General features: G+C 61.8%; 52 protein-coding genes and 1 pseudogene. 36 read left to right on the top strand and 17 right to left on the bottom strand.

Annotated features, from left to right (window positions below; all coding sequences use genetic code 11):
* Window positions 1–191: 191 nt before the first annotated feature.
* Window positions 192–386 carry a hypothetical protein gene (locus tag ACTQZK_RS09085; RefSeq protein WP_216528816.1) on the bottom strand — a complete coding sequence of 65 codons (195 nt, stop codon included), beginning with the start codon at window positions 384–386 and terminating at the stop codon, window positions 192–194.
* A 142-nt stretch (window positions 387–528) separates the two neighbouring features.
* A complete protein-coding gene (locus tag ACTQZK_RS09080) occupies window positions 529–1,923 on the bottom strand; it encodes an RNA-binding domain-containing protein (protein WP_441899435.1) in 1,395 nt (464 codons plus the stop codon).
* Between the two features lie 80 nt (window positions 1,924–2,003).
* On the opposite strand from ACTQZK_RS09080, the gene ACTQZK_RS09075 reads away from it, so the two are divergent.
* The gene (locus ACTQZK_RS09075; protein WP_441899433.1) at window positions 2,004–2,540 is read left to right on the top strand and encodes a hypothetical protein; all 537 of its coding nucleotides are present in this window, start codon (window positions 2,004–2,006) and stop codon (window positions 2,538–2,540) included.
* 73 nt (window positions 2,541–2,613) lie between these two features.
* Here the strand turns inward: ACTQZK_RS09075 and ACTQZK_RS09070 are convergent, their stop codons facing one another.
* Window positions 2,614–2,961, bottom strand: a complete 348-nt coding sequence (locus ACTQZK_RS09070; protein ID WP_114567663.1) for a hypothetical protein — start codon at window positions 2,959–2,961, stop codon at window positions 2,614–2,616.
* A gap of 9 nt (window positions 2,962–2,970) precedes the next feature.
* Window positions 2,971–3,750: an SDR family oxidoreductase gene (locus ACTQZK_RS09065; protein ID WP_225749543.1), complete on the bottom strand. Its 780-nt coding sequence runs from the start codon at window positions 3,748–3,750 to the stop codon at window positions 2,971–2,973.
* A gap of 302 nt (window positions 3,751–4,052) precedes the next feature.
* Between ACTQZK_RS09065 and ACTQZK_RS09060 the strand changes: the two genes are divergently transcribed.
* The 6 genes and pseudogenes from ACTQZK_RS09060 (at window position 4,053) to ACTQZK_RS09035 (ending at window position 8,658) form a co-directional block, all read left to right on the top strand.
* Window positions 4,053–4,796: a lantibiotic protection ABC transporter ATP-binding protein gene (locus ACTQZK_RS09060; protein WP_441899431.1), complete on the top strand. Its 744-nt coding sequence runs from the start codon at window positions 4,053–4,055 to the stop codon at window positions 4,794–4,796.
* Window positions 4,793–5,647 carry a hypothetical protein gene (locus tag ACTQZK_RS09055; RefSeq protein ID WP_441899429.1) on the top strand — a complete coding sequence of 285 codons (855 nt, stop codon included), beginning with the start codon at window positions 4,793–4,795 and terminating at the stop codon, window positions 5,645–5,647. The genes ACTQZK_RS09060 and ACTQZK_RS09055 overlap by 4 nt, the downstream gene beginning before the upstream one ends.
* A complete protein-coding gene (locus tag ACTQZK_RS09050) occupies window positions 5,632–6,456 on the top strand; it encodes a lantibiotic ABC transporter permease (protein WP_114567659.1) in 825 nt (274 codons plus the stop codon). Before ACTQZK_RS09055 ends, ACTQZK_RS09050 begins: the two co-directional genes overlap by 16 nt.
* A 73-nt stretch (window positions 6,457–6,529) precedes the next feature.
* Window positions 6,530–6,871 (top strand): annotated as a pseudogene (locus ACTQZK_RS09045) (response regulator); the annotation flags it as partial.
* A gap of 156 nt (window positions 6,872–7,027) precedes the next feature.
* Window positions 7,028–7,213, top strand: a complete 186-nt coding sequence (locus ACTQZK_RS09040) for a winged helix-turn-helix domain-containing protein (protein ID WP_370632890.1) — start codon at window positions 7,028–7,030, stop codon at window positions 7,211–7,213.
* Window positions 7,201–8,658 (top strand): sensor histidine kinase, encoded by a 1,458-nt coding sequence (locus ACTQZK_RS09035; RefSeq protein WP_441899428.1) that lies wholly within the window; start codon window positions 7,201–7,203, stop codon window positions 8,656–8,658. Before ACTQZK_RS09040 ends, ACTQZK_RS09035 begins: the two co-directional genes overlap by 13 nt.
* A gap of 50 nt (window positions 8,659–8,708) precedes the next feature.
* Here the strand turns inward: ACTQZK_RS09035 and ACTQZK_RS09030 are convergent, their stop codons facing one another.
* Both ACTQZK_RS09030 and ACTQZK_RS09025 read right to left on the bottom strand, forming a co-directional pair.
* On the bottom strand, window positions 8,709–9,179 hold the full coding sequence (locus ACTQZK_RS09030; RefSeq protein WP_114567656.1) for a hypothetical protein: 471 nt from the start codon (window positions 9,177–9,179) through the stop codon (window positions 8,709–8,711).
* Window positions 9,180–9,200: 21 nt separating this feature from the next.
* Window positions 9,201–9,638, bottom strand: coding sequence for a LytTR family DNA-binding domain-containing protein (locus tag ACTQZK_RS09025; protein ID WP_441899426.1), 438 nt, complete (start codon window positions 9,636–9,638; stop codon window positions 9,201–9,203).
* Window positions 9,639–9,888: 250 nt separating this feature from the next.
* Between ACTQZK_RS09025 and ucpA the strand changes: the two genes are divergently transcribed.
* Window positions 9,889–10,680, top strand: a complete 792-nt coding sequence (gene ucpA / locus ACTQZK_RS09020; RefSeq protein ID WP_216528824.1) for an SDR family oxidoreductase UcpA — start codon at window positions 9,889–9,891, stop codon at window positions 10,678–10,680.
* A 1-nt stretch (window position 10,681) separates the two neighbouring features.
* Here the strand turns inward: ucpA and ACTQZK_RS09015 are convergent, their stop codons facing one another.
* The 6 genes from ACTQZK_RS09015 to ACTQZK_RS08990 all read right to left on the bottom strand — a co-directional run bounded on the left by ACTQZK_RS09015 (window position 10,682) and on the right by ACTQZK_RS08990 (window position 14,579).
* Complete coding sequence (locus ACTQZK_RS09015; RefSeq protein ID WP_216528825.1) at window positions 10,682–11,386, bottom strand: GyrI-like domain-containing protein; 705 nt, start codon at window positions 11,384–11,386, stop codon at window positions 10,682–10,684.
* Between the two features lie 18 nt (window positions 11,387–11,404).
* A complete protein-coding gene (locus ACTQZK_RS09010; protein ID WP_216528826.1) occupies window positions 11,405–11,791 on the bottom strand; it encodes an MmcQ/YjbR family DNA-binding protein in 387 nt (128 codons plus the stop codon).
* 22 nt (window positions 11,792–11,813) lie between these two features.
* A complete protein-coding gene (locus ACTQZK_RS09005) occupies window positions 11,814–12,437 on the bottom strand; it encodes a DJ-1/PfpI family protein (protein ID WP_418832102.1) in 624 nt (207 codons plus the stop codon).
* A gap of 10 nt (window positions 12,438–12,447) precedes the next feature.
* Window positions 12,448–12,912, bottom strand: a complete 465-nt coding sequence (locus ACTQZK_RS09000) for a GyrI-like domain-containing protein (RefSeq protein ID WP_441899423.1) — start codon at window positions 12,910–12,912, stop codon at window positions 12,448–12,450.
* Between the two features lie 95 nt (window positions 12,913–13,007).
* The gene (locus tag ACTQZK_RS08995; RefSeq protein ID WP_441899421.1) at window positions 13,008–13,934 is read right to left on the bottom strand and encodes a helix-turn-helix transcriptional regulator; all 927 of its coding nucleotides are present in this window, start codon (window positions 13,932–13,934) and stop codon (window positions 13,008–13,010) included.
* A 3-nt stretch (window positions 13,935–13,937) separates the two neighbouring features.
* Window positions 13,938–14,579 (bottom strand): GNAT family N-acetyltransferase, encoded by a 642-nt coding sequence (locus ACTQZK_RS08990; RefSeq protein ID WP_441899419.1) that lies wholly within the window; start codon window positions 14,577–14,579, stop codon window positions 13,938–13,940.
* Window positions 14,580–15,163: 584 nt separating this feature from the next.
* Here ACTQZK_RS08990 and ACTQZK_RS08985 point away from each other — a divergent pair.
* The 8 genes from ACTQZK_RS08985 (at window position 15,164) to ACTQZK_RS08950 (ending at window position 24,816) form a co-directional block, all read left to right on the top strand.
* Window positions 15,164–15,373, top strand: coding sequence for a helix-turn-helix transcriptional regulator (locus tag ACTQZK_RS08985; RefSeq protein WP_114567647.1), 210 nt, complete (start codon window positions 15,164–15,166; stop codon window positions 15,371–15,373).
* 4 nt (window positions 15,374–15,377) lie between these two features.
* Window positions 15,378–15,944 (top strand): hypothetical protein, encoded by a 567-nt coding sequence (locus ACTQZK_RS08980; protein WP_216528830.1) that lies wholly within the window; start codon window positions 15,378–15,380, stop codon window positions 15,942–15,944.
* A 370-nt stretch (window positions 15,945–16,314) separates the two neighbouring features.
* Window positions 16,315–17,289 carry a serine hydrolase gene (locus tag ACTQZK_RS08975; RefSeq protein WP_216528831.1) on the top strand — a complete coding sequence of 325 codons (975 nt, stop codon included), beginning with the start codon at window positions 16,315–16,317 and terminating at the stop codon, window positions 17,287–17,289.
* Entirely contained in the window at window positions 17,286–18,455 is a 1,170-nt protein-coding gene (locus ACTQZK_RS08970; RefSeq protein ID WP_441899417.1) for a coiled-coil domain-containing protein, read from the top strand. The genes ACTQZK_RS08975 and ACTQZK_RS08970 overlap by 4 nt, the downstream gene beginning before the upstream one ends.
* A gap of 592 nt (window positions 18,456–19,047) precedes the next feature.
* Window positions 19,048–20,109 (top strand): phenylalanine--tRNA ligase subunit alpha, encoded by a 1,062-nt coding sequence (gene pheS, locus ACTQZK_RS08965; RefSeq protein WP_114567678.1) that lies wholly within the window; start codon window positions 19,048–19,050, stop codon window positions 20,107–20,109.
* 13 nt (window positions 20,110–20,122) lie between these two features.
* Window positions 20,123–22,594 carry a phenylalanine--tRNA ligase subunit beta gene (gene pheT, locus ACTQZK_RS08960; protein ID WP_441899414.1) on the top strand — a complete coding sequence of 824 codons (2,472 nt, stop codon included), beginning with the start codon at window positions 20,123–20,125 and terminating at the stop codon, window positions 22,592–22,594.
* 110 nt (window positions 22,595–22,704) lie between these two features.
* Window positions 22,705–23,565 carry a DegV family protein gene (locus tag ACTQZK_RS08955; RefSeq protein WP_114567642.1) on the top strand — a complete coding sequence of 287 codons (861 nt, stop codon included), beginning with the start codon at window positions 22,705–22,707 and terminating at the stop codon, window positions 23,563–23,565.
* 366 nt (window positions 23,566–23,931) lie between these two features.
* Complete coding sequence (locus ACTQZK_RS08950) at window positions 23,932–24,816, top strand: methionyl aminopeptidase (RefSeq protein ID WP_114567641.1); 885 nt, start codon at window positions 23,932–23,934, stop codon at window positions 24,814–24,816.
* 66 nt (window positions 24,817–24,882) lie between these two features.
* Here ACTQZK_RS08950 and ACTQZK_RS08945 read toward each other — a convergent pair whose 3' ends face one another.
* Complete coding sequence (locus ACTQZK_RS08945) at window positions 24,883–26,544, bottom strand: FAD-dependent oxidoreductase (protein WP_216528834.1); 1,662 nt, start codon at window positions 26,542–26,544, stop codon at window positions 24,883–24,885.
* 291 nt (window positions 26,545–26,835) lie between these two features.
* On the opposite strand from ACTQZK_RS08945, the gene ACTQZK_RS08940 reads away from it, so the two are divergent.
* From ACTQZK_RS08940 to ACTQZK_RS08920, 5 genes are all read left to right on the top strand, one after another.
* Complete coding sequence (locus ACTQZK_RS08940) at window positions 26,836–28,278, top strand: helix-turn-helix transcriptional regulator (RefSeq protein WP_181792617.1); 1,443 nt, start codon at window positions 26,836–26,838, stop codon at window positions 28,276–28,278.
* A gap of 184 nt (window positions 28,279–28,462) precedes the next feature.
* Window positions 28,463–28,696 (top strand): hypothetical protein, encoded by a 234-nt coding sequence (locus ACTQZK_RS08935; protein ID WP_441899412.1) that lies wholly within the window; start codon window positions 28,463–28,465, stop codon window positions 28,694–28,696.
* Window positions 28,683–29,504, top strand: coding sequence for a hypothetical protein (locus ACTQZK_RS08930; protein ID WP_216528835.1), 822 nt, complete (start codon window positions 28,683–28,685; stop codon window positions 29,502–29,504). Before ACTQZK_RS08935 ends, ACTQZK_RS08930 begins: the two co-directional genes overlap by 14 nt.
* 88 nt (window positions 29,505–29,592) lie before the next feature.
* Window positions 29,593–30,738, top strand: a complete 1,146-nt coding sequence (locus tag ACTQZK_RS08925; protein WP_216528836.1) for a helix-turn-helix domain-containing protein — start codon at window positions 29,593–29,595, stop codon at window positions 30,736–30,738.
* Window positions 30,739–30,864: 126 nt separating this feature from the next.
* Entirely contained in the window at window positions 30,865–31,035 is a 171-nt protein-coding gene (locus ACTQZK_RS08920; protein ID WP_181792612.1) for a hypothetical protein, read from the top strand.
* 272 nt (window positions 31,036–31,307) lie between these two features.
* Here the strand turns inward: ACTQZK_RS08920 and ACTQZK_RS08915 are convergent, their stop codons facing one another.
* Genes ACTQZK_RS08915 through ACTQZK_RS08905 form a run of 3 tightly spaced genes read right to left on the bottom strand, consistent with a single transcriptional unit; the run spans window position 31,308 to window position 33,576 of the window.
* On the bottom strand, window positions 31,308–31,736 hold the full coding sequence (locus ACTQZK_RS08915; protein ID WP_216528837.1) for an FKBP-type peptidyl-prolyl cis-trans isomerase: 429 nt from the start codon (window positions 31,734–31,736) through the stop codon (window positions 31,308–31,310).
* A gap of 32 nt (window positions 31,737–31,768) precedes the next feature.
* Complete coding sequence (locus tag ACTQZK_RS08910) at window positions 31,769–32,278, bottom strand: FKBP-type peptidyl-prolyl cis-trans isomerase (RefSeq protein WP_216528838.1); 510 nt, start codon at window positions 32,276–32,278, stop codon at window positions 31,769–31,771.
* The gene (locus ACTQZK_RS08905) at window positions 32,275–33,576 is read right to left on the bottom strand and encodes a glutamate-cysteine ligase family protein (protein WP_441899408.1); all 1,302 of its coding nucleotides are present in this window, start codon (window positions 33,574–33,576) and stop codon (window positions 32,275–32,277) included. The genes ACTQZK_RS08910 and ACTQZK_RS08905 overlap by 4 nt, the downstream gene beginning before the upstream one ends.
* 264 nt (window positions 33,577–33,840) lie before the next feature.
* On the opposite strand from ACTQZK_RS08905, the gene ACTQZK_RS08900 reads away from it, so the two are divergent.
* From ACTQZK_RS08900 to ACTQZK_RS08855, 10 genes are all read left to right on the top strand, one after another.
* Window positions 33,841–35,550 carry a polysaccharide biosynthesis protein gene (locus ACTQZK_RS08900; protein WP_225749519.1) on the top strand — a complete coding sequence of 570 codons (1,710 nt, stop codon included), beginning with the start codon at window positions 33,841–33,843 and terminating at the stop codon, window positions 35,548–35,550.
* 197 nt (window positions 35,551–35,747) lie between these two features.
* Window positions 35,748–36,812, top strand: a complete 1,065-nt coding sequence (gene argC, locus ACTQZK_RS08895) for an N-acetyl-gamma-glutamyl-phosphate reductase (protein ID WP_114567631.1) — start codon at window positions 35,748–35,750, stop codon at window positions 36,810–36,812.
* A gap of 32 nt (window positions 36,813–36,844) precedes the next feature.
* The gene (argJ, locus tag ACTQZK_RS08890) at window positions 36,845–38,176 is read left to right on the top strand and encodes a bifunctional glutamate N-acetyltransferase/amino-acid acetyltransferase ArgJ (protein ID WP_216528841.1); all 1,332 of its coding nucleotides are present in this window, start codon (window positions 36,845–36,847) and stop codon (window positions 38,174–38,176) included.
* Window positions 38,173–39,150 (top strand): acetylglutamate kinase, encoded by a 978-nt coding sequence (gene argB, locus ACTQZK_RS08885; protein ID WP_114567629.1) that lies wholly within the window; start codon window positions 38,173–38,175, stop codon window positions 39,148–39,150. Before argJ ends, argB begins: the two co-directional genes overlap by 4 nt.
* A gap of 10 nt (window positions 39,151–39,160) precedes the next feature.
* Window positions 39,161–40,438: an aminotransferase class III-fold pyridoxal phosphate-dependent enzyme gene (locus ACTQZK_RS08880; RefSeq protein ID WP_441899405.1), complete on the top strand. Its 1,278-nt coding sequence runs from the start codon at window positions 39,161–39,163 to the stop codon at window positions 40,436–40,438.
* Window positions 40,439–40,693: 255 nt separating this feature from the next.
* A complete protein-coding gene (locus ACTQZK_RS08875) occupies window positions 40,694–41,122 on the top strand; it encodes an arginine repressor (RefSeq protein ID WP_009305040.1) in 429 nt (142 codons plus the stop codon).
* Between the two features lie 260 nt (window positions 41,123–41,382).
* Complete coding sequence (locus ACTQZK_RS08870; RefSeq protein WP_441899403.1) at window positions 41,383–42,711, top strand: argininosuccinate synthase; 1,329 nt, start codon at window positions 41,383–41,385, stop codon at window positions 42,709–42,711.
* An 81-nt stretch (window positions 42,712–42,792) separates the two neighbouring features.
* Window positions 42,793–44,181 (top strand): argininosuccinate lyase, encoded by a 1,389-nt coding sequence (gene argH, locus ACTQZK_RS08865; protein ID WP_441899402.1) that lies wholly within the window; start codon window positions 42,793–42,795, stop codon window positions 44,179–44,181.
* A 178-nt stretch (window positions 44,182–44,359) separates the two neighbouring features.
* A complete protein-coding gene (locus ACTQZK_RS08860) occupies window positions 44,360–46,600 on the top strand; it encodes a transglycosylase domain-containing protein (protein ID WP_216528845.1) in 2,241 nt (746 codons plus the stop codon).
* Between the two features lie 69 nt (window positions 46,601–46,669).
* A complete protein-coding gene (locus ACTQZK_RS08855) occupies window positions 46,670–47,173 on the top strand; it encodes a hypothetical protein (RefSeq protein WP_216528846.1) in 504 nt (167 codons plus the stop codon).
* A gap of 107 nt (window positions 47,174–47,280) precedes the next feature.
* On the opposite strand, the gene ACTQZK_RS08850 is transcribed toward ACTQZK_RS08855, so the two are convergent.
* Entirely contained in the window at window positions 47,281–49,452 is a 2,172-nt protein-coding gene (locus ACTQZK_RS08850) for a transglycosylase domain-containing protein (RefSeq protein WP_216528847.1), read from the bottom strand.
* A gap of 132 nt (window positions 49,453–49,584) precedes the next feature.
* Between ACTQZK_RS08850 and ACTQZK_RS08845 the strand changes: the two genes are divergently transcribed.
* From ACTQZK_RS08845 to ACTQZK_RS08825, 5 genes are all read left to right on the top strand, one after another.
* Entirely contained in the window at window positions 49,585–52,059 is a 2,475-nt protein-coding gene (locus ACTQZK_RS08845) for a DUF3656 domain-containing U32 family peptidase (protein WP_441899399.1), read from the top strand.
* A gap of 75 nt (window positions 52,060–52,134) precedes the next feature.
* Window positions 52,135–53,346: a tyrosine--tRNA ligase gene (gene tyrS / locus ACTQZK_RS08840; RefSeq protein ID WP_441899397.1), complete on the top strand. Its 1,212-nt coding sequence runs from the start codon at window positions 52,135–52,137 to the stop codon at window positions 53,344–53,346.
* Between the two features lie 122 nt (window positions 53,347–53,468).
* Window positions 53,469–53,900: a hypothetical protein gene (locus tag ACTQZK_RS08835; RefSeq protein ID WP_441899395.1), complete on the top strand. Its 432-nt coding sequence runs from the start codon at window positions 53,469–53,471 to the stop codon at window positions 53,898–53,900.
* A 19-nt stretch (window positions 53,901–53,919) separates the two neighbouring features.
* Window positions 53,920–54,411: an RNA polymerase sigma factor gene (locus tag ACTQZK_RS08830; protein WP_441899393.1), complete on the top strand. Its 492-nt coding sequence runs from the start codon at window positions 53,920–53,922 to the stop codon at window positions 54,409–54,411.
* Window positions 54,408–55,292: an anti-sigma-I factor RsgI family protein gene (locus ACTQZK_RS08825; RefSeq protein ID WP_441899392.1), complete on the top strand. Its 885-nt coding sequence runs from the start codon at window positions 54,408–54,410 to the stop codon at window positions 55,290–55,292. Before ACTQZK_RS08830 ends, ACTQZK_RS08825 begins: the two co-directional genes overlap by 4 nt.
* Window positions 55,293–55,710 lie beyond the last annotated feature (418 nt).

Here is a 55,710-nt window from a genome sequence, read left to right as displayed (position 1 = left end):
TCCTTCGTCGACGAGGTCGAGGGTGCGGCGGGTCGAGCGCAGGTCATCGTAGGCGAGTCGCTTCGAGGCCAGCGACAGCGCATGGCCCTCGCGCTTGACGAGCTACGGCAGGATGCGCTCGACGGACTGCTTCGTATGGGTGAACTCGATGACGCCGTAGGGCGTCCGGTACTCGCCGCTGCGGCCGGTGATCATGAGAGCGAGCCGGTCGACGGGATCTGCGAGATCTCGCCGTAGAGCGAAAGGGCGCTCTCGAAGCTCTCGAACGTCTGGTCGAGTGTGCGACCCGATTCGTCCAGCACGATGGCAAGGTCGCGCTTGCGGAACACGTAGCGCCCGCGAGCGTCCCGATCCAGCAGTATATTGAGTGCATCTTGTAGCTTCATGCTGCCTGTGGTCAACGCAAATACGATGAAGGACGGGTATCTGCGTGCGTCGCCAACGCCCCGTTCGCGTCTGCGCTATCGAAGTTCGTTTTTATCCCGCCATTTATCCCGCCATTTATCTTTAGGTCCCTTTCGTCAGGCTTTATGAAGGATTTATTCCGTCATCTGCACCGCTTAAAACCATCCAGCTGCCGGTTTTGTTCGAGCCTTTTCGGGTAATGAGCCCCGCGTCTCGAAGCTCTTTGAGCGAACGCTCGACTGTTCGGATCGACCGGTGTGTTCGTTCGGAAATTTGCGCCACGGTCAAATCGGATTCGGCTTTGACCGTACGGAAGACGTCCAGCGCTGCCCGGGAAAGCGTCCAGTCGGGTTTCGGGGCGGTTGTTGCCTGCGTTTCCCGTTCGGACATCGCCGTGAACGGATCATTGCGGTGGAAGACCACGGTGGTGCCGTTCATGTCCTTCTGGTACTCGAGTTCGATGCCCTCGGCATCGCAGAGTTTTTTAATACGGGGGAGGCCCGTGCCGAAGGACTCGATCTCCTTGGATAGGAACAGCGCCTTGGCGATGAGTTTGTTCCTGCTGGTGGACGACTTGTCCTCGCCCGACAGGTGAGCTTCCGGGGTTTTGCCGTGCGGAAACCAGCCGGGGCTGAAGATCTCGACGCTGTCAGGGTAAACTTCCACTTGGATTGCCAGATCGGAGCGGTACGAGCGGTGTGCGAACGCGTTGAGGATGGCCTCGCGCACGGCGTCCATGGGAAGCTCCGGTATCTCGTCACGCTCGATCTTGCCGGTGAACGCGGCTCTTCTCCTGATGCTGCTGAGCACGTAGAACTCGGCTTTGCGCGCCAGCTCGAACAAGGTGCCTTGCTCCTGCTGGATGTCCAGGATGTCGACTCTCTGGTGGTTGGCGAAGATGGCCATCTTGAGCATGGGGTAGAAGGATTCGCAGAACAGCACCTCGGCTGCGTTGGTGAGCCGTCCTTCCCGTATGAGCCCCAAACGCGTGAGCGTGCTCTCCACGCCTTCGTACGCGAAGCTGATGCGGCCGCACGCGTTGCCGCGCTCGATGTAGGCGCGCAGCTCTTTCTCGCTGACGTCGGCGACGTTGCGCTGCGAAAGCCGCGAATCCCAAGGGTTGATCCGATCTTCGGCCTCGACCGCCATGCGGCGCACCTCCGCCGGTGCCATGAGTACGTCCTCGTCCGCGACGCGGATGCGGTAGGCGCCCTTGCAGGCGTAAGGAGCGTCGCTTCCGGAAAAGTCCACCCGCACGTAGCGGCGCCCCTCGTCGTCGAGTGCTTCGACGACGGGATGCACGCGCGGGTCGATGGCGCAGCCGATCGCTTGGCTCACCTCCCGCAGCGTCGATTCCGCCACGTCTTGTCCGCACACCTCGTCGTCCGGCTTCACTCCGAAGTACAGCGTGCCGTTCCCGTGCTTGTTGAGGATCGCGGCCACAGAGACGGCCGCCTCTTTGAGCTCGGAAGTCGATTTCTTGAACTCGATCCGCTCGGTTTCATGCCCCAGGTTCATGCTGCCGACCCCTCCTTTTCTTGGGGAGAAGTATAGCACATTATAGCGAACATTTGTACTAGTTTTACTGTCGAGCGGCATTGCTTTTCGCAAGCCGCGCCGTACGCGCGCTCGTCACCGGCACGCAGGACGACGGCACGAAGGTCGACGACAAGCACGAGGCCGCGCTCGGTAAAAGCTACGTGCTCGCCTACCCGGCCGGAACGTACGTATTCAAGCTCGATCCTTCGTCTTTGAAAGTGGGCGAGAGCGTCTTCGCATCGGATCCGGTGAAGTGCTCCTTCGACGGCACGAGGGATCAGACGGCCCGCTTGTCCCTGAAGCTCGATTCCGAGAGCATGGCCAAGATCGAGGCGGAGAAGGAGGCCGAGCGCCAGAAGGCCGAGGAGGAGGCTGCTGCGGCGAAGGCGGCCGCCGAGCAGGAAGCAGCCGCCGCTGCGGCCGCAGTCTCGGGCGGAGGCGGGGGTGGCGGAGGCGACGTCACGGTCTACATCACGAAGACGGGCGAGAAGTTCCACCGCGACGGATGCCAGTACCTGAAGAAAAGCCAAATTCCCATCTCGCGCTCAAACGCGATCGCGCAAGGCTACGGCGCTTGCTCAAAATGCAATCCGTAGAACGAGAAGAGGGGGCGTCTGGAAAAGGCCCCCTCTTTTTCTCCTCGCAGCATGCGGAATCGTCGTGCCGCTCCTACGCCGGGCGTATCACCAGCTCCTGGATCAGGCTGTCGTTCAGGTTGCACGCACCGTCGCTGCAGTTCTCGATCTGCGCAAGCGCATGGATGATGGCCCCGTTGTAGTCGGCGTAGAAGTTCACGGTGCGCTCGTTCGTCACGCGCGGGTCGCGCATGGCGAAGCCTCCGAAGACGAACTTGTTATGGAAGAACATCTCGATGGAATTGCGCCCGTACAAAAACGCGTTTTGCCGCTTCACCAGGGAAGGGCAGTAGTCGACCAGACGGCATTCCTCGGTGAAGCAGGCGGCCAGCGCCCGGTGGTCCTTCGCTTGCATCGCTGCGACGAAATCGTTGATGACCATGGCTGCCTCCTAGTAGACTTTCTCGGAATTGAGCAGGGCGTCGGTGCCGCCGTCCACGAACAGGACCACGCCGTTGATGCCGCATGCTTCAGGGGAGGCGATGAACGCCATGGCGTTGGCGATCTCGATGGGCTCCATAAGGGGCTCTTCGCCGAAATGCGTGGGCACGGGAATGGCTTCCATGGCCGCGCGCTGCTCAGGCAGCATGTTGTCGGTCATCGCGGTGCGCACGTTGCCGGGCGCCACCGCGTTCAGGCGCACGCCCCGCGATCCCCACTCGGGGCTCATGCGCCGCACCCAGCGGGCAAGCGCGTACTTCGTGGACGCGTAGTACACGTGGCCGATGGCGGGATCCACGTCTTTGACCAGTTCGAGAATGCGGTCCTCGTCGGCATGGTTGTTCAGCATGCCGGCTACGTCCATGCGCGCTGCTCCTTGCGCGATGGAGTTCGACGACGTGACCGTGCAGCTTCCTCCGCGCTTTTCCAGCAGGTCGAACACGCCGCGAGCCATCTCGGTGGCGCCAAAATAGTTGAGCGACACGATAAGCGATATGGGAGCCTTGCCGCCCGAAACGCCCGCGTTGCAGATCATGGCGTCGATGCCTTCGGGGTAGCGTTCGTGCAGCTCGGCGACCGCGTGCGCGCGTCCGTCTTTGGTAGCCAGGTTCGCGTTGATGTCGCCGCCGTTCAGGTCTATGTTGACCACCTCGTGGCCGCGTCCGCGTAGGATTTCGGCGGTTTTCGCGCCGATGCCGCTTGTGGCTCCGGTGATGACGTAGATGCCCATGCCCGTCCTTCCCCTTGCAAGGTGCTTGCTTCCTTGCTGACGATGGTTGTCGTTTCGCTTCGAATCGTAGCAAGTTCTTGCACGCGAGGCTCGCCGCAGCAGGCCAGCGGTCGGTTGGTCTTCATGCACGGGCTGCGCGATTCGGCGAGCGGCGCACGTGCACGAACGTGCGAGCCGTTGGCTTTTGCCGTGCGCCTTTTTTCGCGAACGCGTTCGCGTCCTCGTTTTCCGCTTCCTTTAGAAATCCTTGAGAAACGGCTCGTATCGTGGATTGCGAAGAAGGCGAAGGAAAGGAAGACAAGATGAGCTACCTGCTTGAAACCAGGAATCTCACCAAGCGATTCGGTCGCGGATCGGGCGCCCAAACGGCGGTCGACCGCGTGTCCTTGCATGTTCCCGAAGGTGCCGTGTACGGCCTTTTGGGTCCGAACGGGGCGGGGAAGTCCACAACGCTCAAGATGGTCGCAGGCATGCTGCGCCCTACCGAGGGCGATATCCTATTCTCAGGTCAACCGTGGTGTCGCAGCGATTTGTACCGCATCGGGTCGCTTATCGAGAACCCGCCGGTGTACGCTAACCTCACGGCTCGCGAAAACCTGCGCGTGCGCACGACGCTGCTGAGAATCCCCGAGGCGCGCATCGACGAGGTGCTGCAAACGGTCGATCTGGCCGCAACCGGCAAGAAGCGCGCGGGGCAGTTCTCGATGGGCATGAAGCAGCGTTTGGGCATTGCGCTTGCGCTGCTCGATCGTCCGCGCTTGCTCATCCTGGACGAGCCGACCAACGGGCTTGACCCTATCGGCATCGAGGAGCTGCGCGGCCTGATACGCTCGCTGCCCGCGCAAGGCGTGACGGTGGTGGTGTCGAGCCATATTCTGACCGAGGTGTCGCATACGGCTGACCATGTGGGCATCATCGCCGAGGGCTGCTTGGCGTACGAAGACGAGCTTGCGCCCGGCACCGATCTCGAGCGGCTGTTCATGGACGTGTGCCGTCGGGTGGCAGTGGAACGCAGGGCTGCTGGCGAGGACGGGGGCATGCGATGAGGGCGCGGCGATCAGACGAGTGCGCGGCGAACGCGGAGCAGTCCCGCGCTTGCGCCGCCCGTACCGGGCGCCCTTTCGCGTTTGCCGCCTATGCGGCAGCTTTCAGGGCCGAAGTGCTCAAGGGCAAGCGTGCCGCACCGCGCAAAATCGCATTGGTTGCTCCGTTGCCGTTCTGCGCGATGGGCATGGCGGCGGCCGGCGTGTTCGGCGGCGGCGCGATCGGGGCGTTTGCCACGTACGGCTGGAACTACTGGTACGCGCTCATGCTCCCCGTTGCCGTCGCGCTCATGACCGCATCGATCGCCAACATCGACGCGCGGCAGAAGCTGCGGCCCGTTCTTGGGTTGCCGCTGCCGCCGTCGAGCGCGTGGTGGGCCAAGACCGCGTACGCGCTGGTGCTTGCGCTGGCGGCGAACCTGGTGGTGCTGACGGCTGGCGTTGCGGTGAACCTTCTGGGCTGCGATGCGCCATCTGCGGCGGCGGGCCTGGTCGCAGCGGTGCTGTTGGTTGTCGGAAACGCCTGGATGGTTCCGGCGGGGCTTGTGCTTACCACGCGTTTCGGCACGCTTGCGGGCATTGCGATTCCCGTCGCGCTGCAGCTGGGAGCGGGCATCGCGTTCTGGACGAGCTCCGCATGGTTCCTCTTTCCTCCGGCAACCGCCCTGCGCGCGGTGTCGCCGTTCATGGGCGTCGCGCCTTCGGGCGTGCCGCTTGAGGCGGGCGATCCGTTGCTGTCGTTCGGGTGGGAGGCGATGCAGGGGCTTGGCATCGCCGTTGCGATCTTCGTCGCGCTGGCCGTGTTCGGTGCGCGATGGTATGGAAGGAGGGAGGCGAAATGGCGGTTCGGATGACGTTCGGGCGTGCGGTTCGCTCGGAGATCGTGCGCGCGCGCCGCTCGCCGCTTGCGGCGATGCACCTGGTGATCGCGCTGGCCCTGGGGGCGGCCGCCGGTGCGTATTTCGCGAGCTCCGCTTGGGACAGCCTGCTGGGCGCCGATGCGTTCTTCCAGCTGCTGGGCGCCGGTGCGCCCCTGATCGTGGGCTTGTCGTGCGGCCTTTCCGTGGATGCGGAACGCGAGGCCGGCGATTGCGCGAACCTGCTGGGCGTGCCGTCGCGCAGGATCGCGTTCGCGGCGAAGGGCGCGGTGCTGCTGGCGCTCGGCTTCGCGGCTGCGCTTGTTGCGGCGGTGCTGTTCTGGGGGATCGTCGTCGCGGCGGGGCGGGACGCTCCTTCGCTGGCGGCGTGCCTTGCGGGTGCGTGCGGCATCGCGGCGGGCAGCGCGGCGCTGTACGCCCTTTCGCTGTGGGTTGCGCTGCGCTTCGGAAGAAACGCAGCCATCGGGTTGGGCGCAATCGGATTCGGCGTGGCGCTCGCCTCGATGGGCGGTTTGGCAAACGGGCTGGTCACCGGTACGCTGAGCGGATCGTTCGGCGCGAACGCTGCCGTTTTCATCCCGTTTGCATGGCCTTCGCGTTTCGCATCGCTGGCCATAGAGCTGGCGATAGCCGGTCCGCTGTCGGCCGGGGCGCAGGTTGTGGCGGTACTCGTCGACGCGCTCGTGCGCATCGGCATCGCGTGCGCCGTTTCGACGATCGCGCTCGTAGCGGCGCTCCTCGTAGGCGCGGATCGTTTCGAAGACAAGAAGCGCGCCGGGGAGTAAGGCGCTCAAGGTACAATGAAGCCGAAAAGACCGATGTCGCGCAAAGGGGCTTGCGAGATAGCGGCCTGCGGCGATGAAGGGCGAAAGGAGCGGCATGGCTCGCTTGCTGGTGATCGATGACGAGAAGGCTATTCTCGATGCGCTTGCGCGCGTGCTCGAGCGGGACGGTCATACGGTGGTTGCGGAGTCCCGTCCGACGCGCGCGCTCGATCTTGACCTTGCTCGGTTCGATCTTGTCATCACCGATGTGATGATGCCCGATATGGACGGCTTCGAACTGGTGCGCCGCATGCGCGACCGGGTAGACTGCCCCATCCTGTTCCTTACCGCCAAAACCGAGGAAGGCGATGCCGTGATCGGCTACGGTTTGGGGGCCGACGATTACATCCGCAAGCCGTGCGGAGCAGCCGAGTTGCGCGCGAAGGTGGCGGCTCACCTGCGACGAGAGCAGCGCGACCACCATGTGGCGCTTGCGTTCGGACCCGTGCGCATCGACCTTGCGGCCAAAGAGGTTGCAGTCGACGGCGTTCCCGTTCGGCTGACGCCTACCGAGTACGCGCTTTGCGAGCTGATGGCGCGCCGCCGCGGTCAGGTGTTCTCCAAAGACGCGCTGCTCGAGGAGGTGTCCGGTTGGGATTCGCTGGCCAGCGCCGAAACCATCACCGCCCACGTCAGCGCCATTCGGGCGAAGTTCAGAGCGATGGGAGTCAATCCTATCGGCACGGTTTGGGGCGTGGGTTACAAATGGGAGCTTTAGGGGGCGCGCAGTCGCGGACTGCACGGGTCAAGGCGGGTGCCACGCATGCGGAGGACGAGCGATCGGGTTTGTCCGCCTCGCGTCGCGGCGTTCCGTTGGCGCTGATTATCGTACGCTATTTCGGCTACGTTCTGGTTGCGGTGGCGTTGCTGCTGGTCGGCTTCTGGACGACGTTCAGCTTGATGGCCAGCAGCGGGCTCGTCTACGTTGCCAATTATGCCGACGAGCGCGCTCCCGACATGGTCGCCGCGCTCGAATCCGGCGCGGTCGAGCCTGCGGACGTCCCTTCGTGCTATCGCTGGTGCGTATTTGATGCGAACGGGCGCGTGCTCGCATCCGATATGGCGGACGGCGACCGGGCAGCTGCGTGGACGGTCGTTCAGGACGGATCGACCGTTGCGGGCTTTGACGGCTTGGGCGGGGTCCGCCAGCAGGCAACGGCCGTGCTGCCGAATGGAAACCGGTGCGCGCTGCAATACGACTTCGTTCCCGATTTCACGTCTCGGGCCCTGCGCGATGCGCTTCCCGATCCTCAGACGCTGCTCATCGGTGCGTTCTTCGTCCTGTTCGTTGCCACGGTCGCGCTGATCGCCGTGCGCGCGGCGCGGGTGATATCCCGCAAGATGCAGCCTTTGGCCGAAGCCGTGGCTCAGATCGAGCGGCAGGACCTCGACTTTGCCGTGGGGTCGACCAACGTGCGCGAGGTGAACGACGTATTGCGCGCCATGGAACGCATGCGCGCGGCGCTGGCCGATTCTCTGCAGGCGCGTTGGGCCGCCGACGATGCGCGCCGCCGGCAGGTGTCGGCGCTTGCGCACGATCTCAAAACGCCGTTGGCCGTTGCGCGCTGGAACGCCGACCTGCTGCACGAGACCGCGCTCGACGAGGAGCAGCGTGCATGCGTCGAGGATATGTCCGATAGCGTGCGACGCATGGAAGGCTACGTACGGCTTTTGGTCGAGGCTTCCCAGGCGGGCGATCCTGCCGTTGCCTCCGATGTGGATGTTGCCGTTCTGGCCGACGAGGTGCGGCGCCAGGCGCGGCAGCTGTGCGATGCGGGCGGGACGGCGCTTTCCTTCGACGCCACGTGCTCGGGTGCTGTTCGCGGTGATGCGACCAGCCTTGTTCGGGCTATTGCGAACTTGGTGTCGAACGCCGTCGAGCACGCTCCTGCCGGCTCGGAGGTGTCGGTGACGTTCGACGTGACCGAAGGCTGCTTGCGCATGACGGTGGAAGACGAAGGCCCCGGGTTTTCCGCAGCTGCGTTGGAGCGCGGAAAGGAGCGCTTCTTCACGGGGTCCGCGGATCGCAACGCCGAGGCCGGCCACTTCGGTCTGGGCCTTTCCATTGTGGACGACATCGCGGCGGCGCACGGCGGATCCTTCGAGATATCCAACCGGAGCAAGGGCGGCGCGCGCTGTGTGGTGAAGCTGCCGCTGGCGTAAAGTCGCGCTCGACGATTTCCTCAGCGGCGGAAAGCTGGTTGCGGCGGGTGCTATCGCTTCCGTTCGGAATCCGCTGTGCGCGTGTCCGCTTGGGTGCTTTGCTGCTTGCGGTAGCGGGCGAGCGCCTGCTCGTAGCTGCCGGCGGTCCTGCGGAAATAGGCGTTGTACCCGATGGTCGACAAGGCGGATATGATGAAGAAGATCACGACGAACTCGACCCACGCAAGGGGAATGTCCGGGGGAAACCAGGCGCCGATCCAGGCGCAGGCGGCTAGCGCGGGCAGCGCGCATGCGTCGAATCCGATCATGCGGGCAAGGTAAGCGGGCTTTTTGAGCACCGCTTCGGTGAACCAGAAGGCTTGCAGCACGCCGATCGACACGGTGGCGATCAGCAGCGAGGCGGTGAGGTTCAGCCCGTAGCTGGGACCTGCGAAGATATAGCCCATGACTAGGCACACGATCATGGACACGGTGAAGAAAACGCAGATGGTAAGGGCGGTTTGAATGGCTATGCGCTTCATGGCGAACTCCTTTGCTGCGGGCTACAGCCCGATCTTCTGCTTGATGGCGGGAGCGTACTGACGCGATACGATGACGGTTTCGCCGTTGTCCAGCAGCAGCTGGAGTCGGGCGTTCAGGTACGGTTTGATGCCTGCAACGTGGTCGAAATTTGCCAGCAACTGCTTGGAGGCGCGCACGAATTCGGTTCCGGCTAGCCGGTCCTCCAGCTCGTACAGGCGAAGCGGCGTTTCCAGTACGGCGTCCTTCAGGTACAGGAACGTGGAGCCGTCTACGGTTTCGGCGTACAGGACGTCCCCGATTGCAACGATCAGGGTTGCGCCGTCGCGGGTGCCGGTGAGCTTGCGATCGAACGCGTTGAGCGAGGCGACGATGCGCTGCACGCGCTCGTCTATCCGCGGGCATTCGATGGCCACGCTGATGCCGTTCGCTCGAAGGATTTCGGTAATGGTTACGTTCATGGCATCGCTTTCGATTGGGGTTGAAGCGGGTAGTGCATCGGCCGATGCCGACAGTATCCCCGACCTTCCGGCGGCGCACAAGGCAGGTGCGCCCAGTTGCAAATGGGCGAGCTTCAGTTGCAGGCAGGCCGCTGTAGGTTGCGTTGGTTTCGGTTGTTTGACGTGCGCTCCCTTTCCTCGGCCAGGAAGGCGCCCCATGCTACAATCGCCCTGAGAACGATGGTGAAATCGTACGGCTAGGAGATCTGCCATGGCAAAGCTCGAAGGCAAGGTTGCATTCGTCACGGGAGCGTCTCAGGGTATCGGCGAGGGCATTGCGCGCGTGTGCGCGAAGCACGGCGCCCGCGTGGCCTTGGCCGACGTGTCTGCGCGCGTGGAGGACGTTGCCGCCGATCTGCGGGAGGCCGGGCACGAGGCCGTCGCGTTCGTCCTGGACGTTACGGATTCCGCTGCGCTTGCATCTGCGGTCGCGCGCACCGTCGAGACGTTCGGGAGCTTGGACGTGCTGTGCGCGAATGCGGGCGTGTGTCGGTTGGGAGACTTCCTGAGCATGACGGACGCCGATCGCGATTTCCACATCGACGTCAATATCAAGGGCGTATGGAACACCGCGCGCGCCGCGCTTCCCGTCATGGTCGAGCAGGGCGGCGGCAGCGTGGTCATCACCTCGTCGGTAACGGGCGACCTTGTTGCCGACCCGGGCGAATGCGCCTACGCGCTGTCGAAAGCGGCGCTCGTGGGCTTGACGAAGGCACTGGCCGTGGAATTCGCCGCCCGCAACATTCGCGTCAACTGCTTCCAGCCCGGGTACGTGGTCACTCCCATGGCCGAGAGCATCGCCCAGCAGTCGAATCCCGACGATCCGGAAAGCGTCTTGACCGAGATGGCGAAGGCTATCCCGATGCGAAGGCTGGCCCGTCCCGAAGAAGTGGGGGAGCTGGCCGCGTTTCTCGGCAGCGACGAGTCCAGCTACATTACCGGCTCCCAGTTCGTTATCGACGGCGGCTCCACGCTTCCGGAATCCGTCAGCGTAGGCGTGTAGGCTAAGCTGACGCAGGTCTCACCGGGTGGCGAACCACGGTGCGCAGGTTCTCCGGCTTGGATCGACGCGGGTCGCTCAGGTAGATCTCGTGATGCAGGCGCACGCCGGGCACGCCGCCGTTCGCGTCAAGCTCGGCGAGCAGCGCGCGTGCGTTCTCGGGATCGGCGATGTCGTCTTTCAGGTGGGAGTCGGCTATGAAGGCGGACAGGGCTGCGACGGTGGCCGGCTCGTCGTCGTAAGGACCGCGATGCAGAACCTGCGCGCAGGGGCCTTCGGCGAAGCGGACCAGGCGAGCTTGCGCGGTGTCCAGCCCCGGTTTTTTCGCGGCTGCCTTTTCGCGCGCCCAAGTGAAGGTTTCGGTCGTCACGAAGTCGGGCTGTCGAATCAAAGAGACCCATTGCAGCTTGCTTTTGTCTGTAATGCGACGTCCGTCGAAGCCGCCGGAGGCCGTCCACCAAAGGCCTTCGAGCGGCGCTACCTTGTATTCAAAGTAGCCATCCGGTTGCCAATCGCCGTTTTTCGCCATTCTGATGGTGTACGACAAGGCGTACAGAAGTCCCACGGCCTGCGCGTACGCGCCGTTTTCGTCGTTGGGGTCGCCCTCGCCGGCAACGGCGATGAACGTCATGGCAGGCGCCTCCACGAGCGCCGGCTTCGTCTTCGGAACGTAAAGGTCTTTGTGTTCCTTCGTGAAATCGAATGTCATGAGGCTATCCTCCTTGACTCAGATGACTGGATTGCCGATTATCTCGCGCTGCGCTTTTTTCGTCAGCTTGCCGAATACCAGGCTGTAGGAATGATCGCACAATTCGTACAGCAGTTCGTCGGGCACCGCGCCGTCCAGGTCGATGGATATCCAGTGGCGCTTGTCGGCGTAAAAGCCGGGCAGGATGTCGGCATGCTCGCTGCGCAATGCAACTGACCAGGCTGGATCGCATTTGAGCGACAGGAGCGAGCGACCTGCGTATGCGGCGGCGTGCTCTTGGCCGGGCTTCATGGCGGCAGCGAACATCTTTCCGCCAACCTGGTAGCGCCACCAGTCCCATTCCGCCTTGTAATCTTTGGTGCAGCCCGGCTTGGCAAGCAGGTATGCGTCTATGTAGTCGTGCATGGTTTGCGCTCCTTTGCCCGTGCTATGCGAATGCCCCGCGTTTGAATGCGGTGCGCCAGGTCTCGACGTTGCCCCACGGCTTGATATCGAGGCGTCCGAACAGCGCGCACGCCAGTTCGATTCCCGCGGCGCCATTCGCGGTGATGAAGCGCCCGCCGTCTACGACGGGCTGGTTCCGGAATCGATCGTGGCCCCGATAATGGGGTGCTAGCTGGGCAAACTCGTAGTCCGCGTTGCCCGTGTGATCGCAGTCGTCCAAGTAGCCGCGTTCGGCTAGAAACGAGCATGCGCCGCAGATTGCAGCTACCGGCACCGCGCGGGCCAGGCACGCGTCCACCAGCCACGCGCCCGCGCGTACGATGTCCGGTTCTTGCCAGCTTTCGCCGCCCACGAGAATCGCCAGGGCCAAATCTTCGGGAACCTCGTCGCGCTCCGCCGTCAAATCGGGCACTACGGTCAGTCCCCCTATCGACCGCACATTGCCCTGCCGCGTCGCCATGGTGCGCACGGCATATCCGGTTTCGGGTTTGTTGATTTCAGAGCAGGCATGCCCCACCTCCCAATCTGCGAATCGATCGGGCAGGAACGCAAGTACGGTGCCGCGGCGATTCCCCTGAGGTCCTAGTGCGTTGTCGCGTTCGCTCACTGAAGCTCCTTTACGCCAAAGCCACGAATATATCGATGTCGGCGCAGCTCATGTCTTCGCCGGGCAGGTACGCTTCGAAGTCGACGGTGAACGACCGTTGCGCCATGAGCGCTTCGTCGGTCCAGATGTCCATCCAGGCCTTCTGCACGCTCTCCACGCAGTCGCCGCCGCGGATCTCCACCTTCGCGTAGCGGCCGGCCGGTATAACCTGGCGTGCGGAGCCGGCTTCGGCTTCGTTCGTCTCGCAGCCGATGAGCAGGTCGTACTCGTTCGTGGCCAGGTCGTAGTTGTAGTAAAGCGCGAAGCAGGGGTAGGGGTTCGCAATCGCCCCCGGCACGTTCTTGTCCATGCCCTCTTCCATGAACCGCTGCCATAGGCCGCCGATGTCCGCGGTGCAGGAAGGGCTGTCGTTGGCGGTGCGCAGGGTGATTCCCGCAACGGTGCGCTCGGGAAGCTCGACGATCGTGTACTCCATGGCAGTTCCTCTCGATTTCGGTTTCGATGGCAAGGTGATTGTATGAAACAAAACCGGACAAGGCGTGTCCGCTACAGCAAGAATCGAAGGGATTTTCAAGGGGTTCGCGTTTCGTACGTCCGCGCGATCGCTTCCGCCTGCGATTGCAGCCAGGCGCGCAGGCGCACGGGTTCGGCTACTTCCAAACGGTCGCCGAACGACAGCAGGTAGAACATCATGCGCTCGGTTATGTCGCAGGATAGACGGACGCGCAGGCGGCCGTCTTCCAGCTGCTCGATGGCCGACGGTTCGAATTCTTCCCGAATGCGGCCGATGTCTTGCGGCGTTTGCGGGCTGAACAGCAGCACCAGCGGTTCAGCCGAGGCGGTCGTATAGCCTTCCTGCATCTGGGCTGGAAGCTCGCGCGGGACGAACGTTTCCGGCAACAGCTCCATCGAGTCCCATACGATGCGGAACAGCTTGAACGTGCGCCAGTCCTCGCGCATCCGGCACCACGCGCGAATATACCAGGAACGCTCCTTGAACAGGAGCTTGACGGGTTCGACCACGCGCTCGCTCGTGCGTTCCGCGGCGTCTCGGTACCTGAATCGCAAGGGGCGTCGTTCGAGGATCGCCCGTCGTGCCACGTCGAAGACGTTCTTGTATTCGGGCGGCGCGCCCCAAAACGAAAGGTCGATGTCCAGCCAATCGGCGCCTTCCCGTTGGAACAGGCGCCCAAGCCGTTCGTGCGTGGCGGGCGAGTCGGCGGCTCCGGTTGCCCTGAGTGCGGAAAGCGCGGCAAGGATGTCGTCTTTCTCCCTATCGGTAACAAGGGATTTATCCAGGACGTATCCTTCCATAAGGTGCACGCCGCCGCCCTTGCCGCGCGTCATGTATACGGGAACTCCTGCGGCCGAAAGCGCCTCGACGTCGCGGCGCACCGTGCGATCCGATACCTCAAGCCGCGCTGCAAGATCGCCCGTCGTTCGCGGCGATCGTTCCATGAGCAAGAACACGATCTCGAAAAGGCGGCCTGCTTGCATCGGTCAGCCTTTCGCGCAGGCGTTTGCGCGCGCGAGCACGCTTCGCACCGTTTCGGGCCGCTCGCTTGCCAACGTGGGGAAGGGGACGACGGGTTCGGGTTCTGCGTCGAACGGGGCAAGGGCAAGCACGAGCCAGGCGACGTCGCGCCACGCTCCGCAGGTGTACCCCGCGTTCTTCTGAACGCCCATACGCGTGAACCCGAAGGCTTCATGCAGGCGTTCGCTTGCAGCGTTCGGCACCGTGACCAGCGCGTACGCTGCTTTCACGCCCTGTTCGCGCACCAGGTCCACAAGGGCGCGATACAGCACGGTTCCCAGGCCGCGCCCGCGCGTTTCGGGCGACAGGTACACCGAAAGCTCGGCGTTCCAGCCGTATGCGGCGCGTTCGGCTTGCGCATGGGCGTACGCGTAGCCAACGATGCGCGGCGTTTCGCCCGAGTTGGGCGTGCTGACGGTTTCCGCCACAAGGTACGGGTAGCCGGCTTGGATGTGCGCTATGCGTGCGCGGAATTCCTCTGCGCTGGGCACCGATTCTTCGAACGTGATGGGCGTGTCGATGTAGGGGGCGTATACGGATAAGATGCCGGTGGCGTCGTCATCGGTGGCCAGGCGTATGCGAATGGGGACGTTTTCGACTCCGGACACGGCTGCTCCTTGCGTTGGTCGAGTTGCTGCGGCGTTCATGGTAGCACGTCCGCGAATCGTGCGAGGGCTTCGCGGAAGGGTCGCGCGTTCGCATGATCGGATCCGCTTTGTCGGATCCGTTACCGCATGCGCACGAAAAATCGCGTTCGCTGGCAGGTTCTGACGGTTTGCGGTCGTCGGACGAGCTTGCGATTTTGACGCCGCGTGTCCGGCATCGCGTTTTACCAGGTCAGAGAAGCGCAGTGATTTATCGAGCGCTCGACCTGTTCGTGCGGGCCTGCCATGAGGACCCCAAACCGCAAAAAACTGCCAGCGAACGCGATTTTTCGTGCGCTGCCAAGCCTGCAAGGGGTCGGACGGGGGCGGTTCGTGCGCCTTAAACGGCAATGCGCGTCACCTTGCAGCACGGCAAGGGCGCTTCCCATGCGGACGGGAGGGGGCGCCCGTTCGCTTTCCCGAAACGCGTGCGGAAGATGGCTTCGAAAACAAAATGCAATATATACTTGTCATTTTTCCCAATATGCAATATATTTATGATATTGCATACAGAATATTAGGCATAACAGGAAAAGAGAAGGTGATTCATGGGAGGGAAAAAGAACTTGCGCATGAAGGCGGCGCGCGTGGCGTGCGGCCTTTCGCAAGCCGAGTTGGCGGCGGCGGTCGGGGTGACGCGCCAAACCGTCGGTCTTATCGAAGCCGGTGGATACAACCCCACGCTCAACCTGTGCATTGCGATATGCAAGGTGCTGGGCGCAACGCTTGACGACCTGTTCTGGGAAGAAGGAGAGTAGCGATATGAAGCTTATCGAGCAGTGGAGGGCGTACGTCGGCCCTGTTGACGAACGGGTGGAAGCCGAGTCGAATCGTATTTACAAAGTCGGCTTCATCATGTTGACGTTCGGCCTTCTTGTGGCGCTTGGGTACGACACCATGGTCAGGCAGATCGTGTGGATGCACGAGATCGACATGACGGGATCGGGGGTTATGCAGTTCGATATGTTCCACGTCATGGTGGTCTCATGGCTGCTGCTGACGTGCCTTGCGTGTGCGGTGCTTCAGAGTCGCAAGGGGTTCGCGGACGATGGCAATCGCTTTTCGGAAACCGACCGCTTCCCTGGCGGATACTTCGCCTTGGTGTCGGGGCTTGCGGCGGTGGTCGCGGGCGTCCTGATCGCGCTTTTGCGAGTCCTCGCCGAACTCCAGGTACTTGGTTCGGTTGGCGCCTCCGCATGGTTTGCCGCCGCAGTGCTGGGGTTGTCGATTGCGGCGTTGCTGTTCGTCCTGCTTGTGGTTGCCTTCTACGTTTCGTTCCGCGCGGCGAAATCCCGTCGCCGGGCAATCGGGGCCCTGCTGGACGACTAAGGCAGCTGCACGTTTTTGCGCTTGCAGCCCGATGCCCCTCGTTGCGCTGCGGAGGGTATCGGGTTGCGGAAACCTCGTGCCCATACTTTGTTAATTGAAGGGAGCAGGCTTGTTGCTGGGCCGCCGTTAGGGAATACTGCGCATGCAGGAGGCGCGTTGCAGCGCCGGGAATCGAACGGCGCAGGCGCGCCGAGGGGAGGCGTGCGTGGCGGGTTGGCCCCAGAACAAGCGAATTCATCGCGGTCGGTCTCTCGGTTGGATCGGCGTAGCTGCGGTGGTCGTTGCATCGGCCGTTGCAACGTGCGCGGTCGTCAGCGCAACGGACGCTTTCACAACCCGGCACGAAAAACCGTTCCCGGTAAGTTCTTCCATGCGCGAAGAGCGTGGATCGACCGATGCCGTTCCTGATCGATTAACGAATTCGGATCCGCGCGCGGCAATAGAGATCGCGCGTTCGGCGCTCGATGCGGCGCCCATGACAGATCTTGTGAGCGTGTTCGACGCTGCAACGGGTGCTGCGCGCGAACTTGACAACAAGGAAGCTCCCGAGGTGGTGCGGGCTGTCGACGCGTTTCACGAAGCTGGCTATGAAGTTGGGTTCGTCGTATATGATTTCTCGGTCCAACGTGGCATGAACTACAATGCTGACGAGGCGTTTTTCTGCGCGAGCACCATGAAAGCCCCCTTTGTTGTCTATGCGGTGCAAGACGAGATCGACCTTGGCTTTGCTTCTTTCGAAGACATGGTGATCGAAGACGTGGCAGTAGAGGGCACGGGCGTCATGGCTTTCGACGATAAGGAAGAGTACCGTTTGGAAGACGTGCTGGCCAATGCCATCGTCCATTCGGACAACACCGGCTACGCGTTGTTGCGCGAGCGCTTCAGTTACGGGAACTTCGAATCGTGGTGCGCCGCCGCAGGCGTGGACGCATGGGCCTGGGAAGGCGAGTGGTATCCGTATTGCACGCCGCTCGACCTGGCCAAGCTGTGGTTGAACGTAGGGTCGTACGTGGCTGCCGGGCAGGGCCATGCCTCATGGTGCGCCGGTCTTTTGTCTCAGACGGACTCCTCGTTTCTGCGCGCTGCGCTCGGTGCGCGCGGCACGGTGCTTTCGAAGCCTGGATTCGAGATAAACACTCCCCAAACGGGCGCCGGAGCTCTCAACGATGCGGGCGTGGTGCTTGCCGGGGACGGTCCGTACGTGGTGGCTATCATGTCCGATGCCGACTACGATAGCGATTACTTTACAGACAACGAGCGCCTGATCGTCGACTTGGCAGCTGCATTGGGCGCCGCTCGTGATAAAGTGCTCGTTCATCCTACTGTTCAGGAGGTTCGTTCGTGAGGGTTTTTTCTCGCGCTGCGCTTTTGCTTGCTGCGGTGCTGACGGCGATTGTCTTGGCGGGCTTTGCCGCGCTTGGATGCTTCGCGTGGGCTGACGAGGACGCCCAGGCGAGCGCCGCCCAGAAAGCGGTCGACGACGCTCATTCCAGCTTGAGCGCTGCTGAATCCCGCATGGCCGCGCTTTCTTCCGATTGCGATACGCTCAAGCAGGAGATCGACAAGCTTCAAACGCAGATCGACGACATGGCGGCGGAGGTCTTGGAGGCTCAGAAAGCGGTGGTCGAAGGGCGCGCCGCGGTGGGCAAATTGGCCGCGTACGAGTATCGCACGGGCGGCTCGACGCGCTCCCTTGTCGAGTTGGTCTTGGGCGCAGGCGATTTTTCCGAGCTTCTGCGCAACATGTCGTATTTGAGCAGCATCATGACGTATCAGGCCGATGAGGTTGCCGCGCAGCAGGAGCGCAGCAAGCGTTTCCAAGATCTTGCGGATAGCTTGAATTTCCAAAAAGACGAACAGGAAAAGAAGCTGGCGGAGTTGGAAGCGAAGAAGGCGGAAGCGCAGAAGGTGGTGGCCGACGCGTCTTCGCGACTGCAGAACGCCGAAAGCGACCAGGCTTCTCGCTTGGCCGAGCTGCAGCGCAAAGCAGAGGAGATGGCAGCTGCCGGCGCGGTGACGGATCCGGTGGAGGTCGAGGACGCGAACACGGTGGACAGGCCTTCGGTGGTTCCTCCGTCAACGCCGGTGGAGCCCGATCCGGATCCCGTTGTTCCCGATACCGGCGGCGGATCCGGTGGTGATTCCGGCGGCGGTTCCAGTGAATCGCCTGGTGAAAGCACTGCCGGATGGTCGACGGGCGTGGCTTCCGCTTATGGAGGATCCACCGATCCCTACACGCCCAACCCCGGCATAACGGCTACCGGCGCCGTTTGCGACGACTGGTCGATGGGCGTGGCCGTTCCCATGGCGTGGCCGAACTACTGGCAGTACTACGGACGCACCGTCGAAATATCCTACGCAGGGCAAACCGTGTTCGCCACCATCAACGATTGCGGCGGCATGGACGGAGGCCGTCGTTCTCTTGATCTGCAGCCCGGCGTGTGGAAGGCGTTCGGGTACTCGTCGTGTCTGGACTGGGGCTTGCGCACGGTCAGCTACCGTATCCTGTAGCGTCTCGCCTCGTTTCGACTCGTTTCGCCGTTCGGCCGCGGGTCCTGCGTTCTCCCTCTTCGCGGGCCGGAATCCCGTGCGCCGGGGTGGTGTCGGCGTCAATCGGCGCGGGGCGCAGTTCGCCGCTTCGTCGTGGAATATCTCCTCACGTTCGACGAAATGCGCTATACTGCATCGTTACATGCGAAGACGAAGACAGCGCCGGGTAGCGGCGCCGCCTCCAGAGACGGGTCTCATCGGCTGAAAGGACCCGGGCGGCCAACGCGGCGATTCCCTTCCGAGCAGCAAGGCTGAACGCGGGGCGCGCAAGCGCGGACGTGCAGTAGGCTTTGACGGGAGCTCCCGTTACAGAGCGTAATGAGCGGGCGGCCAACGGTCGCATGCCTTGCCTGGTCATCGCGATGTCCGGTCGAGCGTGCGCGCAGGTCGTCAACCGAGGTGGTACCGCGAGAGCCTTCTCTCGTCCTTGGATTGGGAAGCAATTCCCTCAACCAACGGCGAGAGAAGGCTCTTTTGTTTTTCGCCGCCGATGAGCGCGTTCGCGCGAGCTGCGGCGGCGTTGCAAAAAGAAGACGGAAAGGGAGCGCGAAACATGGCAATCGTGGACGAATTGGAGGCCTTGCGCACGCAGACGCTCGACGCGATCGCTCAGGCGGGCGAAACCGCCGAGCTTGAGCACGTGCGCGTGGCGGTGCTGGGCAAGGCGGGCACGCTGACGGGGTACCTGCGCAGCATGGGCCAGGTGGCAAAAGAGGAACGCGCCGCGGTTGGCAAAACCGTGAACGAGGTGCGCGTGGCCGTGGAGGAAGCGTTGGCCGCCCGCAAGGCCGAGCTTTCGGCTGCCGAGCTCGAGGCCAAGATCGGCGCGAGCGCGGTTGACGTGACGCTGCCCGGACGTGCTCAGCAGATGGGAACCCGTCACCTCATCAACCGTATAACCGACGAGGTCAGCGAGATTTTCCTTGGTTTGGGCTACACGGTGGCGCAGGGTCCCGAGGTGGAGACCGACTACTACAACTTCGAGGCGCTCAACGCTCCCGCCGATCATCCGAGCCGCAGCTTGGCCGACACGTTCTACGTGGTCGACCGTTCCGGCGAGAAGGCTGCGGTGCGCGGCGAGTCCGACGTGCTGCTGCGCACGCAGACCTCGGGCGTGCAGGTGCATGCCATGGAGGATCAGGACCTGCCCATCTACATCATCGCTCCCGGTAAAGTGTACCGTCGCGACGTGGCCGATCCGTCCCACCTTCCCCAGTTCACGCAGATCGAGGGCTTGGTTGTGGACAAGGGCATCACGTTCGGCGATCTCAAGGGCACGCTCGACTACCTGTGCAAGCAGCTGTTCGGCGAGGAACGCAAGACGCGCTTCCGCGCTCACTACTTCCCGTTTACGGAGCCCTCGGCCGAAGTGGACGTAAGCTGCGGCATTTGCCACGGCGAAGGCTGCCGCTTCTGCAAGGGCACGGGCTGGCTGGAAATCCTGGGTTGCGGCATGGTCGACCCGAACGTGCTGTCCATGTCGGGCATCGACCCGGAAGAGTACTCCGGATTCGCGTTCGGCATGGGCGTCGAGCGCATTGCCTGCCTGAAGTACAACGTTCCCGACCTGCGCATGCTCCTCGAAGGCGACATGCGCTTCCTTCGTCAGTTCTAAGGAGCCGCAAGCTATGAAAATATCTTTGAAGTGGTTGAGCGAATACGTCGAGGTGCCGGGCGACGTCAAGGCGTTTTGCGATCGATTGGACCTGACCGGTACGGGCGTCGAGGCTGTGGAGAAGACGGGTGCGTCGTTCGACGGCGTGGTCGTGGGCTACGTGGAGACGTGCGAGCAGCACCCTGACAGCGATCACATGCACGTGACCACGGTAAACGTGGGCGCGGACGAACCGGTGCAGATCGTGTGCGGCGCGCCGAACATCGCGGCCGGCATCAAAGTGCCGGTTGCCACCATCGGCACCGTCATGCCCGGCGATTTCAAGATCAAGAAGTCGAAGCTGCGCGGCGTTGCCAGCTGCGGCATGTGCTGCTCTCAGCGCGAGCTGGGCATCGGCGGCGATCACGAAGGCATTTGGATTCTTCCCGAGGACGCGCCTGTGGGCATGCCCATTGCCGAGTACCTGAAGATGTCCGACACGGTGCTCGATCTTGAGGTCACGCCGAACCGTCCCGACTGCTTGAGCGTGGTCGGCATGGCGCGCGAAGTGGGCGCTATGTATCGCACGAACGTTGTCAGCCCGCTTGCCGACATGGCTGCCAAGCTGGAGGTTGATGCGAGCGACCAGCCTGTTGATCAGGTGGTTCGCGTGAGCATTGAGGATTCGGTACGCTGCCCGCGCTATACGGCGCGCGTGATTCGCGGGTGCAAGGTGGGGCCGAGCCCCGACTGGATGGTCGAGCGCTTGGCCGCTATCGGCCAGCGCTCCGTCAACAACATCGTGGACGTTACCAATTACATCCTGTTCCTGTTCGGCCAGCCGCTTCATGCGTTCGACCTGGCCAAGCTTTCGGGTGCTGACGGATGCGCTTCCATCGTGGTCCGTGCGGCCGAAGACGGCGAGAAGCTGGTTACGCTGGACGGGGAAGAGCGCGCGCTCACGTCCGACATGACCGTCATCGCCACGCCCGAGCTCGGTGCGGTGGCGTTGGCCGGCGTCATGGGCGGCCTTGACACCGAAGTGACCGAGGACACCGTGGACATCTTGCTGGAGGCTGCTGCGTTCGAGCCGGGCCGCACCAGCCGCACCAGCCGTAACCTGGGCCTGATCAGCGAAAGCTCCATGCGCTACGAGCGCGGGGTGGACGACCACGGCATCGACGAGCGCTCCGCTGCGGCCGCTGCGCTGATCGTGGAGGTCGCAGGCGGTCGCGTGAGCGCTGCCGCAGCCAACCAGCTCGGTATCGTGGACGAGTGGCCGATGCCGTCGCAGGCCGTCGAGCTGGAGTTCCGCGTTCCGCGCTTCTGCGCCATGATGGGCGCCGACATTCCGCGCGAGGACATCGTCGACATTCTCGAGCGCTTGGGGTGCGCGGTCTCGTCCGCTGACGGGGCGGACGTGCTGGCCGTGGTCGCGCCTACGTTCCGGCCCGACCTCGAACGCGAGATCGACCTGTACGAGGAAGTGCTGCGCCTGTGGGGCATGGACCGCGTGCCTTCCACGTTGCCCGGCGGCCCGGGTCGCGTAGGCACGCGCTCCGCGCTCGAGCATGCGCTCGATACCGTCAACGACGTTATGCGCGCAAGCGGCCTGAACGAGACCATGACGTATTCGTTCGCCGAGCCGGGCGACCTGGGTCGCCTGCGCATGTCCTCTGGAGGCTTGGGGGAGCCGGTCGAATTGATCAACCCGCTCAACGCCGATCAGTCGGTCATGCGGCAAAGCATCGTTCCCGGTCTGCTTCGCAGCGTCGCCTACAACCAGAGCCGCGGCGTGAAGAACGTCCAGCTGTACGAAACCGGCCAGGTGTTCTTCGCTCACGAGGGACGCAAGCAGCCGAAGGAGCGCCGTCGCGTGGCTGGCGTGCTGGCCGGCGCCATGCGCGATGCGGGATGGAACGAACGCCCCGACGCCTTCGACTTCTTCGACGGCAAGGGCGTTGTGGAAAGCCTTGCGCGCGAGCTGGCCATTGCGAAACTTCGCTTCAAGGCCCTTTCCGCCGAAGAGGCCCCGCATCTGCAGCCCGGACGCGCGGCCGAGGTGCTGGCGGGCGGCACCTCGCTCGGTTGGGTAGGCGAGCTGCATCCGCTGGCCGTCGATGCGTACGAGGCAACGGCACCGGTGGTGGCGTTCGAGCTGGACGTTGACGCGCTGGTGAAGTCAAGCCGCGCGTCGCGCGATTACGTGGACGTGCCCACGTTCCCGGCCGTGTCCATGGATGTGGCGTTCGTGGTGGACGAGGACGTTGCGCACGAGCGCCTCATGCAGTGCATGAACTCGGCTGGCGGCAAGCTGCTCGAGGACGCGCGTCTGTTCGACGTGTACCGCGACGAGCAGCGCGTGGGCGCCGGCAAGAAGTCGATGGCCTATGCGCTTACGTATCGCGCGGTCGATCGCACGCTTACCAGCGAGGAAGTCGACAAGGCTCACGAGCGTCTCGTGAAGAAGGTGTGCGGGGCGACGGGTGCCGAGGTGCGCGGTTAGCGTTTCGGTCATAATAGACTAATCGAGAGTATTGCGCGGTTGCTCGAGAGCGCCGCGCAGCCAGACGGCGGGAGCAATCCCGCCGTCTTCGCATGGGGGAGGCGACCAGCATGAACCAGAAGATCGCGATCATGACGGATACGAATAGCGGCATCATGGCCGAAGAGGCTCAGAAGCTCGGCGTGTTCGTCGTGCCTATGCCGTTTGTCGTAGATGGCGAGGAGGGCTTCGAGGGCGTGAGCCTTGACGCCGATCGGTTTTACGAGCGGCAGCGTGCCGGAGCGAACATCGTCACCTCCCAGCCTTCTATCGTCGACTTGGGGGAGCGTTGGCACGAGCTTCTGGGCACGTACGACGATATCATCTACATTCCCATGTCAAGCGGGCTTTCCGGGTCTTGCGAAACGGCATGCACCCTGTCTCGGCACTTCGAAGGCCGCGTGCACGTGGTGGACAACCAGCGCATCTCGGTCATGCAGCGCGAGTCGGCGATCGACGCGCTGCGCTGGGTTGAGGCTGGGCTTTCGGCGCAGGAGGTTTGCGATCGCCTTCATGCCACGAAGTTCGACGCGAGCATCTACATCATGGTGGACACCATGGCCTACCTACACAAGAGCGGCCGAATCACCCCGGCAGCTGCGGCCATCGGGTCGGTGCTCAAGATAAGGCCGGTCCTGCAGATTCAGGGAGAAAAGCTCGACGCGTTTTCGGTGGCCAAGTCCACGAAGGCGGCGAAGCGCACCATGTTGAAAGCGCTTGCGCGCGATGTGGACGAACGTTTCGGCGGTGTTGGCAACGTGCATCTTTACGTAGCTCATACGGATCGTGACGACGACGCGCAGTCGCTTGCGCAGGATATGCGGGACCAATTCGGCAGCGACGATGTGTTCGTGGATCGTTTGCCGCTGAGCATTGCCTGCCATGTGGGCCCCGGTGCCCTGGGCGTCGGGTGCGCGAAAATCCAAGACTAGGGCGCATGGCGGCGGTTCGGCGAAGCGTTGCGGGTTTCTGGCGGCGCCCGCTCGCCTGCCGATGGTCGCCCTGCCTTGATGCCCGGGCGACGGCTTCCCCGTTGCCCCCTTGCCGGCCCGCTGTCAAAATGGAAGAGTTTTGTTGGTCCTTAAATTAGGATAAAGGGAAGTGTCAGGCGATTGACCTGGTGCGATAAAAAACTCCCACGGAAGAATCGCCCCAACAAGGCGAAAAACCGCCGCAAAACTCATCCGTTTTGACAGCGGGCGCAAGGCATCGTTGCAGTACTTTGGTTGGCGCGCGTTTTCTGACTGTTCGCTTTCGCTAACAGCGGTACAATGGGCCGCGAAAGAAAGGATGCGCGTATGTATGATGGACTGATCAGTCCGGGCCGCAACGACGAATGTTGGTGCGGCAGCGGCAAAAAGTACAAGAAGTGTCACCTCGTCCATGACGAGCGGCTGCAAGAGCTGTACGAGCAGGGATTCGAGGTACCGCAGCGTTCCATGCTCAAAACGGCGGCCGATATCGAAGGCATCAAGCGCAGCGCCGCTATCAATATCGGCGTGCTCGATTACGTTGCCGAGCGTATCGGACCGGGCGTGACCACGGCGGAAGTCGATCGATGGGTGCACGATTTCACGGTGGAGCACGGCGGCGTTCCCGCCGACCTCAATTACGAGGGCTACCCGAAAAGCGTGTGCACGTCCATCAACGAAGTGGTGTGCCACGGCATTCCCTCAGAGGACGACGTGCTGCGCGAAGGCGACATCGTGAACGTGGACTGCTCTACTATCCTGGACGGCTACTATTCGGATTCGTCGCGCATGTTCTGCATCGGCGAAGTATCCGAGGAGCGTCGCCGTTTGGTGGAGGAAACCAAGAAAGCCCTGGAAGCAGGCCTTGCCGCGGTCAAGCCGTGGGGCTTGCTGGGCGATGTGGGAGCGGCTGTGAACGCGCATGCGAAGTCGTGCGGTTATTCGGTGGTGCGCGAGTTCGGCGGGCATGGCATCGGACTCGACTTCCACGAAGATCCGTTCGTGAGCCATGTTGCCGAAGCGGGTACCGGCATGGTGCTTGCTCCGGGCTGCTGCTTCACCATCGAGCCCATGATCAACGCGGGCGAGCAGGAAATCGACATGAGCGATCCGAACGGATGGACCGTTCGCACGGCAGATCGTTCCGACACGGCTCAGTGGGAGGTTCAGCTGGTCGTTACCGAAGACGGCTACGAGCTTCTGAGCTGGTAGGGAAGAGGGCTCGGCAGCGATACGCATCGCGCCGAGCCCTTTCAGGAGGGGAATAAGAAGGCTTGGTTATTTCTGGGCTACCATGCGGCCGATGACGTAGCCTTCGGTGTAACAGCGCCCGAGCGACAGTCCGAATACGGTGAGCGGGTAGTCGATTCCGCCATAGAAATGACCCGAGCAGTTGCCGATGGCGTACAGGTTTTCTATTACCTCGCCTTCCGGCGTCAGGCACTCGTGCTTTTCGTTGATGTCAACGCCGGAGCAGATGGCGCTCATACGCACGTGACGGTGAATGCCGTAATACGGCGGGGTGTCGATAGGGGCAAGGAACTTCGCCGCTTTCCCGAAATCGACGTCCTTGCCCGCCGCGGCCAGGTCGTTGTAGTGGGCGATCGTTTTCTTGAACGCTTCCGTATCGGTGATTCCAAGCTTTTTGGCCAGTTCTTCAAGGGTGTCGGCCTTGAACGTATTGATCTGCCCTTCGAACACGCCCGTGCGCTCGACGTTCTCTTCGGGCATGTAGGTCTTCAGGGCTTCGGGGTCTACCAGCTTTCCCGGCCAGTCTGCCGCTGCGGTCATGTAGTTGCTGTCGAACACCTGGCAATAGTGTCCAGCGTCCTCGGCCGATCTCAGATAGCAGTTCATGAGGGACATCTCTACGGTCTCGTTCACAAAGCGCTCGCCGTTCATCTTCACGGAAAGGAACGGCATGTCGCACATGGATGCGGGACCCGCATCGAAATCGTGGAGCATCTTCGTATGGGCAAGGTTCTCGATTTTGCCGCCGGCCCAGACTACCATCTTATGGCCGTCTCCGGTCTTGTTGTTTTGCTTGGGCTGGAAATTCGTCATGTCCGGCTGGTAATAGTGCAGCATGTCCTCGTCGTTTTGGTAGTCGCCACATGCTACGATCACGCCTTTCGACGCGTTGAACTGGACGTAGCCGTCTTTGCCTTTCGCGATAACGCCCACTACTTTGCCCGATTCGTTCTGGACGAGCTGCTCGGCTGGGGTGGAATAGAAGATTTCGACGCCTTCTTTTTCCGCAGTGGCCGCCAGCGCCCGCATGCCGTCGCCCGCGTTATAGGGCTTGGGTCCGAAGAAGGACGTGACGAAGTTCATGGTGTAGCCCTTGCGGTTGATCAAGGGTATATGCTGTTGGTTTCCTTGGTCGATAACCTGCGCGCCGCCTTCGGCTGCTTTTTCGATAACCCAAGACACTGCTTCCCCTGAGTTTTTCGCCCAGAGTTCGATGAGCGCTCGATCAGGGCGATGCTGGTTGTCGGTCATGAGCTGGGAAACGAGGTCCTCTATGTTGGCTTGATCGCTCGTTATCAGATCGATGCCGCTGCCCGAGTTGCCTTGGCTGATGGCCTGATTCTCTTTCTGAAGCAGTGCGACGCGCGCGCCCGCTTCCAAAGCCGAAAGCGCAGCAGGGACTCCGGATGCGCCTGCGCCTATGACCACCACGTCGTATTCTTCGGTGGCTGCGATATCGGTAATAGCGGCGGGCTTTTCCAGGAAAGCGGGCATTCCGGTTCGCAGGTGACCGGCTGCTGTGGTTTTCTCGCCTGCTCCGGCCTGGGCGCTCGCCGCGTTTTTCGCTGCGGTTTCTTGCGGCGCGCATGCGCTCAGGGCGCCTGCTGCCGCCATTCCCGCTGCTGTCATGCCGCCGAATTTGAGCAGATCTCGACGACTGATACCTTGCTGCTTGCTTTGCTTGGGCATGTTCATCCTCCTTGAACGTCGGTGCTTGCCGCGCTTTGACGCTCGACATCCGGTGGTCGAAGGTTTCTTCAGGGCGGCTCCCTCGGTCGAGACCATAGCGCTCAATCGATCCGCTTGTCTTTCGTCTACGGCTTTTCGCCTGGGGTTATTTCTATCATCCTTTGTTATCACCCTAGTTTTACCAGGGGTTTTCCTGCGGCTGAGTTTTCCGGATGTTTTGAAGCAGCCGTTTCCTTCGGTACAATGGGCTGCAAGCATGCGGCAAGGGGAACGGTGTTTGGGGAGATTCTTATGGCGAAAAGCGATCAGACCGAGCAAGGAAATCGTCCGCCGGGACCTCTCTTTCCTTGGATGCCCGCGATACCCGTGTTCTTTTTGGGGCTTGGCGTGTATCGTGCTTGGATCGAGATCGTGTTCGTGGGTTCGTTCATCTCGTTTCCGGCAACCGGGGTTGCAAGTCATGATGTGTTCGATCTTGTGATGATCGCGACGATGTTCTCATGCGCGGCTTTAGCTAAGCGCATCGGTCCCTTGTTCGGTCGTAAATCGGTGTACGTGCTGGCGGGTGTCGCGCTGGTCCTTTCGACGTGCTGCATGTTCGTCTCTATCGGAGCGCCTTCGCTTTCAGTGCATATGGGATTGCCCGCCGCCTTGCTGGGCGGGTTCGGCATCGCTTTGGTCATCCTGCTTTGGTCGGAGCTGTACAGCTGTCTGAATCCGTTTCGCGTGGCGTTGTACTACTCGGCTTCCATGATGGCGGCGGCGTTGCTCATCTATGTATGTCGGGGGATGTCCGTCTCTTGGCTTGCGGTGGTTGTGCCGGCGTTTCCCGTGGTGTCTCTTGCGTGGGCGGCAGCTAGCTTCCGATCGCTTCCGGCAGACGAGCTGCCTTCGGCGTCTGCGACGTCGTTCTCGTTTCCGTGGAAAATCGTGCTGCTCATGGCTATCTATGCGTTTGCTTATGGGCTCAAGGAATCGTCGATGTACCAATCGACCTTCGGGCCTCATTCGGCTTTCGGGACGCTCGCCGTCGCAGCTATTGTGTTCGTCGGGGTCATTGCTCGCGGCGGCAAATTCGATTTCGCCATCATCTATCGGCTGACGTTGCCGCTCATGGTGGCGGCGTTTCTCATTCTTCCGAACGTCGGGGTGCTCAACCAGGCTATGTCCGATTTCTGCACGAGCGCTTCGTATACGGCGTTTTCCGTGCTCGTCATGCTCATCATGGCAAACTTGAGTTATCGCTACGGCGTGTCGGCTGTTTGGCTGTTCGGCATCGAGCGGGGCGTACGTGCGCTGTTTTCGCTGCTTGGCCGTCAAACTGAAATGCTGCTCGGGTCTCCGACGTTTGGTCTTGCGGGATCGGATGCGGTGTTGAGCGGTCTGGTGATCGTCATGGTGGTTGCCGCTACCATGATCTTGTTTTCGGAGAAAGAGCTTTCCAGCCGTTGGGGCATGACGTTTCTTGCCGAGTACAACGCGCAGGCCGATACGGCGCTCGTCAAAAAGCAAGAGCTCGCAAATCGCTGCCAGGCGCTTGCGCGCGAGCGGGGTCTGTCTCCTCGCGAAGAAGAGGTGTTGCTGCTGCTTGCCCAGCATAAAACGGTGGGGTCGATCGAACGCGAGCTGTTCATCGCGAATGGTACAGCCAAAACTCACATACGGCATATTTACCGCAAACTCGACGTTCACTCGCGAGACGAACTCATAAACTCGCTTGGTCTTTACGAATAGAAAACAAACATACGTTCGTTTTCTATGGTATACTGTCAAAGAAAGAAAAGAGCCAGTGCAAGCGCTGTTTCCCATCGGGCCTTCGCGATGGGCAGCCCATAGATGGCGTCGGTGTTCCGCGTCGCCCGTACCACGCTTGCAAGATCCTCTCAAATCTTGGGACGCTTGCGAAGGGGTGCTTGCCATGCTGGATATTCGTCGAGGAATGTGCTGCGTCGAATCCGAAGCTCTTGTGCTTGTTGAAGTTATGCCCTTATGCTGCATTGACCCGCTTGAAGCTGCGGCTCTTGCAATGCAGATAGAGGCGGCCGCAGATTCTGACTTATCGTCCTTCGGTCTGCCCGTGCGCTGCGCTGCCGTTATGCCCTGCGCGACGGCGCTCGCATTCGCCGAGGAGGTTGGCGATGTCGTGTTTTGATCTGCACGCGGCCGAGGGCTCGTATTGGGAGCAGAGAAGAGAGCCTGTCGAGAAGCTGCCTACCCTTCAGGATTTGCTGGCATGCTGCAATGTCGATGCGTTCGTTCGGGTTGTCTTGGACGAACATGCTGCGCGGCTTTGCGCGCCCTGCGGCGACGATTCGCCCAAGCGGCGTCGCAAGAAGGAGCGTCGGCTAGCCCGTACGCTTGATTCGATGAAACGTATGCCCATCAAGCGAAAGGGCGGGCGCGATCGAGTCCTTTTGCCGCGCGAGTTCTTTATTCCCCATGAGCAGACGGGCTTGATCGAGCGGCGCGTGGGCGTTTGGCTCATGCGCCGTGCGGACGTTCCTCTTGCCCGGGCTGCGCTCAGGGCGCATCCCGCAGAGTCCGTTGAGCAGAGCGTCAGTCTACCGGAGCATTCTCTCGCGCTTGCTCCTTGGGAGGACGCGTTATCGAGTCGCGTGTGGCTCGGGGGTTCTTGGAGCCTGTACGAACGCTACCTCGTGCTCTCGTCTGCATTCTGGGAAATGACGTATTTCGGGTTCGATCGCGACTGCGTCGCGGCTGCTCAGGCGCGTGCGAAAACGAAAACGCCCCCAGAGGATTCCGTATTCGACGGGCGTCTTTCCGCCACGGTGTCTGATTTGCGTTTGCGTAGGGCGACGGAATTCGGGCTGATCGTTCCCGATCGTTTTGACGAAGCGCGCCGTGCGTGTTTCGCGGCGCGCGTGGCTCGCCTCAATCGCGCTGCCGATCTTGATCTTTGCTGTCGGATCGTGGATTTGGAGGAAGGCAGGGGCTCTTGATAGGGCTCGCTGGACACGTGTCAAGCGTCATCGTATGATGGCGATCAGTTGGAAGACGATGCGGATGAACAGGGAAGGGAGGGCTGCCATGATCACCGTAGGGGACGTGCTTGCCCTTCCTGTGTTCGAGAGCGTGCGCCTAGCCGCTCCTTGCGAAGGCTTTGCCGGTCGTCCCGTTGTGAATGCGGGCATTCTGGACGAAGAACCTCCTGCGAACGGGTACAGAGAGTTCTTCCCGAACGAGTTCATCCTTTCGTCGCTCGGGTTCGCGCGGCGCGATCCTGCCTTGGCGGAGCGCGCTATCGTCTCCGTCATGGAATGCGGCGTAGCCGCCCTTGCCATCAAGCCCGCTGCTCAAAACGCCATCGGTCCGCGCGTTATCGAGCTGAGCGAACGGCGGGGCATTCCTATCCTGTTCTACGAAGGCCGATACTACGAGCAGATATTGTCGTCGGTTCTCTCCCTTATTCGAACCGATCAAGAGCAGTCCAGCAAAAGCCGCCTTATCGATGGCCTTGTGGCCGATCGGGTGGCGGCTGACGTCCGCGCCTCAATGTACGACATAGCGCGCGCAACGGGGGCGACGCTGCAGTGCTTTGCGGTGCAGCCGGTGGGCGGCGACGACTGCTCTTTGTATGCGGAGCTCAGCGCATTGTCTTCGGTGCTCGCATCGTTCAGGAAAGACTGGGGGAGCGTTGAAACGGCGTATGCGTGTCGCTATCACGATTGCTTGCTGGCGTTCGTGTCGTATTCCAGGCCTCCCATTGACGGACGCTCTCATTCCGAACCCGATCTGATCGGTCGCATCGAGGCGATGTCCTCCGTGCGTTGCGGGGTGAGCGAAGAGGTCCCTTTGGGCGAGGGCGATCTGGCCGTTCGCCAGGCGCGGTTCGCCCTTGAGCGCGCACGGGAGTCGGAATCGGCGGTCGTTCGATGGGCCGATCTCGGCGTCGATGCTTTTCATGCGGCTGCGCGGGCCGATAGGTTGTTCGCTCGCACAAGCGCGTTGTACATGCGCGAGTTGGAGCTGCACGACCAGTGCAATGATACCGATCTTCTGGCAACGGCGCGTGCGTTTGCGGAGGCATTCGGCGATGTCCGGAGCGCGGCAGAGGCTCTTTACCAGCACCCCAACACCGTACGGTATCGTTTGCGCAAGATCAAAGCGGTGCTCGGAATGCCCGATTCATCCGATCGAGAGCTGGCTCGCTTTCTGTCGCTCGTGTTCGTGTAGGCTGGCTTATGTACAGGCTTTTGTGCAATTGCACAAAAGCCTGCATGCGGCTTTGGCTGCTCGTACAACGGTCTAGCGCGCCCTGTCGTCTATGCTGGACGTACCGAACAGGAAGGAGCCAGCAAGATGAACGGATTGAACGAAGCAGCCGTTTCGGCTATGGCCGGGCTTCCGCTTGAAGACCTTTCGTACTGCCTCAAGTTGGCAAAGCGCCTTGAAAGGCTTGGCGTGGACGGAGAGCGTGCGAGCAGCGGCTTGTGCGATCTGATCGAGCGGGACGCAATTCCATCTGAATAGAACATTTCGCCAGACGGTCAAAGGTTTCCCGACCAGATGCATCGAGGGCTGCGTTGAGAGCGACGTGGCCCTCGATGTATTGCTGGTTCGGATTGCTCGCTTGGGCGGCATGCAACATGCCCGCGCTTCGTCAGTTCCTTTTCGTGCGGTTCGCACGATGCCTTGCGCGCTTCTCTCCGCGCGTTGCCGCCAGCGCGCCGCCAAGGAAATCGACGCTAAAACAAGAAGACGCCCGCGGGCGCCTTCTTTGAAAAGATATGGAGCATCGACCGTTAGTCGGCAGCCTCAACCAGCGTGATCTCGAAGTTGAGGTCCTTGCCCGCTAGTTCGTGGTTCATGTCAAACGTTGCCACGCCATCTTCGATAGACTTGACGAACACGGGGAAGGGCTGGCCGCCAGGGCCCATCATGTACACGGTCTGTCCCACGGGAAGCTCGTTGCCATTCGGGATCTGATCGATGGGAACCTGCTGGATCATGCTGTCGTCGCGCTCGCCGTACGCCTCGGCTGCGGGGATATGGACCGTTTTCGTCTCTCCCTGAGCCATGTCCTTCACGGCCGTGTCGAAGCCGGGGATCATCTGGCCGGCCATGCACGTGAACTCGATGGGCTCGCCTCGATCCACGGAAGAATCGAACTTGGAGCCGTCGTCAAGCGTTCCCGTGTAGTGGACCTTGACCTTCTTGCCTTCGTTGCTCATAAGAGCTCCTTTTCATCTAGAAATCAATATCCTCAGTCTACCTGAGTGTTTTCGTCATTCTCGTCGGCGGGACAAACTTGCTCCAAGTTGCCACAAGTTTGCAAGCGTCCTCTTGGAGGCATGTCGTGCGCCTCAAGCAGGGTTATCTCGAAATTCAGCGCTTTGCACACGGCATCGTGGTTGAAGTCGAATACGGCGTGTGTATTCGACAACTCGATCAAACGAGCCGGGCACACGCGTCCGTCGACGCCTTCCAGGCTAACGATCTCTCCCACGACCAAACGGGCGTCTGAAGGAATCCGATCGAGCGGCATCTCCATGACCCGATCGTCTCGGCGATCTTCGTAGGCGACGTCCGCCCCTGCGCGGGCAAGCCGCGTTTCGCCAACGGCCATGTCGCGCACCGTTTCGATGAACTCCGGCGGCATCCACCCGTCAAGGCAAGGGAATTCGATGGGCTGCTCGGTTTGGTCGATGAACGTGAACCCATCGTCGAAGAACCCGCGGTACGCCACCTTCACCAGGCGCCCTTCGTTGCTCATCGGGATCTTTCCGCAAGCGTTGCCAGCGTCGTGCGCTGCTCGACCAGGCGGGCAAGCGGTTCCAGGTGGGGGCGGTCTTCGGCTTCCAGTCCGCGCTTGGCCAGCTCGATCACGCGATCGCACAGCTTTGCGACGGGCTTTCCGTACACGGTCGCCTCGTATCCGTGCGCCATGAGCGCGTTTTTCGCATCCTCGTAGTCCCTCGCGTTCACCTGTGCGAACAGCTCGTCGAGCGCATCAAGGCTTTCGGGGGAGTAGAACAGCCCCTTGATAAGGCTCGCATACGCGATGACGTAGGGGATGGGCATGGCGTCCGCGGGCCTGATCTCAATGTAGGTTTTCAGGCGCACGTCGTTGAAGAACATGGACACGGCGTGCTCCACTTCGGCGCTCGTCATGACGCGGTCGGCGTAGATGTCGCCGAACGTGCGCTCCGAATAGCACCACTGCTTCTTTTTGCAGGGAACCAGGATGGCTGGAGCGTCAAGGATGTAGGCGGCGTAGCTTCGAAGGTCGAACCCGGGGTCCAGCACGCCCGGCACCAGTCCGCATCGATCGTTGTCCATGTGCTGCCAGATCTTGGTGCGCACCAGCTGGTGCGTGCGGGGCTTCCCTTCGAACACGGGCGTGTTGTCGGTGATAAGCGACAGGATCGGGACCAGCGCATACGCTAGACGCAGCTTGCGGAGGCAGTCTGCCGTGCTGGTGTAGTCGATGGACACTTGCGTAGAGGCGCTGCCCCGCATCATGCAGGGACCGCACGTGTCCTTCTCGCTCAAGTACAGGTTCATGAACTGGTAGCGCCGTTTCGGAATGAGCTCCAAGCTGCGCGCCGTTGCAGTTGGGTGGTACCCCTCGGTGAGCATGCGCTCGCCCACGGGCGTTAGGATTTTTTCGACCAAGCGCTCGAACTTGTCGAACGTTTCGCGAGCTTTGTCCAGGTCGGAGAAGGGGCCCGCAGAAAGCTCCACCTGGGCGGCGGGCTCGATGGTGACAGCTTCGCCCGGGCGGGCCACGCCCAGCAGATCGCCTTCGGGGTCGGTGGTTGCTTCGGGGTACTGAGCGCGAAGCTGCTCGAGCAGCCAGGCAACTCCGTGTTGACCGCTATAGGAAACGGGGCTCATATCGTCGTGCACGATGGTGTGCTCCAGCTCGATTCCCAGCTGGCCGCGGCTTCCCTCGGGCTTGATGCCGCTCTCGAAAAAAGCCGTCAGCGCTTCAATGTTTTGTTCGCGCGCGGGCTGGTGCTGCATCGTGCAAGCGGAAGCCGCGCTGTCGCGTGTGGCTGTTTTATTCATGTAGCAGACTCCTGAACATCGTATGACCGATGAAATCGTACGGCATTTTCTATACAATACTCTTTTGGTCGCCGAGCTTGTCGGCAAAATGATATCCATTCGCTTTTCCGTTCGGGGACGAGGCTGGGTTTGGACGTTCGTATCACAAAAAGAACAGCGCTACTGCTACTGCTCGACATAGTTACAACATACGCCGCGTATTGGCTGGCATCTCTTCTCACCGATGTGGAAGGCGAGGTCTTCGTTAACAACGAGATCTACTTTATGCTGGGCATCTTGGCCATCATAAACGTTGTTGTGCTGGGAATGTTCCGCCTCTACAGCAACTTATGGGAGTATGCCAGCGTTGACGAGGCCATCCAGATCGTCTTGGCCGTGGTGCTTTCCACGTTGGGCGGTGCCGTGTTTCTTTGGGTCATCGACGTGCGCCTTCCCATACGCGTGTTCTTCGTGGCCTGTTTTCTGCTCATATTCTTCATGGGGGGCATTCGCTTCCTCTTCCGCGTCATGCGGCAGAAAGGCCGCGCGCTCGCCTCGGCGCAGCGCACGTGCGATCGCCCCCGGACGCTCGTGGTGGGCGCAGGCGAAACCGGCTCTCTGGCCATCGGCCGCATGGCCTCGATGGATCCGCTCATGCCCGGCATTCCGCTGGTGGCCACCGACGACGACCGCTCCAAGCGAGGCAGCCGCATCCATGGCGTGAAGGTGGAGGGCACTACCGACGACATCGTTGCGCTGGTTGACAAGTACGACATCCGGCAGATCGTCGTGGCCATTCCGTCGTCGACGCCCGAGGAGCGCAAGCGCATTTACGGCGAATGCACGAAAACCGATTGCAAGCTGCGCACGCTGCCGAACGTGCGCGAGCTTTCGCTTGACGAGATCGGCGACGTCACCTTGCGCGACGTCGATGTGGCCGACCTGCTCGGCCGCGAGGAGATCGTGCTCAACACGCGAGCCGTGTCGGGCTACATCGCGGGCGAGACCGTGCTTGTCACGGGCGGTGGCGGCTCCATCGGCAGCGAGTTGTGCCGTCAGCTGTGCAAGGTGGCTCCTGCGCGCATCGTCATCTTCGACATTTACGAAAACGATGCGTACATGCTGCGCAACGAGCTGCTGTCCGAGTACGACGACATCGAAGTGGTTATCGAAATCGGAAGCGTATGCGAAGAAACGCGCATCGACGAGGTGTTCTCGAAGTACCGCCCTGCCGCGGTGTTTCATGCGGCCGCCCACAAGCACGTTCCCTTGATGGAGTCGTGCCCGCGCGAGGCCCTGCGCAACAACGTGTTCGGAACGCTCAACACCGTGCGCGCAGCCGATGCTTACGGCGCCGCCCGCTTCATCTTCATCTCCACCGACAAGGCGGTGAACCCCACCAGCGTCATGGGAGCCACCAAGCGCATGGGCGAAATGGTGGTCCAGTATTACGCACGCACGTCGAAGACCATCTTCTCGGCAGTTCGTTTCGGTAACGTCCTTGGCAGCAACGGCAGCGTCATCCCGGTGTTCCAGCGCCAGATAGCCGCGGGCGGGCCGGTTACGGTCACGCATCCTGAAATCGAGCGGTTCTTCATGACCATTCCGGAAGCCTCGCGTCTGGTCATCCAGGCTGGCGGCATGGCCCATGGCGGCGAGATCTTCATTCTTGATATGGGGGAGCCGGTCAAGATCGTCGACTTGGCGAAGGGCCTTATTCAGCTGCAGGGGCTCACGCCCGACGTGGACGTCAAAATCGTGTTCACGGGCCTGCGCGAAGGCGAGAAGATGTACGAAGAGCTGTTGATGGACGAAGAGAGCACGCTTCCCACCGACAACCAATCCATCATGATCTCTACCGGTCAGGACATCAGCTACAACGAGGTGGCGGCGAAGCTCGATGAGCTGAAGGTTGCTTTGGGTAAAAGCGACGAAGAAGCGGTGGCCATTCTGGAAAGCGCCGTGCCCACGTACCGCCACACGCCGAATAAGTAGCAGGGCAGCTGGAGTGTTTTCGAGCAGCTGCTCTGCTGCTCGTGTATCCTTTTCATTTCCATGCTTGTCAAACGGCCAGATCTTTTTTAGGATGGTCTCCGGTATTGAATCGCTTCTGTTTTGTGCAACCGCACAAAACAAGCGAGCCGAAACGTCGAGCCTGCGGTGCGGGCATACGGAAGACGGAGGGGATCGACATGGCGATCGCAACGGGAATCGTTGGAGCGGCCGGATTCGCAGGCATTGAGCTGACGAGGCTCATTTTACGTCACCCCGAGTTCGAACTGCGCGTGGTCACGTCCAACGAATTGGCCGGCTCGTCCGTCGCTTCCGAGTATCCCGGGTTCACCGGAGCTACCGATCTTGCGTTCTCCACGCACGATGATCCTGCGCTCGACGCATGCGACCTCGTGTTTCTTGCCGTGCCGCACACTGCGGCCATGGCCATGGCGCCGCGCCTTGTTGAGCGCGGGGCAACGGTGGTCGATCTTTCGGCTGATTTCCGTTTGAAGGATCCTGCGGTTTACGAGCAGTGGTATGCAACGCCCCATACGCAGACCGACTTGCTTGCGCGGGCTGCTTTCGGCCTGCCTGAGCTGTTCCCCGACGATCTTGCCCGTGCGGCTGTCGACCGGGCGGAAGGCAAGGGCGTGCTGGTCGCGTGCGCGGGCTGCTATCCTACGGCCACGTCGCTTGCGGCTGCGCCTGCGGTGCGCGCAGGGCTTGCCGCCGATGGCGCGCCGGTGGTGGTTGATGCTATTTCGGGCGTGACCGGCGCTGGCAAGAAGGCTTCCGCCCGTACGCACTTCTGCTTTGCGGACGAGAACCTGGAGGCGTACGGCGTCGCCACGCATCGTCACACGCCCGAGATCGAGCAGATCCTTGGCATGGACGGGCGGCTCGTGTTCACGCCGCACCTTGCGCCACTCAACCGGGGACTGCTTTCGACCGTCAACATTCCGCTTGCTGCCGATGTCGCCGACGATGCAGCCGCCGTCCTCGATCGTTACCGCGTGTTTTACCGCGATGCCCCGTTCGTGCAGGTGCTTGACGCCGGCTTGATGCCCAAGACATCGTCGGTCGCGGGCACGAACTATGCCCATATCGGGCTTGCCGTCAATGAGCGCGCGCGTATGCTCATTGCGGTATGCGCTATCGACAACCTGGCGAAAGGCGCGGCTGGGCAGGCCGTGCAGTGCGCGAACGCGGTATGGGGAATACCCCAGACCTGCGGTCTTGAACCGATTGCCGTTCCGGTGTGATTCCCGTCGACCCTCACGAGAAAGAGGCTGTTATGACGCACCAGACCAATTCGCCGACATCGGCCACGGGCGATTCCGTGGCGCCTTTGCGCCCGGTTTCCGCGCCATTCGGCGCGACGGTGCCTCCGCCGGTCGAGGGCGGCGGCGTGACGTCCGCGCGCGGATTTCGAGCAGCCGGCGTGCATGCGGGCTTCCGCAAGGAGGTCGGTCGCTTGGATCTTGCGCTGGTCGCTGCCGACCAGCCGTGCGCCTGCGCCGCCGCATTCACGAAAAACGTGTTCTGCTCGGCTCCGGTCACGGTATCGCGCCGACACCTCGACGGCGTGGGCTACGGCACGGCGCGCGCGGTGGTGGTGAACTCGGGAAATGCGAACGCGGCAACGGGCGCTATTGGTCTTGAAGCTGCGGAAGAGACGGCTCGCCTTGCCGGCGACGCCGTGGGCTGCCCTGCTGACGAGGTGCTGGTGGCCTCCACTGGCGTTATCGGCGTGCACCTGCCCCTGGCTCCGTTCGGGACCGGCTTGCCCCAAGCAGTCGGCCAGCTTTCAGCGGAAGGCGGCGCCCAGGCGGCTCGCGCCATCATGACGACCGACACGCGGCCTAAGGAAGCCGCCGTCACGTTTTCGGGCGACGGCGTTGGCTACGACGGCTGCACGTTCACGGTGGGCGGCATGGCGAAGGGCTCCGGCATGATCATGCCGAACATGGCCACGATGATCGCCGTCATCACGACGGACGCGCCCATCGCGTCCAATGCGCTCCATGACGCGCTCGTTCGCGCGGTCGACGTCAGCTTCAACAAGGTGACGGTCGATTCCGACACGTCGACGAACGATTCGTGCTTCCTGTTCGCAAGCGGCGAGGCTGCACCGCAGGGCGCGCCGTCGTTCGATCCGTCCGGCTTGGCGTTCGCGCGCTTCGAGCAGGCGCTTCATGCGGTTTGCCAAAACCTTGCTCGCGCGATGGCTGCAGACGGCGAAGGGGCAACGCGTCTGGTCACGGTTAACGTGTCCGGTGCTGCGACCGACCAAGATGCTGACGCGGCGGCCCGCGCCGTGGCCAATTCGCCGCTGGTCAAGACGGCCGTGTTCGGTCACGACGCCAACTGGGGCCGCATTGCGGCGGCCATCGGGAAAAGCGGCGCCGCGTTTCGCCAGGAAGACGCTGCAATCGACATCATGGGCATGCCTGTGTGCCGGGGCGGCTTGACCGTCGCGTTCGATGAGGACGAGGCTTTGCGCCGGTTCGAGGAGGCCGAGATCGTCATCGACGTAGACCTCGGCGCAGGAAATTCGGAAACTACGGTTTGGACGTGCGACTTCACGCACGACTACATTACGATCAACGGAGATTACCGCTCATGAAATACGCGAAGGATACACGCCCCAAGGGCGCATCAACCAAGGCTGCCGAAGTCCTCGTCGAGGCGCTGCCGTGGATTAAGAACATTACAGGTAAAACCGTTGTCATCAAGTACGGCGGCTCCGCTATGGTCGACGGGCGGCTGCGCGCCGACGTCATGAACGATATCGTGCTGCTGAAGATCGTCGGCGTGAATCCCGTTATCGTGCACGGCGGCGGCAAGGCTATCACCGAAGCCATGGACCTCATGCAGTTTCCCGTGGAGTTTCGGGAAGGCCAGCGCGTCACCACGCCCGAGGCCATGGACCTGGTGCGCACGGTGCTCATGGGCAAGGTGAACCAGGAGCTTGTCGAGGCGTTGAACGAGCATGGCAACTTCGCCGTAGGCGTGAGCGGCGCCGATGCGGGCGTCATCGTAGCCGAGCAGGCTTCACCGGAACTGGGCCGCGTGGGCCGCATCACGCGCATCAACCGTCCTCTTCTGGACGACCTCGTAAGCGCTGATTACATTCCCGTGGTGGCCTCGGTGGCCCTTGGCGAGGACGGCGGCTTCTACAACGTGAACGCCGACATGGTCGCCGGTCATATAGCTGCGGCCATCGGCGCGCACAAGGTGGTGTTCCTCACCGACGTGGACGGCCTGTACGAGAACTTCGAGAATAAAGATTCGCTCATCTCGAACCTGACGCTGTTCGAGGCGCAGTACATGGTTGAGAACAATATCGTGTCCACGGGCATGATACCCAAGCTCAAGTCCTGCATTCACGCGCTGGATGCCGGCGTGTTCCGCGCGCACATCCTGAACGGGACAACTCCGCATTCTTTGCTGCTGGAGCTTTTGACCAGCACCGGCGTGGGAACCACCATGCATTCCACCGAGGAGGCATGCGCGTTCGATTCGCATCCGCTGGGTAACTTCGCTTCCAAGCTTTTGGAGAATCGCCAGGCAGCCAACGCGGTATCGTCGAACGGTTAGGAGCGCAATCATGGGCTTTCAAGAAGAACAGCAGCTGGAATCCGATTTCGTCATGGGAACGTATGCGCGCAAGCCTGTAGAGCTTGTACGCGGTTCGGGCATGCGGGTTGAAGACGCGCAGGGACGTTCGTACCTCGATTTCGTCTCCGGCGTAGGCGCGGTCAGCCTGGGGCATTGCCATCCGGCTCTCGTGTCGGCGCTCGAAGAGCAGGCCCGGTCGTTGATTCACGTGAGCAACTACTACTACATCGAGCATCGCGGGGAAGCGGCGCGCATGGTGTCCGACCTTCTGAACGCTTGCGTCCCCGAAGAGCTCCGCGCGCCGTGGAAGAGCTTCTTCTCCAATTCGGGCGCCGAGGCGAACGAGTGCGCGTTCAAGCTGGCCCGCCTGCATGCGAAGAAGCGCGCCCGCGCTGCCGTTTTGGCTTCCGGTGCCGACGAAGCGGCGGCGCATGCCGCCGCCGAGGCCGCACCGCGCATCATCGTCACGCTCGATCGCAGTTTCCACGGGCGAACGCTTGCCACGTTGGCGGCAACGGCCCAGCCTGCGAAGCAGGAGGCGTTTCAGCCTTTGCCCGACGGGTTCGTGCGAACCCCTCTCAACGACGTCGAAGCGCTGGAAGCCTTGTTCGCAAGCCAGGGCGATGCGATTTGCGCGGTCATGGTGGAGTGCGTTCAGGGGGAAAGCGGCGTGCATCCGTGCACGACGGAATTCCTGCAAGCTGTTCGTCGCCTTACCGAAGAGCGCGGCGCCCTGTTCATGTGCGATGAGATCCAGTGCGGCATCTACCGTTGCGGAACGCACCCGTTCGGCTTCCAGCACTTCGGCGTGGTTCCCGATATCGTGACCATTGCGAAGGGCGTCGCGTCGGGCGTTCCCATGGGCATGTGCGCTGCCCGTGCGGAAGTGGCGGCCTCTTTCGGGGCAGGGGATCACGGATCCACGTTCGGCGGCAGCTGTTTGGCGGTTGCCGCTGCCGAGGCCACGCTCAGTACGCTGGCAAGCGAAGGCGCAGCTCAAAACGTCGAGCGGGTGGGCGCGTACCTGCGCGCGATGCTCGAAGGGCTTCCGCACGTGGTCGAGGTGCGCGGCCTGGGGCTGATGGTTGCCGCAGACCTTGAAGAGCACGTGAACGCGTCCGACGTCGTTTCCGCGGGGCTTGACAAGGGGTTGCTGCTCAACTGCACCGGCCCGCATACGCTTCGCTTCCTGCCTCCGCTCGTATGCACGGAAGCCGATGTCGATACGCTGGGGGAGCGCTTGCGCGACATCTTGAGTTCGTACTAGAAAAGACACGTCTTGGGACGAGTCGGTCCTGGGGCGCCTCGGTGCGGGCTGCACGCACGTGCGTGGTATTCGCGTGCAGCTCGCTTACCGGAAAAGTTTCGAGACTTTTGAAATTCTGGGCTAGAAAAGCCGAATTATGAGGTACTATTTAATGCATATTTTCGCTGAGTGTTTCGCAATTTTGCATACCTCATGCGAGAATGAATGAGCGGAATTGTATGTGATCGTTCTCGAGGAACAGAGGGTATCGCAGGCATGAGGAAGCGGCAACAACGGCATGACATTATTCGCGACATCATTCGCGAGCACAATGTCAAGACGCAGCGAGATCTCGCAAATCAGCTGCAGGCCGCTGGCTATGAGTGCACTCAGGCTACGATATCCCGCGACATCATGGACATGGGTCTGGTGAAGTCGCGCGAGGGCTATTACGTTCTCCCTGAGGAGATGCGACTCCAGCGTATGGTTTCCGAATTGGTCGAAGAGGTACACGTGGCAGGCAACATGGTCGTAGTCAAGACGTTTTCCGGCGGAGCTGCCGGCGTCTCTGCTGCGCTCGATAAGGCCAGCCTGCGCGGTGCTCTGGGAACAGTGGCAGGCGACAACACGATCATGATCGCAGCGGAAAGCCCCGAGGCTGCCGTTGAAGTTGAGCGCGCCATCGACCGACTGCGACGACGTTAGTCGTCTACTTTCTTTTGCGGGAGACGCTTTTCCTCCCCACCTTCACCCCAAGCTTAGTATAAGCACCCGCATCCAAGTCGCCCGGCTTGGCTGTGCCGCAGCGAAAAGCCGCGGTGCATGTACGGATCACGTGCGCTCGATTTTCCTCGACGCCTTCCTTGGCATACCTCCTTTCGGTTGAAGGGGGTGGCTTTCTGTACCTGCATTGCGAAACGGGCATGAAATCAGGTACAAGCCATCAAAGGAAGGAACACATAATCATGGCTGATCAGAAGGATAAAGTTGTACTTGCTTATTCGGGCGGGCTGGATACGTCGTGCTGCATCAAGTGGCTTCAAGTGGAAAAGAACCTCGACGTCATCGCAGTGGTGGGCGACGTGGGGCAAGAGCACGAAGGCCTCGAAAAGATCAAGCAGAAAGCGCTCAAATCGGGCGCGCTCGAATGTATCGTGGTGGACATGCGGCAGACGTTCGTTCAGGAGTACCTGAGCAAGGCGTTAGCCGCCAACGCGATGTATGAGAACAAGTACCCGCTGGTCTCCGCTTTGTCGCGGCCTCTGATATCCAAGCATCTCGTGGACGCAGCCCATGCGTTCGGCGCGAAGTACATTGCGCACGGCTGCACGGGCAAGGGCAATGATCAAGTGCGCTTCGAGGCCAGCATCACGATGCTCGATCCCGACCTCGAGATTCTGTCCCCGGTGCGCGAATGGGATCTGAAGACCCGCCCCGAGGAAATGGAATGGGCCCAGCAGCATGGCATCGAGGTGCCCACCACCAAAAAATCCCCGTACTCCATCGACGACAACCTGTGGGGCCGGGCAATTGAGTGCGGCGTGCTCGAAGACCCGTGGGCGGAACCCCCGGCGGACATCTATGCCATGACCGCTGACCCCGTCGAGGCCCCTGACGAGCCGCAGTACGTCGAGATCGAGTTCATGCGCGGTTTGCCGTACATGCTCGACGGCAACCAGAAAAGCTTCCTCGGCATCATATACGCGTTGAACGAGATTGCGGGAAAGCACGGCTACGGTCGCATCGACATGATCGAGAACCGGCTGGTCGGCGTGAAGAGCCGGGAGTGCTATGAGGTGCCAGGTGCCCTGTCGCTCATTCAGGCGCACAAAGCGCTCGAAGACCTGGTGCTCGAGCGCGAAGTGCTGCACTTCAAGCTGGGCATGGAGCAGGCGTGGGCGAAGTGCGTGTACAACGGCCAGTGGTTCTCGCCCCTCAAGGAAGCCATCGACGCGTTCCTGCTCAACACGCAGCGTTGCCTGTGCGGTACCGTTCGGCTCAAGTTCTACAAGGGATCCTGCACGGTGGTCGGCCGGAGAAGCTCGTATTCGCTTTACGATTACGCGCTGGCAACCTACGACGCCGATGATGTGTTCGATCACGAGGCCGCCAAGGGCTTCATCCAGCTCAACACGCTGTCTGCGAAGACCTGGGCCTCGAATCGCCGGAAGGAAGGCGCTCCGGCCGAGCTGTTCGACGCCGAAAAGCAGGAGGGCCCTTTGACCAAGGGCAAGTACGAAGACGTGACCCCCATTTGGAAGCAGGTGGTCGCCGCCGAAGCCGAGCTGGCGTAGGCGCGCAGGTGTTCGGGCGGGGCGTTGCGGACGCCCGCCCGACGCGCGGAACTGAAACGATACGATAAAAGGGACGGTACCATGGCACTTTGGTCGGGTAGATTCACCCAGGACGTGAGCGAGTTCACGCAGCGGTTCGGAGCATCGCTGCCGGTTGACAAGGCGCTGTACGCGCAGGACATAGCAGGATCGCAGGCCCATGCGCGCATGCTCGCGAAAACGGGCGTCATCTCCAATGATGACGCGGCCGCGATCGTCGACGGCCTTGATCGCATCAAGGCGCGCATCGATGCGGGGACGTTCGAGTTCAATATCAACGACGAGGACATTCACATGTCCGTAGAGCGTGCGCTTATCGCCGACATAGGGGACGCGGGCGCCCGCCTGCATACCGGGCGCAGCCGCAATGACCAGGTGGCAACCGACACGCGCCTGTTCGCGAAGCAGCGGTGCACGCAGCTTATGGAGGCGAACGTCATGCTGCGCAAGGCGCTCATCGCGCAGGCGGAGGAACACTTCGACGTCATTCTTCCCGGCTACACGCACCTGCAGCATGCGCAGCCCGTGCTGTTCTCCCATCACATGCTGGCATACGTATGGATGCTCACGCGAGACTTCGAGCGCTTGGCGGCCGCTCGTCGCGCAGCGGATGCCAGCCCGCTGGGGTCCGCTGCTCTCGCGGGAACCACCTACCCGCTTGATCGGCAAATGACGGCAGATGACCTGGGATTTTCGAACGTGATCCCCAATTCTCTCGATGCGGTGTCCGATCGCGACTTTCTTCTGGATCTTTCGTACGCGTGCAGCGTTTCGTGCATGCACCTGTCGCGCTTGTGCGAAGAGATCGTGCTGTGGTCCACCTCCGAGTTCGATTTCATCGAGCTTTCGGATGCGTTTTCTACGGGCTCGTCCATCATGCCGCAGAAGAAGAACCCTGATTTCGCGGAGCTCATTCGCGGGAAAACGGGTCGCGTGGTGGGGGACCTGGTCGCGCTGCTCGTCACCATGAAGGCTTTGCCGCTGGCGTACAACAAGGACCTCCAGGAAGACAAGGAAGGTGCCATCGACGCGGCAAAAACCCTCGAGGACTGCCTGGTGTGCGCAGCCGGCATGATCGAGACCATGGAGGTGAAGCCGGCCTCGATGCTCTCTCAAGCGAAGAAGGGCTATCTGGCGGCTACGGACGTGGCTGATTATCTGGCTAAGAAAGGCTTGCCGTTCAGAAACGCCCACGCGGTGGTTGGCCACTTGGTTTTGACGTGCGAACAGCGCGGATGCGACCTGAGCGATCTGTCGATCGAAGACTTCAAAGCAGCAAGCGACCTGTTCGAAGACGATATCGTGAACGAGCTTGACCTGGCAAGCATCGTTTCCGCGCGCATCACCGAAGGCGGAACCGGAGGCAGCGCCGTGCGGGTGCAGCTGGAGCAAGCGAAGAGCGCGCTCGCTGCCGACGAGGCGTCTCTGTAGCTGTTTCGCTCCAAGGCGCATCCTTCGCAAAACGCTGGGCAACATGACCGCCCGGTCGGTACTTTTACGTTCCGACCGGGCGTTTTGCGTTATGCCCTTTTTCCAACAAGTTTATGTTGATTCATGGGGAGCCATGTCCCGATGATACAATTGGGCGAAGTTTTCTGGGAGGTGTCACGTGGCTTCACGTTCGATAAAAAACAGGCCGAGCATTAAAAAGAAGCATCCATCCATTGGCCTTTTGGTGATATTCACCGTGCTCGTTGCCGTCGTAACCGCTGGCGGCGTAGGTATATATGCGCTCGGAACGTCGTGGATCGGCGATTTGACTACGTATGACGTATCGCAGGTCGAGGACCTGAACGTTTCTCATCCGTCCGAAATGTACGCGAGCGACGAGACCACGCAGCTGGCGAAGCTGCAGCTGGAGAACCGCGACCCGGTTTCCTCGCTCGACGCGATCAGCCCGTACGTGGTGAAGGGCACGGTTGCCACCGAGGACGAGCGCTTCTACGAGCATGGCGGCTTTGATCTTTGGGGCATCATGCGCGCGGCCGTGGTGACGTTGACCGGCTCTGGCCGCGAAGGCGCGTCCACCATCACGCAGCAGTTCGTCCGCAACACCATCCTGTCCGACGAGATGACCGAGATCTCGCTCAAGCGCAAGGTGCGCGAGATGTACCTGTCCGTCAAGCTGGAAGAGGTGTACAGCAAGGACCAGATCCTGCTCATGTACCTCAACACCATCAACTACGGCAACGCTACCTACGGCATCGAGGCTGCGGCGGAGCGCTACTTCTCGAAGAACGCGGCCGACCTGACGCTGGCGGAATCAGCCGCGCTCGTCGGCATTCCCCAGTCGCCCACGTACAACGAACCGATCAACAACCTGGATAACTGCGTGTCTCGACGCAACGTCGTGCTTGACCGCATGCTTTCGAACGGGGTCATCACCCAGGAGGAATGCGATGCGGCGAAGGCCGAGGAGCTTATTCTCAACCAAACCGTACCCACGAACGATGGCATCCTGGCCTACCAGTACTTCACCAGCTACGCCATCGACAAGCTTAAAGAGACGTACAGCGTAGCCGAGATCTTCGCCGGCGGCCTTACCATCGTCACGACGCTCGACGTGTCTGCGCAGCAGGCCGCCGAAGCCGCCATCGAGGAGAAGGAGCAGAGGCTCGGCGGCACGATCCAAGGGGCTTTGGTTGCCGTCGATCCCAACACCGGTCATGTGAAGGCGCTGGTAGGGGGTCGTGGTGACAGCGAATTGAACCTCGCAACGGGCAAGGGCACGAACCCGACGAATCCCGGTCGCCCCTGCGGTTCCACGTTCAAGACGTTTACGCTCATTGCGGCGCTCGAGGCGGGGATCAATCCGAAGACCATGGTGGACTGCACGTCTCCGGCCGTTATACCTGATGCCGGCTATCCTGCGAGCAACCCGCTGAACAACATCAACAATCAAAGCTTCGGCAACATCTCCATGCAGAAGGCGTTTGCGAAGTCATCGAACACAGGCTTTGTGCGCTTGGAGATGGCGGTCGGCATCGACAAGGTTATCAACACTGCGAAGAACATGGGCATCACCTCGCCGCTGAACCCGGTAGGTTCGCTGACGCTGGGCCAGCAAAACGTGACGGTTCTCGACTTGGCGAAGTCGTATGCTCCCATCGCGAACGGCGGTACGAAGTACGATGCGCAGCCTATCTTGCGGATTTCCGACAAGAACGGCAATATCATTGCCGACAACTCGGCTCCTGGAGGCGAGCGCGTCATGTCTCCTGAAGTGGCGAAGGCAACAACCGATGTGATGAAGACCGTGGTTACCGATCCTGAGGGCACGGGCGGTAACGCTCGGTTGGCGAACGGCCAGGAAGTAGCTGCGAAAACCGGTACGTCGAGCGATTACAAGGACATCACGTTCTGCGGCATCACCCCGCAGCTGTCGGTGGCTATCTGGTTCGGCGATCCTTCCAACGTGGAGGAAATCCCCGTGAGCGTAAGCGCAGGGGACGTATTCGCCAACTTCATGGACCAGGTGCTCGAAGGTCAGCCGGCCGAGAAGTTCCCGACGGCCAGCGATCCCAAGTACCTGCCGTCGTACTCCGATTCCAAGTATCATATTGGCGGAGCTTACGGCAGCGAGACGAAGGAAAAGGAAGAGGACGAGTCGAAGGAAGAGGAGAAGCCCTCTACCGGCACGGGCGACACCAAGCCCAAGCCTACGCCCACGCCCGATCCTACCCCCGACCCTACGCCCACGCCCGATCCGAAGCCCGATCCCGATCCGAAACCCGACCCGGAGCCTGATCCGAAACCGGATCCAAAGCCCCAGGCCGCCGCTGTTTCGATGCGCGTAGATGCGTGGATCAGGCAACCGTTCGGGTACGAGCATTTGCTGTATGCGGTGTAGCGGTTTTAAGACCGACGAAAACCGCTACGATACGATAACGACGATTCAATGCAGGAAAGCAGGTAGATAATGAAACGATCGAGATCCGCCCGAGTGCTCGTTGCTTTGTTCGCGGGCGTGCTCATGGTGTTCGCTTTGGGCGGTTGCGCGCAGCAGGATTCTGCGGCCGCTCAGCAGCAGTCCCAGAACCGTCAGTACATGACCCAGGTGAACCAGGTTATGGAGGATCTGAAAAGCAGGCTGGACAGCTTCACCGACGCGGTGTCGCGCGGCGACGTAGTGGGCATGCGCGCTCAGGCCGACAATGCGTTCAAGGCGATCGATTCGCTGGGCAAGCTTGAAGTTCCCGACGACCTGAAGGACATCCAGCAGGAATACGTCGACGGAGCGAACGGCTTGAAGGATGCGCTGAACTCGTACATCGACCTGTACACCGAAATCGACAGCGCAACGGAAGCCCAGCCTTTCGATTGGTCTACGTACGCGGACCGCGTCGCGCAGATCAAGCAGCAGTACGATGACGGCATCGGCAAGCTGCAGTCGGGCGACAACAAGGCATCGGAAAAGAACTAAGCAAAAGGAACCAAGCAAGAGACGGGGTCAACGGCCCGTTTTCGACCGCAGGTCGGAACGCAAGCCGTTGACCCCGTCTTGTATTGTCCTTGCGGCGCTTCGCCGTTCTAAGGTTTAGGTCCAAGCGACACGATGATGACTACTTGCCCGTCTCGTACGCTTTGGCTTATGACGATGCCTGCGGGCACGGTGTCGGAATACTCTTCGAGATAGCCTGCAGGGTAGCCCTCGAGGATGGATGCGGCTTCCGAAAGCGTGCGTCCTACGGTGCTGGGGGCCGAGCGCAGATCGCGCCGATCGTCCTTGTCGTCCTCGTCCTTGTTCAACTGCGACTCAAGCTTGTTCTTCTGGGCGGTGTTGTACGGGTTGTTGTACGCAGGATCTTGCATCGAGACGAAGTGCTCGATAGCCTGCCCCTCGGTCGCGCGGTCCATGAAGTCTTTCCAAAGCGCGTTGCAGGTGATGCCCCGATCGGTTGCGATGGCGCCTGCCGGATTGCCGATCCAGGTGGATACCGAGAGGGCGGGCGTGTAGCCGACCAGCCAATGGTCGGCGAAGTCGCTCGAAGTGCCGGTCTTTCCGGCAACGGGTTGGCCGCTGTAGAGCCGCGCATTGTTCGCGGTGCCCTCGCCGGTCTCGAATACGGTGCGCAGCACTTTCGTGGTTGCTGCCGTCACGCGTTCGTCCAGCACGCGTTCGCTCGTGTCGGGAGCTTCGTATATCACCTGACCGTTGCGGTCGAGGATTTTCGTCACCACCACAGGGGCGCGCTTGATCCCGCCCGACGCCAGCGTTGCGTAGGCGGTTGCCATGTCAAGGGGCGTAACGTCGGCGGCGCCCAGCGTTGTGGAATACACGGTGGTCATCGGCGATGCGACCCCCAAGCGGGCAGCCATCTCGGTGGTGGACGATTGCCCGATGGCTTCCGAAAGGCGCAGGTAGCCGGTGTTCGAGGAGATGGCGGTGGCGCTCTGGATGCTGCGAATCCCGTAGTTGTAGCCGTCGAAGTTCTCGAACTCGTGGCTCTGCCCGTCAATGACATGCGTCATGGGGGACGTGCAGTCCACGAGCGTTTGCGGGGATACGCCCTGCTCGATGGCGGCGGCTAGCGTGAACGCCTTGAACGTCGATCCCGCCTGGCGTCCCGATCCGCCCGTTCCGGTTGCAAGGTTCACCTTGCTCGTATCGTAATCGCTGCCGCCCACCATAGCCTTTACCTGGCCTGTTTGCGCTTCGATAGCAACAAGCGATGCCTCTAGGTCGGCATCCATCCGCTCGCGCTGCGCACTGCAGGCGGCTTCTGCTTTGTCTTGCAAGCTCGGGTTGATGGAGGTGTAGACGGTCAAACCGCCCTTGAACAGGTCCGCGTACGAGCACCCGTACGGATTGTTCTCGGATAGCAGAAGGTCTCGCACATAGCTGGTGAAGTAATGGTAGGCGTAGATGCCGTCGGCGGGAGCGTCCGGAGCAAGGCTGAGTCCCAGCTCTGCGCTTGTTGCCGCCTCGTACTCGTCCCGCGTGATGTCTCCTGCAGAAAGCATGCGGTCGAGCACGACGTTTCGCCGCTCCAGGCATGCCTCGGGGTGCTCCTTGGGATTGAGGTACGTGGGGGATTGGGGTATGCCGATGAGCGTGGCAGCTTGGGTGAGCGTGAGGTCGGCGGCCGACGTTTGAAAGTAGTTCCGCGCTGCCGCTTCGATGCCGTAGCATCCGTCTCCGTAGTTGATGGTGTTAAGGTACATGAGCAGGATTTCGTCCTTGGAGAATCGTTTCTCCAGATTGACGGCCAGTTCGGCTTCCCGAATCTTGCGTTCGAAAGAAATCTCATGAGCTTCTTGCGTCAGCACGGTGTTCCGAACAAGCTGCTGGGTGATGGTGGACGCCCCCTCCAGCTTTCCGCCGCGCAGGTTGTTGACGAGGGCGCGCGCGATGCCCGGAAAATCAACGCCGTCGTGTTCGTAGAATCGCACGTCTTCCGTGTCTACGGTGCCTTTTAAGACGTATGGGCTTATTTGGCTCAGTTCGATAGGGTCGCGCTTTTCCAGCTGGAATTCGGCGAGGACCGTCTGACCGTCGTCGGCGAACATGACGGATTCCTGCGCGTGGCTGGTGAAGTCGGTGTCTTCGATGGATGGGAGATCTTCCGTCCACTGGTTCATGACGTTGAGCATTCCTCGTACGCCCCAGAAGGCGACGAAGCACAGGGCCGCTGTGGTCAGAAGAAGCAGCCATTGCACCGCATGGGTGCGCTTTTCACGCTGTTTTCGGCGTATTTTCATCGTTCGACTATACTACCATAGCGCTATAGCTGAATCGCTGAGTGACAGAGGGGCGGGGGATCGCGATGCAGCGCGTCTGGTTTGACGCAGCGCCCTCCCGTTGAATTTCATTATATATAGGTAAGGATTGCCATGCTTCACGATGTCGAACTGCTCGCTCCGGCCGGAAACGCTGCCGCGCTTCATGCTGCCGTTCGCGGCGGCGCCGATGCGGTGTACCTCGGACTCGACTCTTTCAATGCTCGGCGCGGCGCCGACAACTTCACGATGGAGACGTTCGCCGAGGCGTGCGATTACGCTCACCTGCGCGGCGTCAGCGTGTACGTGACGTTCAACACGGCCGTGCTGCCTTCCGAATTGCCCCGCGCGCTCGAGACGGTTCGCCAGGCATACCGCGCCGGGGCCGACGCGTTCATCGTGCAGGATATCGGCGTGGCGGCTGAGGTGTCCCGCGCATTGCCGGAGGCGCGCCTGCATATTTCCACGCAGATGAACACGCATAACGCTGCGGGCATAGAGGCGGCGGCTCGTTTGGGCGCGCGTCGCGTGACGCTTGCTCGCGAGCTGTCCCTTGCCGAGATCGCGCATTTGGCCGAGGTTGCGCATGGCTTCGACATGGACGTAGAAACGTTCGCACATGGTGCGCTGTGCGTGTGCTATTCGGGCCAGTGCTTCATGTCGTCGCTCATCGGAGGCCGCTCGGCAAACCGAGGCATGTGCGCGCAGGCGTGCCGCTTGCCGTACGAGCTGCGTAACAAAGCGCTGCGCAAAAGCCTGCCCTCGCCGGGCGACCACCTGCTTTCCCCGCAGGACCTGTGCGCTGTGGATTTGTTGCCTGAACTGGTGCAGGCGGGCGTCGCTTCGTTCAAGATCGAGGGCCGCATGAAATCGCCCGAGTACGTGTTCGCGGTCACCAGCGTGTATCGGGCCGTGCTCGATCGGGTGCTCGCCTGGCGTGCGCAGGGTTGCGTGGGGGAGGCCCCTCGTGCGAACGACGACGAGCAGCGTGCGCTTGCCGAAGCGTTCTCGCGCGGTTTCACCACCGCGTACCTTGAGGGCGAGCGCGGCAATGACATCATGAGCTACGGGCGCCCCAACAATCGAGGCGTATTCGTCGGGCGCGTTGCTTCCGCCAAGGGCGGCGTGGCAACCGTTGCCGCCGAGCGCGAGCTCGTCCGCGGCGACGTCCTGGAGTTTTGGACGAACAAAGGCCATTTCGCGTACACGCTCGATTCCGTCGAGCTTGATCGCGAAGGAAACGTGCGCGTGTCGCCGGAGCGTCCGGTGGGCAAGGGCGATCGCGTGTTTCGCGTGCGCAGCGCCGCCGCAGCTTTCGAAGATGATGCGTTCGAGCCGCGCGTGCCGATCGTCGGGCGCGCCGTGCTGAAGATAGGCGAGCCGCTGCGCGTCGAGTTCTCGCTTGCGCCTCAGGCTGCCGCGCGCACGTCCGCTGCGTCGGAAGCTCTTGCCGTTGCGGAAGGCGAAGTGGTGGAGGCTGCGCGCACGAAGCCCGTTTCCGCAGACGACGTGCGGGCTCACATCGACCGACTCGGCCAAACGCCGTTTACGATCGAACGACTGGATATCGATTTGGACGACGGCGTGGGAGTGGGCTTCTCCCAGCTGCATCGCGTGCGCGCCGCAGCTTTGGACGAACTGGTCGACCTGCTGCTCGAAGGCGATTGCAACCGCGCGCTTCCGCGCGTGGCGGTGCGCGAAACCCCGCAGCCGGCCAGGCCGAAGGGGCTTCGCATTGCGGCATGGGCTACGAACCCCGCATGCGCTCGTGCCGCGAAGCGTGCAGGGGCGGATATCATCTACGTGCCCGCTTTGCATTACAAGCGCGGCGAAGCCGTCGTTGCCGGCCAGCGATCGCAAACGGCCGAGCAAGCCGGCTATCCGAAGCAGGCCGTCGTGGCCCTTCCCACCATCGAGCATGACCTTGTGCCCGGTACGCGCGAGATGGCGCTCGACTTCGACGCTTGGCGCTACGTCAAGCCCGGCAAGCCCGTTCTTGTTGAAAACCTGGGAGCGCTTGTGCGCGCGGTCGAACTTGGAGCTCAGGTGGAAGTCGGCCCGCACATTCCCGTGACGAACGAGCTTTCGCTTGCCACGGCCGCCAATCTAGGAGCTCAGCGCGTGTGGCTGTCTCCCGAGCTGACCTTGGGCCAGATCGCCGACCTGGCGGAGGATTCCCCTGTTGAGCTGGGTCTTACAGTGATAGGCTCCCAAGAGCTCATGGTGACCGAGCATTGCCTGCTTATGAGCCAAGGTCCGTGCGACCAGGATTGCGATGCGTGCCCTCGTCGCAAAAGCCCCCATTACCTGCGCGATCGGAAAGATTTCGAGTTCCCCGTGGTCACCGATGCCCTCGGGCGCACTCACCTGTACAACGCAGTGCAGCTTGACGTGGTCCACGCGCTGCCCGACTTGATAAGCGCCGGTCTGACCGCGCTCATGGTCGACACCACGCTCATGAACGTGGAGCAGACAACCCAGGCGGTGGCTCGCGTCGTCCGTGCGCGCAACGTCGCCAACTCAAGCGGCAGCGCAATCGCGAAAACGCCGGGAACGACAAGCGGTCATCTGTTCCGGGGGGTTTCGTAGCGCTTCGGGCTCGATCGGGCTTTCCCAATGTGTGCTAGAATCGCAACTTACGTAGAGGCAAAGAAAGAGGAAACGATGCTATCCGCTGAAGAACAACTGCACATCATCGCTTCCGGCACCGCGAAGATCGTGCCGGAAAGCGCGCTGCTCGAAAAGCTCAAGCGCGGCACGCCGCTCAACATCAAGCTGGGCGTCGACCCTACGGCTCCCGATATCCATCTGGGCCATGCGGTTCCGCTGCGCAAGCTGCGCCAGTTCCAGGACCTCGGTCACGGCGTCACGCTCATCATCGGCGATGGCACGGCGCTTATCGGCGATCCGTCGGGCCGTAACTCCACGCGTCCGCAGCTCACGTCCGATCAGATCAAGGTGAACGCTCAAACGTACGTTGACCAGGCGTTCAAAATCCTCGATCCCGAGAAGACCACGCTGCGCTACAACTCCGAATGGCTGCTCTCCCTCAACATGGAGGGCTTGCTCAAGGTGGCCAGTAACTTCACGGTGGCCCGTATTCTCGAGCGCGACGATTTCCATAACCGCTACACGGGCAACCAGCCCATCAGCCTGCACGAGTTCCTCTACCCCGTCATGCAGGCTTACGACTCGGTGGTCATCAAGGCCGACGTCGAGCTGGGCGGCACCGACCAGCTGTTCAACCTGTTGGCTGGTCGCGAGCTCATGGAGAAGATGGGCATGGAGCCGCAGGTGTGCCTGACGCTTCCGCTGCTCGAAGGCACCGACGGCGTGCAGAAGATGTCGAAGAGCTACGGCAACTACATCGGCCTGACCGACGAGCCTGCCGACATGTTCGGCAAGGTCATGTCGATTCCCGACGAGCTCATGATCAAGTACCACCGTCTGGCCTCCGCCTTCTCGGTCGACGAGATCGACGCGATCGAGCGCGGCTTGGCTGCCGATGAGCTGCATCCTAATAAGGTGAAGCGCGCGCTTGCTCGCAACATCGTGGAAGCGTACTACGACCAGGCGGCTGCCACGGCGGCTGAAGAGCAGTTCGACCTCGTGTTCAAGCAGCACGCGGTGCCCGACGATATCCCTGAGTACGCCGCTGACTTGACGCCGAACGAAGACGGCTTCGTGTACCTGGCGAAGCTTATCGCCGATGCCGGCTTGGCGGCGAGCGCCGGCGAGGCTCGGCGCCTGATCGACGGCGGCGGCGTCAAGGTGAACGGCGAAGCATTGCCGCCGAAGTCCTACAACGTGGAGCCGACTGCAATCGAAGGCGCGGTGCTGCAAGTGGGCAAGCGCAAGTTCGTGAAGCTGGTCTAATCGCAGAGGCGGCCTTCGGGTCGCCTCTGTTGCATTTTTTTCAAAACTCTTGCAAGGATGCCCGTCGCTCGTTCGTGTTGTATATGAAGGAAGCACGAACGAACAATCAGGAGGACCGATCCATGAAGAAGAAAACCATCGCCATCGTCGCCGTCATCGCGCTGGTGGCGCTTGCGGTGCCCGCCGTCGCGTTCGCGAATGCGATGCCCCATGCTTGGATGGGGCTGGGGCAAAGCGCGCGCGTGCAGCCCGTGCTTGCCGACCAGGCGGCAAACGCGGCGCGCGGGGGCTACGTCGACGCCGATCAGGACGGGGTTTGCGACAACCGTGCCGACGGTCGCAGCGCGGGTTCCGGCTACGTCGACGCTGACGGCGACGGCGTCTGCGACAATTGGGCCGACGGTCGCGGCACGGGTTCCGGCTACGTTGATGCCAACGGCGACGGGGTCTGCGACAACCGCGGTTCCGCGGGGTACGGCCAGGGTCAGGGCCAAGGACAGGGCCAGGGCAAGGGCTTCGGTCCGGGTCGCGGAGCCGGTTGCCAGCGCGGCTAAAGGCCGACTTGTTCACGCGATGAGGCCGGGCGCAGACATCGAGCGGGCTATAGAGGCTCACGGCGACGCCGTATGGCGCGTGTGCGGCCTCTATTTCCGCGCGCACGCCGATGCCCAGGACGCATTCCAGGACACGTTCATGAAGTACGCCCTTGCCGATAACGCAGCGTTCGAGAACGAGGAGCATCGCAAAGCCTGGCTCATTCGCGTGTCAGCTAATGTATGCAGAGACATGCTGAAAGCCGCCGCCCGTCGCAACGTTTCGTTCGATGCCGGTGCGACGTCCCCGCATCCCGTGTCGACGGATCCTGCGGTTCAGCCGGCTTCTTTCGAGAGCGAGGTGGCCGACGCCATGAGGTCGCTCGACGATCCGCCGCGCACGCCTTTGTACCTCTCGCTCTATGAAGGATACACCGCGCCTGAAATCGCCCGCATGGTCGACGCGCCCGTCAACACCGTCTACTCGTGGATCGCGCGCGGCAAGCAGCAGTTGAAGGAGGTCTTGTCATGAGCGATCTCGATCAGCGCGTTCGAGAGGCCTTCGACGAGGTCAAGGCTCCTGAATCCGTGAAGAGCCAAACGCTTGCCTGCATAGAGGCGGCTCGCTGCGCCGCCGAGGCTTCCGTTTCCGCGCCGGTGGCGCAGTCTTTCGAAAAAGCGCCTTCGCCGCGCTCCCGCTTCCGGGCTCATGGCGTCCGCAGGGTGGCGGCTCTTGCGGCGTGCCTCGTGCTGGCGGTCGTGTGCCTGAGCGGATACCGCCTGTACACGGAGCCTACGGCGTACGTGGGCATAGACGTCAACCCGTCCATCGAGCTTTCCGTCAACCGATTCGGGCTGGTCGTGGAAGCGGAAGCGCTCAACGAGGACGGTCGTGCCGTCTTGGATTCGGTCTCGCTCGAGAATCGTCCGTACGATGCGGCGCTCAAAGCGCTGACGGAAAGCGAGGGCTTCGCTCCCTACGTGCAGGAGACGTCCTTTGTCGAAGTCAGCGTCACCTCGGACGACAGCCAGCAAGCCGAGAGCCTTCGAGCTGAAAGCGATGCCCAGTTGGCGGCGCTGCCGTGCGCGGGCACCTGCGCCGTCGTCAGCGAAGGCGAACGAGAGGCGGCAGCCGACGCGGGCATGGGGGTCGGCCGGTACCGCGCGGCTCTCGAACTGATGGAGTACGATCCTAGCGTTACGCTCGAAGCGTGCTCGAAGATGAGCATGCGCGAGCTTCGCGACCGCATCGAAGCGTGCTCCCACCCCGATGAAGAGACGACCTCCGGTGGCAAAGGCGAAGGCCATGGGCCATCCGGCGGGGGACGGTTCGGGCAGGGAGCCTCTGCGGGGTCTGGGAACGGAATGGGCCGGGGGCAGGGAGAGGGCGCGGGCGCGGGCGCTTCCGGATAAGAGCGTTTTGCACGGCCCAGATGGGGTTGCGGGCCAGTTGTGTGCAAAGTTCACAACTTGATAATCCGTGACCTGGGGTTTTGCAAATTACCGCCCAAAATATGCCGCAAATTCGAAATTTACCATTGCGTTACTTAGAACTTACCGGTAATATACAACTCCCGCGTTTGAGGGAAGCGCGAATCGCCGAAAGGCGATAGGGAAAACAAACCCTCCCGCAAACGGCAAGATGCCGAGCGGAGGGCCCGCAAGCGGGTCCGCGAGAACCTTGAAAACCGGATACTGAGAAGCAGAACAAGCGAGAAATAAAGCCAAGTGAACGGATCCGCATGAGACGGACCCCGGCCGGCCGCGGACCCCTCGGGGGAGCGGGCGGCGGGAAACCAAGATCGAACGCGGCAGCGATGCCGCACTCTTT

The organism is Paraeggerthella sp. LCP19S3_G8, assembly GCF_052119225.1.
GTDB classification, from domain to species: domain Bacteria; phylum Actinomycetota; class Coriobacteriia; order Coriobacteriales; family Eggerthellaceae; genus Paraeggerthella; species Paraeggerthella hominis.
This window is presented reverse-complemented; position numbering and strand designations above follow the sequence as displayed.

Excerpts from the sequence above, each read along its gene's own strand:
- ACTQZK_RS09085 (WP_216528816.1), bottom strand. The coding sequence starts at position 386 with ATGAAGCTACAAGATGCACTCAATATACTGCTGGATCGGGACGCTCGC.
- ACTQZK_RS09080 (WP_441899435.1), bottom strand. The coding sequence starts at position 1,923 with ATGAACCTGGGGCATGAAACCGAGCGGATCGAGTTCAAGAAATCGACT.
- ACTQZK_RS09070 (WP_114567663.1), bottom strand. The coding sequence starts at position 2,961 with ATGGTCATCAACGATTTCGTCGCAGCGATGCAAGCGAAGGACCACCGG.
- ACTQZK_RS09065 (WP_225749543.1), bottom strand. The coding sequence starts at position 3,750 with ATGGGCATCTACGTCATCACCGGAGCCACAAGCGGCATCGGCGCGAAA.
- ACTQZK_RS09060 (WP_441899431.1), top strand. The coding sequence starts at position 4,053 with ATGAGCTACCTGCTTGAAACCAGGAATCTCACCAAGCGATTCGGTCGC.
- ACTQZK_RS09055 (WP_441899429.1), top strand. The coding sequence starts at position 4,793 with ATGAGGGCGCGGCGATCAGACGAGTGCGCGGCGAACGCGGAGCAGTCC.
- ACTQZK_RS09050 (WP_114567659.1), top strand. The coding sequence starts at position 5,632 with ATGGCGGTTCGGATGACGTTCGGGCGTGCGGTTCGCTCGGAGATCGTG.
- ACTQZK_RS09040 (WP_370632890.1), top strand. The coding sequence starts at position 7,028 with ATGGCGCGCCGCCGCGGTCAGGTGTTCTCCAAAGACGCGCTGCTCGAG.
- ACTQZK_RS09035 (WP_441899428.1), top strand. The coding sequence starts at position 7,201 with ATGGGAGCTTTAGGGGGCGCGCAGTCGCGGACTGCACGGGTCAAGGCG.
- ACTQZK_RS09030 (WP_114567656.1), bottom strand. The coding sequence starts at position 9,179 with ATGAAGCGCATAGCCATTCAAACCGCCCTTACCATCTGCGTTTTCTTC.
- ACTQZK_RS09025 (WP_441899426.1), bottom strand. The coding sequence starts at position 9,638 with ATGAACGTAACCATTACCGAAATCCTTCGAGCGAACGGCATCAGCGTG.
- ucpA (WP_216528824.1), top strand. The coding sequence starts at position 9,889 with ATGGCAAAGCTCGAAGGCAAGGTTGCATTCGTCACGGGAGCGTCTCAG.
- ACTQZK_RS09015 (WP_216528825.1), bottom strand. The coding sequence starts at position 11,386 with ATGACATTCGATTTCACGAAGGAACACAAAGACCTTTACGTTCCGAAG.
- ACTQZK_RS09010 (WP_216528826.1), bottom strand. The coding sequence starts at position 11,791 with ATGCACGACTACATAGACGCATACCTGCTTGCCAAGCCGGGCTGCACC.
- ACTQZK_RS09000 (WP_441899423.1), bottom strand. The coding sequence starts at position 12,912 with ATGGAGTACACGATCGTCGAGCTTCCCGAGCGCACCGTTGCGGGAATC.
- ACTQZK_RS08995 (WP_441899421.1), bottom strand. The coding sequence starts at position 13,934 with ATGCAAGCAGGCCGCCTTTTCGAGATCGTGTTCTTGCTCATGGAACGA.
- ACTQZK_RS08985 (WP_114567647.1), top strand. The coding sequence starts at position 15,164 with ATGGGAGGGAAAAAGAACTTGCGCATGAAGGCGGCGCGCGTGGCGTGC.
- ACTQZK_RS08980 (WP_216528830.1), top strand. The coding sequence starts at position 15,378 with ATGAAGCTTATCGAGCAGTGGAGGGCGTACGTCGGCCCTGTTGACGAA.
- ACTQZK_RS08975 (WP_216528831.1), top strand. The coding sequence starts at position 16,315 with ATGCGCGAAGAGCGTGGATCGACCGATGCCGTTCCTGATCGATTAACG.
- pheS (WP_114567678.1), top strand. The coding sequence starts at position 19,048 with ATGGCAATCGTGGACGAATTGGAGGCCTTGCGCACGCAGACGCTCGAC.
- pheT (WP_441899414.1), top strand. The coding sequence starts at position 20,123 with ATGAAAATATCTTTGAAGTGGTTGAGCGAATACGTCGAGGTGCCGGGC.
- ACTQZK_RS08955 (WP_114567642.1), top strand. The coding sequence starts at position 22,705 with ATGAACCAGAAGATCGCGATCATGACGGATACGAATAGCGGCATCATG.
- ACTQZK_RS08950 (WP_114567641.1), top strand. The coding sequence starts at position 23,932 with ATGTATGATGGACTGATCAGTCCGGGCCGCAACGACGAATGTTGGTGC.
- ACTQZK_RS08945 (WP_216528834.1), bottom strand. The coding sequence starts at position 26,544 with ATGCCCAAGCAAAGCAAGCAGCAAGGTATCAGTCGTCGAGATCTGCTC.
- ACTQZK_RS08940 (WP_181792617.1), top strand. The coding sequence starts at position 26,836 with ATGGCGAAAAGCGATCAGACCGAGCAAGGAAATCGTCCGCCGGGACCT.
- ACTQZK_RS08935 (WP_441899412.1), top strand. The coding sequence starts at position 28,463 with ATGCTGGATATTCGTCGAGGAATGTGCTGCGTCGAATCCGAAGCTCTT.
- ACTQZK_RS08930 (WP_216528835.1), top strand. The coding sequence starts at position 28,683 with ATGTCGTGTTTTGATCTGCACGCGGCCGAGGGCTCGTATTGGGAGCAG.
- ACTQZK_RS08925 (WP_216528836.1), top strand. The coding sequence starts at position 29,593 with ATGATCACCGTAGGGGACGTGCTTGCCCTTCCTGTGTTCGAGAGCGTG.
- ACTQZK_RS08920 (WP_181792612.1), top strand. The coding sequence starts at position 30,865 with ATGAACGGATTGAACGAAGCAGCCGTTTCGGCTATGGCCGGGCTTCCG.
- ACTQZK_RS08915 (WP_216528837.1), bottom strand. The coding sequence starts at position 31,736 with ATGAGCAACGAAGGCAAGAAGGTCAAGGTCCACTACACGGGAACGCTT.
- ACTQZK_RS08910 (WP_216528838.1), bottom strand. The coding sequence starts at position 32,278 with ATGAGCAACGAAGGGCGCCTGGTGAAGGTGGCGTACCGCGGGTTCTTC.
- ACTQZK_RS08905 (WP_441899408.1), bottom strand. The coding sequence starts at position 33,576 with ATGAATAAAACAGCCACACGCGACAGCGCGGCTTCCGCTTGCACGATG.
- ACTQZK_RS08900 (WP_225749519.1), top strand. The coding sequence starts at position 33,841 with ATGCTGGGCATCTTGGCCATCATAAACGTTGTTGTGCTGGGAATGTTC.
- argC (WP_114567631.1), top strand. The coding sequence starts at position 35,748 with ATGGCGATCGCAACGGGAATCGTTGGAGCGGCCGGATTCGCAGGCATT.
- argJ (WP_216528841.1), top strand. The coding sequence starts at position 36,845 with ATGACGCACCAGACCAATTCGCCGACATCGGCCACGGGCGATTCCGTG.
- argB (WP_114567629.1), top strand. The coding sequence starts at position 38,173 with ATGAAATACGCGAAGGATACACGCCCCAAGGGCGCATCAACCAAGGCT.
- ACTQZK_RS08880 (WP_441899405.1), top strand. The coding sequence starts at position 39,161 with ATGGGCTTTCAAGAAGAACAGCAGCTGGAATCCGATTTCGTCATGGGA.
- ACTQZK_RS08875 (WP_009305040.1), top strand. The coding sequence starts at position 40,694 with ATGAGGAAGCGGCAACAACGGCATGACATTATTCGCGACATCATTCGC.
- ACTQZK_RS08870 (WP_441899403.1), top strand. The coding sequence starts at position 41,383 with ATGGCTGATCAGAAGGATAAAGTTGTACTTGCTTATTCGGGCGGGCTG.
- argH (WP_441899402.1), top strand. The coding sequence starts at position 42,793 with ATGGCACTTTGGTCGGGTAGATTCACCCAGGACGTGAGCGAGTTCACG.
- ACTQZK_RS08855 (WP_216528846.1), top strand. The coding sequence starts at position 46,670 with ATGAAACGATCGAGATCCGCCCGAGTGCTCGTTGCTTTGTTCGCGGGC.
- ACTQZK_RS08850 (WP_216528847.1), bottom strand. The coding sequence starts at position 49,452 with ATGAAAATACGCCGAAAACAGCGTGAAAAGCGCACCCATGCGGTGCAA.
- ACTQZK_RS08845 (WP_441899399.1), top strand. The coding sequence starts at position 49,585 with ATGCTTCACGATGTCGAACTGCTCGCTCCGGCCGGAAACGCTGCCGCG.
- tyrS (WP_441899397.1), top strand. The coding sequence starts at position 52,135 with ATGCTATCCGCTGAAGAACAACTGCACATCATCGCTTCCGGCACCGCG.
- ACTQZK_RS08835 (WP_441899395.1), top strand. The coding sequence starts at position 53,469 with ATGAAGAAGAAAACCATCGCCATCGTCGCCGTCATCGCGCTGGTGGCG.
- ACTQZK_RS08830 (WP_441899393.1), top strand. The coding sequence starts at position 53,920 with ATGAGGCCGGGCGCAGACATCGAGCGGGCTATAGAGGCTCACGGCGAC.
- ACTQZK_RS08825 (WP_441899392.1), top strand. The coding sequence starts at position 54,408 with ATGAGCGATCTCGATCAGCGCGTTCGAGAGGCCTTCGACGAGGTCAAG.